Source organism: Nocardioides sp. NPDC006273 (assembly GCF_040613495.1).
In the GTDB taxonomy this organism is placed as follows: Bacteria; Actinomycetota; Actinomycetes; order Propionibacteriales; family Nocardioidaceae; genus Nocardioides.
The window spans coordinates 1-41,532 of the sequence record NZ_JBEXSD010000057.1; the positions used below are offsets into that span (position 1 = coordinate 1).

Genomic DNA, 41,532 nt, shown 5'->3' on the forward strand with positions numbered 1-41,532 from the left:
GGTCGCGGGCATGTGCGCCCGCGACCCCGCCGGTGTTCTTCTCAGTAGCCGTCCGATCGGTCAGACGTCGTAGGTCGCCCGGTCGATCTTGGTGTGGTAGCGCTGGCCGGTGGCGGAACCGGCGAGTGCCCCGACGAGCATCACGGCCAGCAGTACGACGCCGGCGATCAACGCGCCCCAGCCGAGCTGATCAGAGCTCAGGCCCACGCTCGGCAGCTCGACCTGCTGAGTGATGTCGTAGCTCGAGCCGAACAGTGCGCCCGCGATGGCCGCGATGATCATCACCGCGATGGCCACGAGCCACACGCCCAGGCCCTGTCGGCGGGCATCGAAGCGCGACATCCGCCCCGCGACGTACCCTCCGGCGTAGTAGCCGATGAAGAGGACCACGGCGAACGTGATCGCGGCCGCGATACCGGCCGAGTCCGCCATCGACTCCAGATCGGTCCGGGTCCAGTTCTGCTCGGAACCGACCGCGGAGGCGACCGCGGAGATGATCCCTCCGAGCAGGACGGTCAGGCCGACCGCGACGAGCCAGCCGAAGAAGCAGGCGCCCCAGTTGAAGCCCCCGTAGGTGTCGTGGAGAGCAGCACGCCGGCCCTCCTCGGCGTGACGGCGGTGCTCGGTGGCGTCTCCGGCACGCAGATGCCCGGCCTCACCGGTGGCGCTGTGCGGGCGCTCCACGCGGTCGTCGTGGCCGACGACCGCCGGTCCCCCCGGCTGATAGTCGCGTGTCGAGGCGTGGTTCTCGTCGAACCCGGTGTTGCTCTCGTCGTCATGCTTGTGATCTCGGTGGAAAAGTCCGGTCCGTACCATGACGTTCCTCCTTTGATGGGTCAGATCTCCGAGTACCCCGATCGTGGCGCCGTATGCGTTCTTCGCCGCGTGATGCGCAAGCGTCCATGTGGCGTCGGCAGATCGGCTCCTGGGTGGCTCACTCGTAGACTTGAGGCATGATCCGCCGCATCGACCTGAGGGGTGCCGACAGAGGCTCCGCTTCGACCATTGACTACCGCGCCGCCGTGCCGCGCGCCGAGTTCGACATCGAGGCGGCCACCCATGCGGTGCAGCCGATCATCGACGCGGTCCGCGACCGCGGGCAAGAGGCGATCGCGGAGTTCTCCGAGAAGTTCGACGGCGTACGCGTCGACGACATCCGGGTGCCGGCAGCCGCTCTGGCCAAGGCGCTCGAGGAGCTCGACCCGGCCATCCGCGCCGGGCTCGAGGAGTCGATCACCCGGCTGCGGGCCACTTGTGAGGCCGAGCTGGAGACCGACGCCGTCACCGACCTGGCGCCCGGCGCCCGGGTCACCCACCGCAAGGTGCCGGTGGGGCGCGTGGGGCTCTATGTGCCCGGTGGTCTGGCGCCGCTGGTCTCCTCGGTGCTGATGAACGTCGTGCCGGCGCAGGTCGCCGGGGTCTCCTCGCTCGCGCTCGCCTCGCCGCCCCAGCGCGACTTCGCGGGGCTGCCGCACCCCACCATCCTGGCCGCGTGCGCGCTGCTGGGCGTCGATGAGGTCTACGCCGTCGGTGGCGCCCAAGCGATCGCGATGTTCGCCTACGGGGTCTCCGCAGGCTCGACCTCCGGCGGGTGCGAGCGCGTCGACATGGTCACCGGTCCGGGCAACATCTACGTCGTCACTGCCAAGCGCCTGCTCAAGGGGCAGGTCGGCATCGACTCCGAGGCCGGTCCGACCGAGATCGCGATCCTCGCCGACGAGACCGCTGAGGCCGCCTATGTCGCCGCCGACCTGATCTCCCAGGCCGAGCACGACCCGCTGGCCGCCTCTGTCCTGGTCACCGACTCCGAGACGCTGGCCGCCGACGTCGAGGCCGAGCTCGAGAAGCAGGTCGCCGCCACGAAGCACGTCGAGCGGATCCGTACGTCGCTGACCGGCGCGCAGTCGGGCATCGTGCTCGTCGACGACGTCGACCAGGGCGTCGACGTCGTGAACGCGTACGCCGCCGAGCACCTCGAGATCCACACCGCCGACGCCGCCCGCGTCGCCGGCCGGATCCGCAACGCGGGTGCGATCTTCGTCGGTTCCTACGCTCCGGTGTCGCTGGGCGACTATTGCGCCGGGTCCAACCACGTCCTGCCCACCGGCGGCTGCGCCTGCCACTCCTCGGGTCTCTCGGTGCGAGCCTTCACCAAGTCGATCCACGTCGTCGACTACTCCCGGGAGGGGCTGGCGGCGGTCAAGGACCACGTGGTCACCCTCGCCGAGGCCGAGGACCTGCCGGGTCACGGCGCAGCGGTGTCGGTGAGGTTCTCGTCGTGACGACCGCCTCCTGGCCGCCGATCCGCGCCGAGCTCGCCGGGATCGAGCCCTACGGCGCTCCGCAGCTGGACGTGCCCGTCCAGCTCAACGTCAACGAGAACCCCTACCAGCCCTCCGCGGAGACGGTCGCCGACATCGCGGCCAGCGTCGGCGAGGCGGCGCGCACGCTCAACCGCTACCCGGACCGCGAGTTCGTCGCGCTGCGGGAGGGGCTGGCGGCGTACCTTCGCTCTGATGTTCCGAAGGCGCAGATCACGCCGGAGCAGGTGTGGGCGGCCAACGGGTCCAACGAGGTGATGCTGCAGCTGCTGCAGGCCTTCGGTGGTCCGGGACGCACCGCGATCAGCTTCGCGCCGACGTACTCGATGTATCCGGAGTACGCCCGCGACACCAACACCGAGTGGGTCGTCGGCCACAGGGAGAGTGACTTCGCGATCGACCTGGAGAAGGCGCGGGCGCTGGTCGAGGAGACCCGGCCCCACGTCGTGCTGCTGCCGAGCCCCAACAATCCGACCGGCACCGCGCTGCCGCCGGAGGCGGTCACGGCGCTGTGCGAGGCCGTCGGAGAGACTGGCATCGTCGTGGTCGACGAGGCCTACGGGGAGTTCCGGCGGACCGGGGTGCCCTCGGCGCTGGAGCTGCTCGCCGAGCACCGCAACCTCGTGGTCACCCGCACGATGTCGAAGGCGTTCGCCGGGGCGGGGCTGCGGCTCGGCTACCTGGCGGCCGACCCGGCGATCTGCGACGCGATCCGGGTCGTACGGCTGCCCTACCATCTCTCCGCGGTGACCCAGGCGGCGGCGAGCGCCGCACTGCGGCACGCGCCGGAGCTGCTGGGCTATGTGGCCTCCCTCCGCGAGGAGCGGGACGCGCTCGTGGCATGGCTGCGTGGGGAGGGGCTCGAGGTCGCCGACTCGGACGCCAACTTCGTCCTCTTCGGGTGCTACGCCGACCGGCACGCGGTGTGGCAGGGTCTGCTCGACCGCGGCGTGCTGATCCGCGAGACCGGCCCCGACGGATGGCTGCGGGTCTCGGTCGGGACCGCCGACGAGATGACCGCCTTCAAACAGGCTTTGACCGATGTGAACGGAGCACGAGCATGAGCGAGCGTCAGCGAGCGGCAACAAGCCTCAGGCCGCCGCGTCCGTATTCTCGGATTTGCACTACGGAGGTGGCGGCATGAGCAGCAGGACCGCCCGGATCGAGCGGGAGACCTCCGAGTCGAAGGTCGTCGTCGAGGTCGATCTCGACGGCACGGGGCGGGTGGACGTCTCGACCGGCGTCGGTTTCTACGACCACATGCTGACCGCCTTCGGGCGCCACTCGCTGGTCGATCTCACCGTGCACTCCGAGGGCGACGTGCACATCGACGCCCACCACACCGTCGAGGACACCGCGATCGTTCTCGGTCAGTGTCTTCGTGAGGCGCTGGGGGACAAGAAGGGCATCCGCCGCTTCGGCGACGCCACCCTGCCGCTCGACGAGGCGCTCGTACGCTGCGTCGTGGACGTCTCCGGGCGCCCCTACTCGGTCCACACCGGCGAGCCGGAGGGTCAGCAGTACGTTCTGCTCGGCGGCTCCGGGGTGCCCTACCTCGGCTCCCTGACCCAGCACGTCTTCGACTCCATCGCCCACCACGCCCACCTGACGCTGCACGTCAACGTGCTCGCCGGGCGCGAGCCGCACCACATCGTGGAGACGCAGTTCAAGGCGTTCGCACGGGCGTTCCGCGACGCGATCGCCTACGACCCGCGCGAGACCGGGGTCCCGTCGACGAAGGGCGCACTGTGATCGGCTCGGTGGTCGAGCTTGTCGAGACCACACCCGAGGAGACGCTCCGATGAGCGCGCCTTCGGTCGTCGTGCTCGACTACGGCTCCGGGAACGTACGCTCCGCCGTCCGCGCCGTCGAGCGTGCCGGCGCCTCGGTCGAGCTGACCGGTGACCTCGACGCCGCGATGGCGGCCGACGGGCTGCTGGTGCCCGGCGTGGGGGCGTTCGAGTCCTGTATGAACGGGCTGCGGGCGATCCGCGGCGAGCGGATCATCGCGCGGCGGCTCGCCGGCGGGCGGCCTGTGATGGGGATCTGCGTCGGTATGCAGATCCTCTTCGAGACCGGTATCGAGCACGGTGTCGAGACCGAGGGCTGCGGGGAGTGGCCGGGCGTCGTGGAGCGTCTGCAGGCGCCGATCGTGCCGCACATGGGCTGGAACACGCTCGACGTGCCGTCGGGGACGTCGTTGTTCACCGGTGTCGAGAAGGAGCGGTTCTACTTCGTCCACTCCTACGGTGTGCGCGACTGGACGCTGGTCACCAACGACCGCACCGTCGCGCCGCTGGTCACCTGGGCCGAGCACGGTGGCGACCGGTTCGTGGCCGCCGTCGAGAACGGCCCGCTGACCGCCACCCAGTTCCACCCGGAGAAGTCCGGCGACGCCGGCGCCGCTGTCCTGCGCAACTGGGTGCTCTCCTTGAAGGCGGCCTAGGTGGCCCAGACAGGAGCCCGCGCGAAGGCTCGCGCCGAGCGGGAGCGGTTGGCCGCGGCTGCCGCTGAGGAGCGGGCCGCGCAGCAGGCCAGGTCCGCTCGACGTCGCGCCCGGAAGGAGCGGCTCACGGGCTGGATCCCCGCGCGTCGGTCCCGGCCGGACAGCGCGCTCGCGGAGCGCCGGCGGCGCAACGTACGGATCCTGTTCGTCGTCCTTCTTCTCCTCAACGCGCTGATCTATCTGATCACCGAGGACGTCGGCACGGTGGTCTTCGCGGCCATCGCGTCGGTGCTGGTCGCGCCGGTGGTCTACACCCTGCTTTTCCGCCGCTGACCGAGCTCGGCGCGGCCCGGTTACGTGCCGTGGTGGGACGAGCAGGTCATGCTCTTCAACATCATCGCCGCCCGCCTCTGCGACGCCACTCGTCACGCCGGCCACGCCGACATCCTCCGCGAGACCATCGACGGGTCCGTCGGCGTCAATCGCGAGAGCGCCTGAGTGGCGGCGCCGAGCGTGCACAGGTGGGCGATCCCTGAGCGGGAGTACGCGCGACAGGAGACTCGGCGGGGCAGACGACATGCGTACCCGACCCTCGACCCGGCGAGGACCGCGTTGCTCGTCGTCGACCTCGTCCCGTTCTTCTACGAGTCGAATCCGACCTGCTACGCGATCACCCCGAACGTACATCTGCTCGCTGGTGCTCTCCGCGAGGCCGGCGGCGTCGTCGCGTGGATAGTGCCGGGCGACCCGGGGCCGAGGTCATGGGCGCGGGAGTTTCTCGGTGACCAGGTGGCGGAGATGTTTCGACGTAGCGGCGGGACCGGTCCAGTCGCGGATCGGCTCGGGCCTGGTCTCGAGACGCGCGTGGGCGACATGCTTGTCGAGAAGACGGCGACCAGCGCCCTGTTTCCGGGGAGCTCGACGCTTCACCACCAGCTTCGGGAGCGGGGCATCGAGACCGTCGTCGTCACCGGCACGCTCACCGAGGTCTGCGTCGCCGGCACGGCGCGTGATGCGGCAACGCTGGGATATCGCACGATCCTGGTCGCCGACGCCACGGCAGGTCGCGACGACGAGTCGCACAACGCGACGCTGACGACCATCTATCGGACCTTCGGCGACGTACGCAGCACCGACGATGTCCTCGGGCTCGTCGCCGCCGGAGGTCCCGTCGCCACGTGACCGACTACGACCCGAACTCACCCGGTCGGCGCGACGCCGAAACCGATTGCACACCGAACCCGGCGCGACCTAGGTTGCCGGACATGACACCTCGGCGGTTCGGGATCTGCATCGACGCCAACGACCCGGAGCGGGTCGCGCAGTTCTGGGCGGCAGTGCTCGGCCGGGAGCCCGAGACGCAGGGTGAGGAGATCAGGCTGCTCCCGCGGGCGGAGGACGACTTCCGGATCAGGTTCGTGCCCACCGATGCGCCGAAGAGGCTGGAGAACCCGCACCATCCTCATCTCACCAGCAGGCTGCCGGAGGACCAGCAGCGGACCGTCGACCGGCTGCTCGGCCTCGGTGCCACCCACCTCGACGTCGGTCAGCGGCCCGACGAGGACCACATCGTGCTCGGCGACCCGGAGGGCAACGAGCTGTGCGTGATCCCGGCCGGTAACAGCTGGCTGGCGGGGACCGGGTTCCTGGGCGAGGTCGCGGCGGACGGGTCGCGGGAGACCGGGATGTTCTGGAGCGCCGCCCTCGGCTGGCCGCTGGTCTGGGACCAGGACGGCGAGACCGCGGTCGCCACCCCGTCGGGCAGTGCCAAGGTCGCCTGGGGCGGTCCGCCGCCGGTGCCGCGCGGGCCCCGGGACCGGTTCCGCTTCGACCTGATCGCGTCCGAGGACACCGACCCTGCCGATGAGATCCAGCGCCTCGTCGGGCTCGGCGCCACGCTGCACGCCGAGACGTACGCTGACGGGCTGTGGGCGAGGCTGACGGACCCGGACGGCTACGAGTTCACGTTGCTGGCGCCTCGCTGAGCGCGTTCCTTGGTCAAGGTATGCAGCCGAAGGATCGCTTCCCGGGCGGAGTTCCGCGAGGGATCTGTTCCTCCACCTGCATACCTTGATGGAGGAACCATCTCGCAGCCGGACGGCGAGGCAGGGTTGGCGGCGTAGGGAACATAGGATCGTGCCCATGGGTGACTACCTCGAGCTCTTGCCGGCCGTCGATGTGAAGGGCGGGCAGGCCGTCCAGCTCGTTCAGGGTGTGGACGGGTCGGAGAAGCGGTTCGGCGATCCGTACGAGGCGGCGCTGCGGTGGCAGGAGGCCGGGGCGGAGTGGATCCATCTGGTGGACCTCGACGCGGCGTTCGGCCACGGCAACAACCGCGAGATCCTCGCCGGGATCGTCGGCAAACTCGACATCAAGGTCGAGATGAGCGGCGGGATCCGCGACGACGAGTCCCTCGAGGCCGCGATGGCGACCGGCTGCCGCCGCGTCAACATCGGCACCGCCGCGCTGGAGAACCCCGAGTGGACCCGGCAGGCGATCGCCACCTACGGCGACCGGGTCGCGGTGGGCCTGGACGTACGCGGCCGGACTCTGGCTGCGCGCGGCTGGACCAAGGAGGGCGGCGACCTCTACGAGACACTCGCTCGCCTGGACCAGGAGGGCTGCGCGCGCTACGTCGTCACCGACGTCAACAAGGACGGCATGCTCCAGGGCCCCAACCTCGACCTGCTGCGTGCGGTCTGCGAAGCCACCGACCGGCCGGTCGTGGCGAGCGGGGGAGTGACCACCATCGACGACATCGAGGCGCTGATGGGCCTCGTCGAGGTCGGCGTGGAGGGTGCGATCGCCGGCACGGCGCTCTACACCGGGTCCCTCGACCTCGCCGACGCGCTCGACCTCACCCTGGGACGACCGCGCGGAGACCAGTCATGACCCTTGCCATACGCGTCATCCCCTGTCTCGACGTCGACGCCGGTCGGGTCGTCAAGGGGATCAACTTCAAGGAGCTGCGCGACGCCGGCGATCCGGTGGAGCTGGCCGCGACGTACGACAAGGAAGGCGCCGACGAGCTCACCTTCCTCGACATCTCTGCCTCTCACGAGGGGCGCGCGACGACGCTCGAGATCGTCACCCGCACTGCTGAGCAGGTCTTCATCCCGCTCACCGTCGGCGGCGGGATCCGCAGCGTCGACGACGTGGACCGCATGCTTCGTGCCGGCGCGGACAAGATCGCGGTGAACACCGCGGCCATCGACCGTCCCGAGCTGATCGCCGAGATCGCCGACCGGTTCGGCAACCAGGTGCTCGTGCTGTCGGTCGACGCCCGTCGGGCGCCGGGCACCGACTCCGGTTTCGAGGTCACCACCCACGGCGGCCGCAAGTCGGCTGGGATCGATGCCATCGAGTGGGCGGTGAAGGCGGCCCAGCTCGGCGCCGGCGAGATCCTGCTCAACGCGATGGACGCCGACGGCACCGAGGACGGCTTCGACATCGACCTGATCAAGGCCGTACGCAGCGAGGTGACCGTCCCGGTCATCGCCTCCGGCGGCGCAGGGAAGGCCGAGCACTTCCCGCCCGCGGTGGAGGCCGGCGCGGACGCCGTCCTGGCAGCCACCATCTTCCACTTCGGCAAGGTACGGATCGGCGAGGTCAAGCAGGCGCTCTCCGGCGCCGGCGCCCCGGTTCGCTGACGGGGGGCATCGTCCCGCTCTGGTGGGAAAGTGTGACGTTCGCCGGGATGGTGCCGCGCGAAGCCGGCGACCAGCCGCCTAGCTCAGCAGTGCGCTCGGGATCTGTCCGTGGCGTACCCGCTGGGGGTGGTTTCCGACGTCCAGGTAGGCGAGCTCCTCACCGGTGCGGAAGTCGATCACCGCGACCGCGTCGGCGTCCGACAACGATGCCCAGCAGGTGTTGCCGAGGCCCTCGGTGGTCCAGTAGGGCTTGCCGTAGTAGTTGCCGGTGGTCTGCTCGTCGAGCGTCTTGTACTCGCCGGTCCTACGGTCGACCATCGCCACGTAGTCGTCCATCGTGCCCGCGGCACACAGCGTCTTGCCCTTGGAGTCGATCGAGAGCCCGTGGTGGGCGGAGTCGTTGACGTAGAGCTCGCGCGGCAGCTCGGTGCGCTTGGGGAGCGGGATGACTCGGGTGACGGCGCCGGTGCGGGGCTCCTCGATGGAACCGGTGGAGTAGCCGACCTTCCCGTCGATGTCGGCCGCCTGGGTGTCGAACTCGACCAGGCCGTGCAGGAACGACATCTGGAAGTAGATGAACCGCTCCCCGGGCGCGACCGCCATGGGACGTACGGCCGAGGAGATCGCGGGATATCCGGCCTCCTCCAGCTCCTTGCCCATCTCCCAGCGCTGCGAGATCTCGAAGCTGGACTCGTCGACGATCTCGAACCAGCGGTCGCCCTTGATCGCATCGTGGATCGGGCCGATCTTGATCGGCGGGATCAGGTCGGTGCCGGGGATGCTGCCGAGGCCGAGCTGGTCCAGGTTGACCAGTGGCAGCGAGTCCAGGGAGATCTCCTTCTGATCGCCGGGGAGGTAGACGCGCCCGATGGAGGCATGGAAGATGCGCGAGCCGTCCTTCGAGTAGTTGTTCTCGTGGGGTGTCTCGCCGGACTCGAACGTACGCAGCCGCTCGCCCGTCCGCGGGTCGCCGGCACCGCCCATCCAGTACTCGTGCACCGATCGGGAGGTCGAGTCGGAGACCAGCAGCTTGGTGCCGTCGGGGGAGAGGCCCATGTGGTCGGTGCGGTGACCGTCCATCTGCTGCTCGACCACGACGGAGTCGGACGAGCCCGCGAGCGCCTTCTCGATGTCGATCCAGACCACGTCGGCGAGGCTGGGGCGCGAGACCGCCAGCAGCTTGCCGTCGCGCGTGGTGAACATGTCGTCCACGAGCTGGTCGTTGCCTTCACCGGGCCCGTAGCGAACGAGGTAGTACATCGCCAGCCGCTCGGGATCCCGGTGGATCTCGGCGATCTCCTCGTCCTTGTCCGGCACCAGATCGATGCCCTTGCGGACCACCTCGAGACTGTGAGCATCGACGATCGAGGCCGTCCCGTCCCAGTTGTTGCCCACGATCATCACGTCCCGCAGCGCCTGTGGCGGGGCCGCGCTCAGTGCGGGGGCGGCTGCGGTGAGCGAGAAGACGAAGAGCATGGCGACGGTGACTGCTGCCGCACGACGCATCGCGGGACCTCCTGGGGGATTCGGTTGTCTGGAGGACAACCCCGCGGGCCGGAGGGAGGTTACGGGCGTCGCACCCGGAGCGGTCCGCTGAGCGGAACGCCATTCAACAGCGAGCATCAGAAGCCGAGGTTGGCGTTCTCGAGCTGGGTGATCTTCTCCGCGGGCCCGTCGAACGTCAGCCCGCGCACCGCATGCCGCCCGAAGCAGAAGAGGATCAGCTCGCCGACCGGGCCGGTGATGGTGACCGGTTCGTCACCGGCTCGCAGGGTGGCGGTGTGGGTGCCGTTGCTGACCACCACCGGCGTGTCGGCGGGCCGGACCAGGCCTTTGCCGAGCAGCTTCAGCGTGCGCCAGAGGTCACGTTCAGCAACGGCGGGGAGCGTACGCGGCTCCCAGTCGCTCTGGGCACGGCGGAGATCCTCGTGGTGGACGAAGAACTCGACCGTGTTGACCACCCTGTCGATCGGCGCGATCGAGTAGAGGGTGCCCTTCGGGTCGCGAAGACGATCGGCGAGATCCTCGAGCGGCTGTGCGGCGTACGCCGCCTCCGCCCTTCTCAGCGCGGGCTCGAGCGGAGACAGGAAGATGCCGGGCGCGGCCCACGGGCGACGCTCACGCACCAGCAGGTGCACGAGCATGTCCTTGACGTCCCAACCCTCGCAGAGAGTCGGTGCCGCTGGCCCGAGAGAGACGGCGGTGTCGCACAGGGCGAGGCGCTCGGAGCGCGCGAAGGAAGCCACGGTCGCACCCTATCGAGCCGTGCGGTGGCGGGCGGCCTCTAAAAGATTCGTCGCATTCACGGTGCTGGCCTAGGCTTTACCTCGAGATGAGTGACGAGGATCCAACACCCCAGCGGGCCACCACGACCGACGGGTTCAAGGTCCTCGGGGTCGCCATCCGGCGCGAATGGGCGGTCTTCACGCTCTCGGCTCTCGGATCCGCGCTCTTCGGCGCGCTGACCGTCGCCGACGCCTGGGTGCTGGGCTGGTCCACCGACCATGTGCTGGTCCCGGCCCTGCGCGACGGTGAGATCGGCGCCGGCTGGCTGTGGGCGGTGGTCGGGCTGTTCGTCGGCGTCGCGATCCTGCGAGCGGTCGGGGTGGTGGCACGCCGCCTGGGCGCCGGAGTGATGCAGTACCGCATGCAGGCGCACTCGCGCCGCGCGGTCACCCGGCAGTATCTGGCGCTCCCGCTCGCCTGGCACCACCGGCACCCGACCGGTCAGCTGCTCTCCAACGCCAACTCCGACGTCGAGGCGTCCTGGGCGCCGATCGCGCCCCTGCCGATGGCGGTCGGGACCCTCGCCATGATGGTCATCGCGATCGGGCAGATGTTCTGGACCGACGTGGTCCTGGCGTCGGTCGCGATCCTCGTCTTCCCCGCGGTCGTGGTCGCCAACCTGGTCTTCCAGCGCTTCTCCTCCCCGCTGATGACCCGTGCCCAGCAGCTGCGCGCGGAGCTCTCCGGGATCGCCCACGAGTCCTTCGACGGCGCCCTCGTCGTCAAGACGCTGGGGCGTGAGCCGGAGGAGACCACCCGCTTCCGGGACAAGGCCGAGGAGCTGCGGGACGTCAACATCCGCGCAGGCCGGATCCGCGCCGCCTTCGACCCGATCCTGGCCTCCCTGCCGAACGTCGGAGTCCTCGCCGTCCTGGCGGTCGGTGTCGGCCGGGTCTCCAGCGGTGCCGCCGCCCCCGGCGACGTCGTCCAGATCGGCTTCCTGCTCACCATCGTCGCCTTCCCGATCCGCTCCTTCGGCTGGCTGCTGGGAGAGTTCCCGCGCAGCGTCGTCGGCTACCGGCGGGTGCAGCGGGTGCTGAACGCGACCGGCCGCCTGACCTACGGCAAGGCGAGGACCAGCCGCGAGCCCACCGGCGCGCGCCTGCGGGTCGACGGCATCTCCTACGCCTACGCCGACGGCCCGACCCTTCTCGACGGTGTCGACTTCGAGGTCCAGCCCGGCCGCACCGTCGCCATCGTCGGCGAGACGGCCTCCGGCAAGAGCACCCTGACGACGCTGCTGGCCCGTCTGGTCGACCCGGAGAAGGGCCGGATCACCCTCGACGGCACCGACCTGCGCGACCTGGACGCGGGGGAGTGGGCCCGGGTCGCGGCCCTGGTGCCGCAGACCGCCTTCGTCTTCGACGATTCCGTGCGCGGCAATGTCACTCTCGGGGCCGACGTCACCGACGACGAGGTCTGGTCCGCGCTGAAGGCGGCGCAGGCCGACGGCTTCGTCACGGCGCTGCCGAACGGCCTCGACACCACCCTCGGCGAGCGTGGAGCGAGCCTCTCCGGAGGGCAACGGCAGCGCCTGGCGCTGGCCCGAGCCCTCGTACGCCGCCCCCGGCTGCTGATCCTCGACGACGCCACGTCCGCGGTCGACCCCGAGGTCGAGCAGCGCATCCTCGCCGCCCTCCGTGACGGCGCCAACGACACCAGCCTCGTCGTGGTCGCCTACCGCAAGGCCACGATCGCGCTCGCCGACGAGGTCGTGCACCTCGAGGGCGGCCGCGTCCTCGACCGTGGCACCCACACCGAGCTGCTCGCCCGCGACGAGTCCTACGCCCGCCTGGTCAACGCCTACGAGACCCCGGAGGTGGCCCAGTGACGGAGCTTCTCGAGCCCGAGACCCGGGTCGGAAGCGGCGAGGAGCTCGGCGCGATCGAGACCATCCGCCGAGGCATCAAGCACTCCCCGGAGCTGGTCGAGGGCATCCGCGGCACCATGGCCCTGGCCGTGCTCGCGAGCGTCGGCCAGGTCGTCGTGCCCGTCGTGGTCCAGCAGACCCTCGACAACGGGCTGAGCGGCCCAGGCGGCCCCGACCTCGGCTACGTCCTGCGCGCCGGGCTCTTCGCGCTGGTCGCCATCGCCGTCACGGGCTGGGCCTCGTTCATGATGACCAGCCGCCTCTTCACCGCCGCCGAGCGGGGCCTGTCCACGCTGCGTACGAAGGCCTTCCGGCACGTCCACGACCTGCCGATGCTCACCCAGTCGACCGAGCACCGCGGCGCCCTGGTCTCGCGGGTGACCAGCGACGTCGACCAGGTCAGCCAGTTCATCGTCTTCGGTGGTCTGCTCTTCATCGTCAGCATCGGGCAGATGCTGATCGCCACCGTCGTGATGGTGGTCTACTCCTGGCAGCTCGCGATCCTGGTGTGGTTCTGCTTCGGCCCGCTCTTCCTGAGCCTGCGGTTCTTCCAGCGCAAGCTGTCCGCGGCCTACACGCTCTCCCGCCGCCAGGTCGCGAAGATGCTCTCCGCGGTCTCCGAGCCGGTCGTCGGTGCCGCCGTGGTGAAGGCGTACGCTGTCGAGGACCGCACCCAGGAGCGCATCGACCGCGAAATCCATGCCACCAGCGCCGCCCAGATCAAGGCGCAGGCCTACACCTCCGTCTTCTTCAGCCTAGGCGGCCTCTCCGGCGGCCTCGCCAACGCCGGCGTGATCGTCGGCGGCGTCTCGCTGGCGCTGGCCTATCGGGGCACCGGCGGCGAGCTGAGCGTCGGCGAGATCCTGGCGTTCGCGTTCCTGGTGACGCTGTTCGTCGGCCCCGTCCAGATGGGCACCCAGATCCTCACCGACGCGCAGAACGCGATCGCGTCCTGGCGGCGCACGATCGGGATCCTGGACACGCCCGCCGACCTCGTCGACCCGGGCCCGTCCGGCGTGGTCCTGCCGCGCGGTCCGCTCTCCATCGAGTTCGACGCGGTGACCTTCGCCTATCCCGGCGGTCGCCCGGTCCTCCACGACATCTCCTTCGAGATCGCGCCCGGGCGCAGGGTCGCCGTGGTCGGCGAGACCGGCTCGGGGAAGTCGACCATCGCCAAGCTGCTCACCAGGGTCATGGACGTCACCCACGGGCAGGTCCGCCTCGACGGCGTGGACGTACGCGAGGTCGGCAACGTCTCGTTGCGCACCAGCGTCGTGCTCGTCCCGCAGGAGGGCTTCCTCTTCGACTCCACCCTCGCCGAGAACGTACGCTATGGCCGGCTGTCCGCGACCGACGAGGAGATCGTGGAAGCGGCTCGGGTCCTCGGCCTCGGTGACTGGCTGGCCGGCCTCCCCGACGGCGTCCGCACGAACGTCGGTCAGCGCGGTGAGTCGCTCTCGGCCGGCGAGCGGCAGCTCGTGGCACTTCTGCGCGCCCAGCTCGCCGACCCCGACCTGCTGGTCCTCGACGAGGCCACCTCCGCCGTCGACCCGCGCCTGGAGATGCGGATCAACCGCGCCCTGGAGCGGCTGATGAGCGGACGCACCTCGGTCACCATCGCCCATCGCCTCTCCACCGCAGAGGCCGCAGACGAGGTGCTCGTCATCGACGCCGGCCACCTCGCCCAGCGTGGTCCGCACGCCGACCTGGTGGCGCAGGCGGGCTCGACGTACGCACGCCTGCACTCCTCCTGGGTCGCGCAGCAGGGCAGCTGACCCTCCCCGCCGAAACGTCAGAAAGTGACGTCTCGGGGCTAGATGATTGATGCGCGGTCTGACCGGCCGCTTCACGCTCGGCATCCGCGCTCGCGGCGTTGCCGCCCCTCGAAAGACACCCGGTATTCCTTCGAGGCGGCGCCTTGCGAGCGCGGCGCCGAGCGCGAATCGGCTCGCCCAGCCCTTGCATCAATCATCTAGGCGGCGAGCGCGGTGAACGGGGGCCAGGGGAGGTTGCGGAAGATCGTGAAGACGACGGTCAGCGCCAGCCAGGTGTAGAGCGCGGCGGGGGAGCGGGCCCAGCCGGGAGCGGGGCGATCGCCGACGCGGTCGCGAAGCCAGTAGAACCAGAGCAGCGCCAGCAGCGGCAGCCCGAGCAGGAACATCAGCGCGTTGTGGCCGATCGCGCCGGCGACATCACCTGAGAGCAGCGACATCGTGCCGCGGGTCATCCCGCAGCCGGGGCAGTCGATGCCGGTGAGCGCGTGGAGCGGGCAGGGCGGGACGTAGGACACCAATCCCGGAGAGACGGCGAACACGGCCGCGAGGCCCGCCCCGCCGGCCACGACGGCCAGTGGGACGAGCCCCGCGCGTACCCGTGAGGGTGTGGTCACATGCTCGTCGAGCTGGACGCGGCGAAGAGCGTGACCGAGGCGATGACGTAGAGGACGATCACGACGACGCCGGTGATGGCGCCGATGAGGCCCCACTTCTTGGCGCCCGCAGCGTCGCCCTGGACCGCCTTGACGATCGAGACGATGCCGAAGGGGATGCAGCAGAAGATCGTGACCAGGATGCCGATCACGAGGGCGCCGGTGTCGGTCTGCTTCGCAGGTGCCGGCGGCGGGGTGGGGTAAGACATGGTGCGGGTTTCTCCAGTTTGCTCAGTCGACCCTGAAGGCCGGCTCGTAGGGCCTCGCCGAGATCGGCCCAGTTGACCGGCAGAGTCTGGCAGCCCGGGGCTTCCGGATCGCCGGATCGCCGCGGCGACATGCCGGTTGTGTCCGTACTGTTGCCCGGCTGGATACTGGAGCCGTGACTAGACCCACGAGCGAGGGACTGGACCCCGCCATCGCCGACCGCCTCAAGCGCGACCCCGAAGGGCTGGTGCCAGCGGTGGCGCAGCAGCATGACACCGGCGAGGTGCTGATGCTCGGCTACATGGACGACGAGGCGTTGGCGCGCACGCTCGCGACCGGCCGGGCGACGTACTGGTCCCGCAGCCGGCAGGAGTACTGGGTCAAGGGAGAGACCTCCGGCCACCACCAGTACGTCAAGGAGGTGCGTCTGGACTGCGACGGCGACACGATCCTGCTCAAGGTCGACCAGGTGGGTCCGGCCTGCCACACCGGCGACCACACCTGCTTCGACGCCGGCCTGCTCTCGCAGGGCGCTGGCTCGTGAGGTCCTTCGGCCCGACGGTCACCGCGGGTCTCGCCGGCGCGGCGCTGGCCGCGTGGGCCGGGTCCAACGAGTGGGTCAAGGTGACCGCGCCGGCCCAGATGCCCGCCGACCTCAACGACTCTCCGGCCACCACCGGGCTGGCCCTGGTCGCCCTCGCGGCCTGGGGCGTGGTCCTGGTCACCCGTGGCCTCGTACGCCGCCTGGTGGCCGGCCTCGCCGGCCTGGCCGGGGTCGGGGTGATCGTCACCTTCTTCGGCCATCCCGGGATCGACGCGCTCGGCCGGGCGATCGACTCCGAGGTCGTGTGGGGCGAGACCGAGCACACCACCACCCTCTGGCCCTATCTCGCGCTCCTCGGGGCGGTCCTGACCGTGGCGGCGGCCGTCGCGGCCCTGCGCCTGGCGCCCTCGTGGCCCGAGATGGGCCGCAGGTATGACGCCCCGGCGACCTCGAAGGCCGAGCGGAAGCCGTTGGAGGAGCAGTCCACGATCGACGTCTGGAAGTCGTTGGACGAGGGTCGGGACCCGACGACGGGGGATCAATGAATACACTGCAGCCAAGCAAAAGAACTCGCAGAGGAGTCATCGCATGTCCGCCAGCCACGGCAACACCCCGGCAGCCTGGATCGCAGTCGCGGTCGGCCTCCTCGGGTTCCTGATCGGCAGCGTCGCCATGATGCTCGACCCGATCAGCTGGTTCATCTTCTGGGTCGGTGTCGCCGTCACTGTCGTCGGTGGCCTGCTCTTCATCGTGCTCGCCAAGCTCGGCTTCAACGTCGAGTCACACTGAGCCTGTGAGACAGCGAGGCCCCCGGCGGATTCGCCGGGGGCCTCGCTGATGTCATAGCCGGACTCAGTAGGTGCTGGTGCTACCGCTGACGCTCAGGGCGCCGGTGGCGTAGAGGATGATCGCCAGCACGGTCCAGATGATCGAGATGATCCCGAGGATGAAACCAGCGGTCGCCATTCCGCGCCCGCTGATCGCTCCGCCGGAGGCGTCGATCTCTCCCTGTGCCTGCTTGCCGAGGATCAGCGCGGGGATTCCCGTGAAGATGCCGCAGCAGACGAGGCCGAGAATGCCGAGGACAAGTGCCCAGATCGCCTTCTTGCTGTTGCCTGCAGGCTGCCCGGGTGCCGGCGACCCGTACTGCGGTGGCGGCGGCGGAGTTCCGTAGCTCATGTGTCTGACCTCCAAAGTCAGGCGAGTTGGGTTGAGATGGAAAGAACTTAACGTTTCCCGCCCGCACTGTGGCGCCAAATCGGGCGTGTCACGGTTCGGGTGAGAGGCTTTGCACGTGGGTCATACCCGGAAACGAGAGGTTTAAACATGTCGGTGCTCGAAAAGATCATCGACGGCGTACGTCTGGACCTGGCGCAGCGTCAGGCGACGGTGCCGGAGGCGGACCTGCGGGCCCGGCTGGCCGACGTCGACGCGCCCCGCGACCCGATGCCGCACCTGCGTGCGGCCGGCAGCAGCGTGATCGCCGAGGTGAAGCGGAAGAGCCCCTCCAAGGGTGCTCTCGCCGACATCCCCGACCCGGCCGCGCTGGCCGCGAAGTACGCCGCCGGCGGTGCCGCCGCGATCTCGGTGCTCACCGAGGAGCGCCGTTTCGGCGGCTCCCTCGCCGATCTGCGCGCCGTCCGGGCGGCTGTCGAGACGCCGATCCTGCGCAAGGACTTCATCGTCGAGCCCTACCAGCTGCTCGAGGCCAGGGCGGCGGGCGCGGACCTGGCGCTGCTGATCGTCGCCGCGCTGGACGACGACACGCTGCGCAGCCTCTACGAATACGCGCGCGAGCTGGGGCTGACCGTGCTGGTCGAGACCCACGACGAGGACGAGGTCGCCCGGGCGGTCGATCTCGGCGCCGAGCTGATCGGCGTCAACGCCCGCAACCTGAAGACTCTCGAGATCGACCAGGACGTCTTCGGCCGGCTGGCGCCGCTCATCCCCGAGGACCGGGTGAAGGTCGCCGAGTCCGGCATCTTCACCGCCACCGATGTCAAGCGCCACGTCACCGAAGGGGCCCGTGCGGTCCTCGTCGGCGAGGCGCTGGTCAAGCATGGCGACCCGCAAGGCACGGTCGCCGAGTTCACCGGAATCCAAGGCTAGGCCGAGAGCAGATGCAGCCATGACAACTCACATCCACGAAACGACGAGCTACGACGCCGACGAGTTCGGCTGGTTCGGCGGCGAGGCCGAGGGCTTCGGCGGCCGCTTCATGCCCGAGGCGCTGATGAAGGCGCTCAACGAGCTCGACGAGGCCTGGCAGGGCGCCAAGGCAGACCCCGCGTTCGTGGCCGAGTTCGATGCGATCCTGCGTGACTACGCCAACCTGCCGAGCCCGCTCTACCACGCCACCCGGCTCTCCGATCAGCTCGGCGTGCGGGTCCTCCTCAAGCGCGAGGACCTCAACCACACCGGCGCCCACAAGATCCGCAACGTGCTCGGCCAGGCGCTGCTCACCAAGCGGATGGGCAAGACCCGGGTGATCGCCGAGACCGGGGCGGGACAGCACGGCGTCGCCTCCGCGACCGCGGCTGCCTACTTCGGCCTGGACTGCACCGTCTACATGGGCAAGGTCGACACCGACCGCCAGGCGCTCAACGTGGCCCGGATGCGGCTGCTCGGCGCCGAGGTCGTCCCGGTGCCCTCCGGCAGCGGCACTCTCAAGGACGCCATCAACGAGGCGCTGCGCGACTGGGTCGCATCCGTCGACCACACCGCCTACCTCTTCGGCACCGCCGCCGGGCCCCACCCGTTCCCGACGCTGGTCAGGGACCTCGTGCGCGGCATCGGCGACGAGGCCCGGGTGCAGGCCATCGAGCAGTTCGGCGGGCTCCCGGACGCCGTCGTCGCCGCGGTCGGTGGCGGCTCCAACGCGATCGGGCTCTTCACCGCGTTCCTGGACGACGAGGACGTCGAGATCCACGGCTTCGAGGCGGGGGGAGACGGCTTCGAGACCGGCCGTCACGCCGCCACCATCCAGGCCAACGACCCCGGCGTGCTGCACGGCGCCCGCACCTACGTGCTCCAGGACGATGACGGCCAGACCATCGAGTCCCACTCGATCTCGGCCGGCCTCGACTATCCCGGCGTCGGCCCGCAGCACGCCTGGCTGGCCAAGTCCGGCCGGGTCTCCTACACCTCGATCACCGACAAGGAGGCGATGGAGGCCTTCGCGCTGCTCTCGCGCGCGGAGGGCATCATCCCCGCGATCGAGTCCGCGCACGCGATCGCCGGCGCCATCAAGATCGCGCCCGAGGTCAAGGAGCGTCACGGCGAGGGCGCCACGATCCTGATCAACCTGTCCGGTCGCGGCGACAAGGACATGGGCACGGCCATCGAGTACTTCGGACTGGGGGATGCAAAGTGAGTACGTCGGTAGCGTTCGAGAAGGCGAAGGCCGAGAACCGCGCCGCCCTGGTCGGCTACCTCCCGGCGGGCTTCCCGACGGTCGAGGGGTCGATCGAGGCGCTGACCACGATGGTCGAGGCCGGCTGCGACATCATCGAGATCGGCCTGCCCTACTCCGACCCGGTGATGGACGGCCCCACGATCCAGGATGCCGTGCAGCAGGCGCTCGACGGCGGCGTACGCGTCGACGACGTGTTCCGCGTCGTCGAGGCCGTGGCCGCCACCGGGGTTCCGACCCTGGTGATGACCAGCTGGAACCCGATCGATCGCCGCGGCGTGGACCGCTTCGCCCAGCAGCTGCAGGACGCGGGTGGCACGGGCCTGATCACGCCCGACATCACCCCCGACTTCGCGGAGGAGTGGATCGAGGCCGCCGACGCCCGCGATCTCGACAAGGTCTTCCTGGTCGCCCCGAGCAGCACCGACGAGCGGATCGCGATGACCACGGCCCAGTGCCGTGGCTTCGTCTACGCCACCGCGGTCATGGGTGTCACCGGCGCCCGCGCGAAGACCTCCGAGCTGGCCGCCCCCTTGGTCGCCCGCACCAAGCGGCTCAGCCCTGCTGGGACCGACCTGCCCGTCGGCGTCGGCCTCGGGGTCAGCAACGGCGCCCAGGCGGCCGAGATGGCCGCCTACGCGGACGGAGTCATCGTCGGCTCCGCCTTCGTGCGTACGTTGCTGGACAACCGCTCCGACGAGCAGGCGGCGCTCAAGGCGCTGGCGAGCCTGACCGAGGACCTGGCAGCGGGAGTCCGCGCGCGTTGAGACTCCTCGTACTGCCTGTTCTGCTGATCCTAGTCGGACTTCTGTCCGGTTGTGGGGCGCCCGCGACCGGCCAGAAGCCTGCCTCGGCGATGACCGGTCAGGAGCACACGCCCTACCAGCTCTCCGACACCGCGCTGACCGACACCGCCGGTGAGCCGTACTCGATCGCCACCGACGCGGCCAGGCCGCTGACGCTGGTGTTCTACGGCTACACCCAGTGCCCCGACGAGTGCCCGCTGGTGATGTCGAGCCTGACCGCGGCGCTGACCCGTCTCGACCCCGCCGAGCGCAAGCAGGTCGACGTCGCCTTCGTGACGACCGACCCGGCACGCGACACGACGGAGGTGCTCGAGAAGTATCTGGACCGCTACGACGAGGACTTCATCGGCCTCACCGGCGACATGTTGGACATCGTCACCCTGGCCGAGTCGATGCGGCTCTACATAGGGGAGGCCGACCGGCTACCCAGTGGGGGCTACGATCTCGGGGTCCACGACACTCACGTCTCCGCCGTCTCCCAGGGGCAGGCCACCGTGGTGTGGTCGATGAACACCTCGCCCAAGCAGTTTGCCGACGACATCCACCACCTCCTTGAGGAAGTAAACGCCGCATGATGCTCCCGATGTCCATCCCCAGCCCGGCCGAAGGCGTGCTCTGGCTCGGGCCGGTCCCGTTGCGCGGCTACGCCTTCGCGATCATCCTCGGCATCATCGTCGCGGTCTGGGTCTCCGAGCGCCGCTGGAAGGCTCGCGGCGGCCGGGTAGGCGACATCCAGGACATCGCGCTGTGGGCGGTTCCGTTCGGCCTGATCGGCGGCCGGATCTACCACGTCATGACCGACTGGCAGCTCTACTTCGGTGACGGCGCCAACCCGATCGAGGCGCTCTACATCTGGCGCGGCGGGCTCGGCGTGTGGGGTGCGATCGCGCTGGGCGCGGTGGGCGTGATCATCGGCGCCAGGACCAAGGGCATCAAGATCATCCCGCTGCTGGACACCATCGCCCCGACCTGTCTGCTCGCGATGGGCATCGGCCGCTGGGGCAACTGGTTCAACCAAGAGCTCTACGGCAGGCCCACCGACCTTCCCTGGGGCCTTGAGATCGACCCGTCGTTCTACCCCGAGGGCCCCGGCCAGTTCCCGGTCGGCACCACGTTCCACCCGACGTTCCTCTACGAGTTCGGCTGGGACATCCTCGCCTTCTTCGTGATCGTCTACCTGCAGAAGAAGCTGCGTCTGGGCGGCGGCCGAGTGGTGGCTCTCTACGTGATGGCCTACTGCCTGGGCCGCGGCATGATCGAGACCCTGCGCATCGACAACGTGCAGCTGGTCGACGTGGCCGGCCTGCGCTGGAGCGAGTGGATGTCGATCATCCTGTTCGTGCTCGCGGCCGCATGGTGGGCGTATGCCACTCTCACCGGACGGGGTATGGTCGAGGAGGAGGTCTACAGCGATCCTGCCAAGGCCCCGGCGAACGACACGACGAACGACCCTGCGGACGACACCGAGAACGACGCCGACGAAGACACCGCCGGCGACGTGAACGACAACGGGACCGACGACGAGGAATCCTCGACAAAGGCGTGATCAGGCACAGATATCGGGCGCAAAGAAGCGCCCTGTTGGAGGATGTCCACCCTTCGACCCTCGTGCGCAACCTACGCGTGACACAGTGGTAACCTAGCCGCACTCGCGCGGGCCAACGCTGTCCCCTGCAGATTGCCAGTTTCATCCCCGCAAGGGCGCGCGCACCTGTCGCAGACTTCCCCCGCTCCGGACCCGGCTCGAAGCAGAGCCGGAAATCCGGGGCTATTGGGCTGCGTCGGTCGGTGCGTGCCCGAGCCCGGACAGACGGGAGATCCCGGTGCCGTACGAGCACTCGTATCCATCCCCCCAGGGTCTCTATGACCCTCGGTTCGAGAAGGACGCCTGCGGCGTCGCCATGGTTGCGACGCTGACCGGTGAGGCCAGTCACGACATCGTGAAGCAGGGCATCCGTGCCCTGGTGAATCTCGATCACCGCGGCGCCGCCGGCGCCGAGACCAACTCTGGCGACGGCGCCGGGATCCTGTTGCAGGTCCCCGACGCCTTCCTGCGTGAGGTCGTCGACTTCGACCTTCCGGCCGAGCGCGCCTACGCCGTCGGCACCGCCTTCGTCCCCGGCGACGCCGACCAGGTCGAGCGCACCGTGAAGCTGGTCGAGGAGATCGCGACCGAGGAGGGCCTGGAGGTCCTCGGGTGGCGTGACGTGCCGGTCAACCCGGACTCCCTCGGTGCCACCGCCAAGGCGGTCATGCCGACCTTCCGGCAGCTCTTCGTCGCCGGTGCCAAGCAGCGCGTGACGGGCCTGGCCCTGGAGCGGCTCGCCTTCTGCCTGCGCAAGCGTGCGGAGCGGGAGACCGATGTCTACTTCCCCTCGCTCTCCAGCCGCACCCTCGTCTACAAGGGCATGCTCACCACGCCCCAGCTGGCCGAGGTGTTCCCCGACCTGGTCGACGAGCGGGTCGCCTCCGCGATCGCCGTCGTCCACAGCCGGTTCTCGACCAACACCTTCCCGAGCTGGCCGCTGAGCCACCCGTTCCGGTTCATCGCCCACAACGGCGAGATCAACACCGTGATGGGCAACCGCAACTGGATGAAGGCGCGCGAGGCGCTGCTCGAGTCCGACGTGATCCCCGGTGACCTGGAGCGGCTCTTCCCGATCTGCACCGAGGGCGTCTCCGACTCCGCCTCCTTCGACGAGGTCCTCGAGCTGCTCCACCTCTCGGGCCGCAGCCTGCCGCACGCCATGCTGATGATGATCCCGGAGGCGTGGGAGAAGCACGAGGAGATGGACCCCGCCCGCAAGGCGTTCTACGAGTTCCACTCCTCGCTGATGGAGCCCTGGGACGGTCCCGCGTCGGTCGTGTTCACCGACGGCACCCAGATCGGCGCGGTCCTCGACCGCAACGGCCTGCGTCCCTCCCGCTACTGGGTCACCGAGGACGGCCTGGTCGTGCTCGGCTCCGAGGCCGGCGTGCTGGCCGACATCGACCCCGCCACCGTGGTCCGCAAGGGCCGGGTCCAGCCGGGCAAGATGTTCCTGGTCGACACCGCGGAGCACCGGATCATCGAGGACGACGAGATCAAGTCCGAGCTCGCCGCCGAACACCCCTACGACGAGTGGCTCCACGCCGGTCTCGTACGCCTCGAGGACATCCCCGAGCGCGAGCACATCGTCCACACCCACGCGAGCGTGACCCGTCGCCAGCAGGTCTTCGGCTACACCGAGGAGGAGCTGCGCATCCTGCTCGCGCCGATGGCCAACACCGGCGCCGAGCCGATCGGCTCGATGGGCACCGACAGCCCGATCGCGGCGCTGAGCGACAAGCCCCGGATGCTGTTCGACTACTTCGCCCAGCTCTTCGCGCAGGTCACCAACCCGCCGCTGGACGCGATCCGCGAGGAGCTCGTCACCAGCCTGGCCGGCACCATCGGCGCCGAGTCTAACCTGCTGAGCCCCGGCCCGGCCTCGTGCCGCCAGATCGTGCTGCCGTTCCCGGTCATCTCCAACGACGACCTGGCCAAGATCCGTCACATCAACCGTGACGGTGACATGCCGGGCTTCCAGGTCCACATCGTCCGCGGCCTCTACGAGGTCGACGGCGGTGCCGACGCGCTGCAGGCGCGTCTGGACGAGATCGCCGCCGAGGTCTCCCAGGCGATCGAGGACGGTGCCCGCATCATCGTCCTCTCCGACCGCCACTCCACCCAGGAGATGGCGCCGATCCCGTCGCTGCTCCTCACCGGCGCCGTCCACCACCACCTGGTCCGCGAGCGCACCCGCTCGCAGGTCGGCCTCCTGATCGAGGCCGGGGACGTACGCGAGGTCCACCACGTCGCCCTGCTGATCGGCTATGGCGCCGCCGCGGTCAACCCGTATCTCGCGATCGAGTCCGTCGAGGACCTCGCCTACGAGGGCTACTTCGTCAAGGCCGACGCCGAGGCGGCGATGGCCAACACGATCAAGGCGCTCGGCAAGGGTGTCCTCAAGGTGATGTCGAAGATCGGCGTCTCCACGGTCGCCTCCTACACCGGCGCGCAGATCTTCGAGGCCGTCGGCCTGTCCAGGGAGGTCGTGGACCGCTACTTCACCGGGACCACGTCCAAGCTGGGCGGCATCGGCCTCGACGTGATCGCCGAGGAGGTCGCCAAGCGGCACGCCACCGCGTACCCGCGCGACGGAGTCGCCAACGCCCACCGCGCGCTGCCGATCGGCGGCGAGTACCAGTGGCGTCGCGAGGGCGAGCCGCACCTGTTCGACCCGGAGACGATCTTCCGGCTCCAGCACGCCACCCGCACCGGCCGCTACGACGTCTTCAAGCAGTACACCGACCGCGTCAACGAGCAGTCCGAGCGACTGATGACGCTGCGCGGGCTCTTCAAGCTCAAGAGCGCCGAGGAGCTGGGTCGCGAGTCGATCTCGATCGACGAGGTCGAGCCCGTCGAGGCGATCGTCAAGCGCTTCTCGACCGGTGCGATGTCCTACGGCTCGATCTCCCAGGAGGCTCACGAGACGCTCGCCGTCGCGATGAACATCCTCGGCGGCAAGTCCAACACCGGCGAGGGCGGCGAGGACCCGGATCGTCTCTACGACCCGAAGCGTCGCTCGTCCATCAAGCAGGTCGCCTCGGGCCGCTTCGGCGTCACCAGCGAATACCTGACCAACGCCGACGACATCCAGATCAAGATGGCCCAGGGCGCCAAGCCCGGCGAGGGCGGCCAGCTGCCCGGCCACAAGGTCTACCCGTGGGTGGCCAAGACGCGTCACTCGACGCCGGGCGTCGGGCTCATCTCCCCGCCGCCGCACCACGACATCTACTCGATCGAGGACCTGGCTCAGCTGATCCACGACCTCAAGAACGCCAACCCGTCCGCTCGCGTCCACGTGAAGCTCGTGGCCGAGGTCGGTGTCGGCACGGTCGCCGCGGGTGTCTCCAAGGCGCACGCCGACGTCGTGCTGATCTCCGGCCACGACGGCGGCACCGGCGCGTCCCCGCTGACGTCGCTGAAGCATGCCGGCGGCCCGTGGGAGCTCGGTCTCGCCGAGGCGCAGCAGACGCTGCTCCTCAACGGGCTGCGCGACCGGATCGTGGTGCAGACCGACGGCCAGCTCAAGACCGGTCGCGACGTGGTCATCGCCGCGCTGCTCGGCGCCGAGGAGTTCGGCTTCGCCACCGCGCCTCTGGTCGTCTCCGGCTGCGTGATGATGCGGGTCTGCCACCTCGACACCTGCCCGGTCGGCGTCGCCACCCAGAACCCGGTCCTGCGTGAGCGGTTCACCGGGAAGGCCGAGCACGTCGTCAACTTCATGCGCTACATCGCCGAGGAGGTCCGCGAGCTCCTCGCCGAGCTCGGCTTCCGGACCATCGACGAGGCGGTCGGCCATGCCGAGGCGCTCGACGCACGCGACGCGATCGACCACTGGAAGGCCTCCGGGCTCGACCTGGCGCCGATCTTCACCCGTGTGGAGTCGCCCCAGCAGTTCTCCGACCAGGCCCTCCACAACACCAAGACCCAGGACCACGGGCTGCAGAAGTCCCTCGACGTCAACGAGCTGCTGCCGCTCGCGGCGCCGGCGCTCGAGCGCGGCGAGCCGGTGCGCGCCCAGCTGCCGATCCGCAACGTCAACCGCACCGTCGGCACGCTCCTCGGTCACGAGATCACCAAGCGCTACCGCGGCGCCGGCCTGCCCGAGGGGACGATCGACATCACCTTCACCGGCTCCGCCGGCCAGTCGTTCGGCGCGTTCATCCCCAGCGGGCTGACGCTGCGCCTGGAAGGCGACGCCAACGACTACGTCGGCAAGGGCATCTCCGGTGGCCGGGTGGTCATCCGCCCGGAGCGTACGGCCGGGTTCAGGGCCGAGGACCACATCATCGCCGGCAACACGCTGGCCTACGGCGCCACCAGCGGACGGATCCACATCCGCGGAGGCGTGGGGGAGCGGGCCGCGGTCCGCAACTCCGGTGCCAGCATCGTCACCGAGGGTGTCGGCGACCACGGCTGCGAGTACATGACCGGTGGTCGTGTCGTCGTGCTCGGTCCGACCGGGCGCAACTTCGCGGCCGGCATGTCCGGCGGCATCGCGTGGGTCCTCGACTTCGCGCAGCAGCGGCTCAACGGCGAGCTGGTCGCGGCCACCGCCGTCGAGGAGAAGTACGCCGCCGAGCTCGAGCAGCTCGTCCGCGACCACCTCGAGGAGACCGGCTCGGCCGTCGCCGAGGCGCTCCTGGCCGACTGGCCGAACTCTCTGACCCGCTTCACGCAGGTCATGCCCAGTGACTACAAGCGCGTGCTCGAAGCTCAGGAGGAGGCCCTCGAGGAGGGCCTCGACGAGGACGAGGCTGCCGCGCGGATTATGGAGGTACTTCATGGCTGAGCTTGCGAAGTCCATGAACATCCAATACAGCATGGCCGCCGTGGGCGCGGCGACGAAGGAGCCGTCCCATGGCTGACCCCAAGGGTTTTCTGAAGAACGGACGTGAGGTCGCCGAGAGGCGTCCCGTCGAGGAGCGCGTCAAGGACTGGCACGAGGTCTACCCGGGCAAGATCGGCAAGACCCTGCTGCCGATCATCAACACCCAGGCCTCGCGCTGCATGGACTGCGGCATCCCGTTCTGCCACCAGGGCTGCCCGCTCGGCAACATCATCCCCGAGTGGAACGACCTGGTCTGGCGCAACGACTGGGAGGGCGCCTCGGAGCGTCTGCACGCGACCAACAACTTCCCCGAGTTCACCGGTCGCCTCTGCCCGGCGCCGTGCGAGACCGCCTGCGTGCTGGGCATCAACCAGCCCGCGGTGACGATCAAGAACATCGAGGTCTCGATCATCGACAAGGCCTGGGACGCGGGCTACGTCAAGCCGCAGCCGCCCGAGTGGCTCTCCGGCAAGGCGGTCGCGGTCATCGGCTCCGGGCCTGCGGGCCTGGCCGCCGCCCAGCAGCTCACCCGGTCGGGCCACACCGTGGCCGTCTACGAGCGGGCCGACAAGATCGGCGGGCTGCTGCGCTACGGCATCCCCGAGTTCAAGATGGAGAAGTCCCAGGTCGACCAGCGCCTGGCGCAGATGCGCCGCGAGGGCACGGTCTTCCGTCCGGGCGTCGACGTCGGCACCGACATCACCGGTGCTCAGCTCCAGGACCGCTACGACGCGATCGTGCTGGCCAACGGCTCGACCGTCGGCCGCGACCTGCCGGTTCCCGGGCGTGAGCTCGACGGGATCCACCAGGCGATGGAGTACCTGCCGCAGTCCAACCGCGCCTCGCTCGGCGAGGCGGTCCCCGACCAGATCCTGGCCGAGGGCAAGCACGTGGTCATCATCGGTGGCGGTGACACCGGCGCCGACTGCCTCGGCACCGCGATCCGCCAGGGCGCGGAGTCGATCACCCAGCTGGAGATCATGCCCCGCCCGCCGGAGGAGCGCCCCGACGCTCAGCCGTGGCCGACGTACCCGATGACCTACCGGGTCGCCTCCGCGCACGAGGAGGGTGGCGAGCGGGTCTACGCGGTCTCCACCAAGGAGTTCCTCGGCACCGAGGACGGCCGCGTGCGCGCCCTGAAGCTGGTCGAGGTCGAGTTCATCGACGGCAAGCTGACCGAGAAGGAGGGGACGGAGAAGGAGATCCCCGCCGACCTGGTTCTGCTGGCGATGGGCTTCACCGGTCCGGAGAAGGACGGCCTCCTCACCCAGCTGGGTGTGGAGTACGACCCGCGCGGCAACGTCGCTCGCGACGACTCCTACGCCACCTCCGTCCCCGGCGTGTACGTCGCCGGCGACGCGGGTCGCGGGCAGTCGCTGATCGTGTGGGCGATCGCCGAGGGCCGCGCAGCAGCGGCCGCGGTCGACACCTTCCTCACCGGCTCGACCAACCTGCCGGCGCCGATCCGCCCGACGGACCGACAGTTGATGGTCTGAGGCTGACGCACAGAGGCTGACACACCGAGGCACAACGGCGTGCCGATGACTGGCTCGGCACCTTCACACGGAGGTGTCGGGCCAGTCGGTTCCAGCACTGGGTTTGAGGGGGCGACCAAGGGGCGGGAGACTGGCGCCATGCCGGACGTACCCGCCGTCGTGAATCCCAGGGAGTGCACGATCGCCGACGCGCTCGAGGTCGTCGGCGACCGCTGGAGCCTGCTCGTCGTCCGAGAGCTCTTCTACGACCAGCTCCGGTTCTCCCAGATCGCGCGCAACACCGGCGCGCCCCGCGACGTGCTCACCGTGCGGCTGCGCAAGCTGGTCGAGCACGGCGTGATCGCGCGGGAGCAGTACAGCGAGCGGCCGGTCCGCTACGAGTATCGGCTCACACCGGCCGGCCGCGCACTCTCCCCGGTGTTGCTCACGCTCAAGAAGTGGGGGAGCGAGCATGCTCGCCCCGGCGTCGATCCGGCGCCGCTCCTACACACTTGCGGTGAGGAGTTTGTCGCTCACGTGCATTGTCGCGCCTGTGGGGAGGGGCTAGCCGCCGGCGACCTCACGCTGGGTGTGCAGCGGGCCAGCGGCGTCTGACCCGGAACCTTGGTGTCAATGCTCGATGAATGACCAGATCGGGTCGCCTCCCGGGTGCTGGTTTGAACGTTCCAGAGGGGTAGTCTGGGCTCCCGTGAGAAGAGCCAAGATCGTCTGCACCCTGGGACCCGCCGTCGGGACGGAGCGTCGCATCCGCGAGCTCGTCTACGCAGGCATGGACGTCGCCCGGATGAACATGAGCCACGGGTCCCACGACGACCACTCCAGCAACTACGCGCTGGTGCGGGAGGCCGCTGCGGCGAGCGGGCACAGCGTCGGCATCTTCGCCGACCTGCAGGGCCCCAAGATCCGCCTCGAGCGCTTCGAGGAGGGGTCGACCACCCTGCACCGCGGTCAGCCCTGGACGATCACCACCCGGGACGTGCCCGGCACAGACAAGATCTGCGGGACGACCTACAAGGGCCTTCCCGGTGACGTGAAGGTCGGCGACCCGATCCTGATCGACGACGGCAAGCTGCGGCTGCGGGTCACCGCGGTCGACGACACCGAGGTCCACACCGAGGTGCTGGTCGGCGGGAAGGTGTCCAACAACAAGGGCATCAACCTGCCCGGCGTCGCCGTCTCCGTGCCGGCTCTCTCCGAGAAGGACGAGGAGGACCTCCGGTTCGCGCTCAAGCTCGGCGTCGACATGATCGCGCTCAGCTTCGTGCGCAACGCGAAGGACTACGAGGACGTCCGCAAGATCATGGACGAGGAGGGGCGCGTCGTCCCGGTCATCGCCAAGATCGAGAAGCCGCAGGCGATCGACAACCTCGACGAGGTCATCGCCGCCTTCGACATGTTCATGGTCGCCCGCGGTGACCTCGGCGTGGAGTGCCCGCTCGAGGAGGTGCCGTTTCTGCAGAAGCGGATCATCGAGCTGGCTCGCCTCAACGCCAAGCCGGTCATCGTCGCCACCCAGATGCTCGACTCGATGATCTCCAGCCCGGCCCCCACCCGCGCCGAGGCCAACGACGTCGCCAACGCCGTCCTCGACGGCGCCGACGCGGTGATGCTCTCCGCGGAGACGAGCGTGGGGGACTATCCGATCCACACCGTCGAGACGATGGCGCGCATCATCGTCGCCACCGAGCGCCACGCGTTCTCCTCGGAAAGCAGCCGCGCCGCCGAGCTGAGCCCCATCGACTGGGACCCGCACACCCGCTCCGGAGTCATCGCCAAGGCCGCCGCCGAGGTCGCCGACCGGGTCGGCGCGAAATACCTGGTCGCCTTCACCACCTCCGGTGACTCCGCCCGCCGCCTCTCCCGGCTGCGCGGTGTGATCCCGCTGCTCGCCTTCACCCCCTCCGACGCCGTACGCAGCCAGCTCGCGCTCAGCTGGGGCACCGAGACCTTCCGCACCGACGAGGTCGAGCACACCGACGAGATGGTCCGCCAGGTCGACGAGAACCTGCTCAAGCTCGGCCGCGTGGAAGAGGGCGAGTTCGTGGTGATCATCGCCGGCTCGCCTCCCGGCATCCCCGGCTCCACCAACGCCCTGCGCATCCACCGCATCGGCGACGCGATCAACGCGGTCGCGCCTGCCTACGAGCGCAAGGGCTAGCTCTTCGGGCCGATCAGGGCGTCGAGCGCCGCGACCGCGTCGCGGCGCGAGACGCTGATCGTCCTCCAGTTGGACTGGCGCCACGGGATCTCGACGAGATCGAGGGCCCACGCGCACAGGCCGCGGATGTCGTCGGAGACGTTCACGAACTGCCAGCGCGGATAGACGTAGGTCCGAGGACCGCTCGGGAAACGACGGGTGACGGTGTTGATGCTGCGGGAGCCATCGCTGTGGAAGAGGCCTCGGAGGAAGTCAGCCGGGCAACTCTCGACGATCTTGAGTTGCCACGGTTTGAGGACGATCGGCCGGGTGTGCTTGCGGCCCGCTCCGTGCTGGGGGAATAGGCACGGCCAATGCATCCAGTTCGAATGGACATCCAGGCACCCGGTGCGTGGCACGCGAAAGACCCGGCCACCCGGCCTGATCCGATCGAGCAGACCTATCACGTCCTCGATGATTTGCGGATAGACGAGGTCGCAGGAGATGCGGAGGAAGTAGTAACGAGCAGCCCTCGCGATGTAGCCGTCTCCGAGGTAGAAACCGAGAAGCGCGGCGTACGCCTCCTCGTCGATCTGCAGGTCATCGCACCGCGGGCATGCGCCGGGTCCGCTGCTGGGTTCACGGTCCCGCCACTCTCGAACCGTCGATCGCGCGACCCCCGTCGCCCTGGCGACGGCTGACAGCGACTCACCTTGTTCGAGGAGCGCGAGCGCCTCAGCTCGGATGGGAGCGGCGTACATGCTCGTAGTCTGCGCTCGAGCACCGACATTTCGGTGGAACGGTTAAGCGATTTGGTGCCCCGGGTCGGATTCGAACCGACACTGGATGTGGTTTGAGCACATGGCCTCTGCCGTTGGGCTACCGGGGCTCTTTGCGGTGCGGAACGTGCCACCGCGAGAGCACAACTTACCGGACAGTGGGCGGGATCACTGAACCGGGACCTGCCCCAGATGCCCTAGTCTGTGCTCGTGACGGAGAGCAACCCCAGCAGCACCCCGGAGACCCACACGCGGCGAACGGTCGTCATCGCGGAGGACGAGGTCCTGATCCGGATGGACCTCAAGGAGATGCTCACCGAGGAGGGGTACGACGTCGTCGGCGAGGCCGGGGACGGCAAGGCCGCGATCGAGCTCGCCACCGAGCACCGGCCCGACCTGGTGATCCTCGATGTGAAGATGCCGGTGCTCGACGGGATCGCGGCGGCGGAGGCGATCGCGCGCGACCGGATCGCCCCGGTGGTCATGCTGACCGCGTTCTCCCAGCGTGAGCTGGTGGAGCGTGCGCGCGACGCGGGTGCGATGGCCTACCTTGTCAAGCCGTTCAACATCACCGACCTGGTGCCTGCGATCGAGCTCGCGGTGAGCCGCTTCCAAGAGCTCGCCCAGCTCGAGAAGGAGGTCGCCGGTCTGACCGACCGGCTCGAGACCCGCAAGGCTGTGGACCGGGCCAAGGGGATCCTGCAGGAGGGGCTCACGCTCAGCGAGCCCGAGGCGTTCCGGTGGATCCAGAAGACCGCCATGGACCTGCGGCTGTCGATGCGCCAGGTGGCTGAGGGCGTCATCGAGCACGGCGTCAGCGGGCCACGTACCTGAATCCGTGTAAACAGCACGTCACAGATCGGTTGCGGTCTCGGATGAGGGTCAACCTGTGGCTTGTTCGTGGGTGATGTCGGCCTAGACTGCCCGCGCGGATCCGGCTGACCAGCGAGTTCAGCTGGTGTCAGGATCCGTCTTTAGGACACAGAGGCAGGAGTACCCACGTGCGCAAGCGGCTCTACAGAGTCCTCGTCGCGCTCATCGGTGCGCTGATGGTGCTGTTGGTAGGGACCCCGGGGGCCGCACAGGCAACCGAAACCCCACCGCCGGACGCCACCGCGATCCAGGTGACGCTTCAGGACAAGGCCAACAAGGATGCCCAAGGCAATCCCAAGCCGATCCCGGACGTGACCCTCGAGGTCACCAAGGACGGTGAGAAGGTCGGTGAAGGCGTCACCGACGCCGAGGGTGTGGCGATCATCGAGGTCGAGGAGCTCGGCGAGTACGTCGTGTCCCTCGACGAGGACACGCTGCCGTCGGGGACCGTCCTCGACGAGAACACCAACGACGAAGCCACCGTGCAGGTGCGCTTCCAGGGCCCCAACAACCGGGCCATCTTCCCCATCGGGGTCACCGCCGGCGACCAGGCGAACTTCGCCAAGGACCTGGCGACCAACCTCCGTGGCGGCCTGGTCTTCGCTCTCATCCTCGCGGTGGCCGCGCTCGGGTTCGCCCTGATCTTCGGACCGACCGGCCTCTCCAACTTCGCCCACGGGGAGATGCTCACCTTCGGTGCGGTGATCGCCTGGACCTTCGACTCGCTGCTCGACTCCGGAGCGCTTGCCGGTGTCGCGGTGATCATCGCCGCCATCATGGCGACCATGGCCGGAGGGCTCGGCGGGTACGTCCAGGACAAGGTGCTGTGGGGGCCGGTCCGACGGCGCGGCGCCGGCCTGATCGCGATGATGATCATCTCGATCGGACTGGCGATCTTCCTGCGCTACGTCTTCCAGTACTTCTACACCTCCTCCACGCTGCAGTACTCGCAGTACTCGAACCAGAGGCGCGAGGCGCACTGGTACTACCTCGGGTTCGCCATGGCCGACCGCGAGGCGGTGATCGTCGTGGTCGCCCTCGTCGTGATCGTGGGCGTGTGCCTGTGGCTCGCCAAGAGCCGCATGGGCAAGGCGATGCGAGCGGTCTCCGACAACCCGGCCCTGGCCGCGTCCTCGGGCCTGCGCGTCGACAGTGTCATCACCAGCGCCTGGGTGCTCGGTGGCGCGATGACCGCGTTGGCCGGTGTCCTCTACGCGTTGCAGAACCAGGTCAACAGCTTCATGGGAATGAAGATCCTGCTGGTCATCTTCGCCGCGGTCACCCTCGGCGGCCTCGGCACCATCTGGGGTGCTCTGCTCGGTGCCCTGGTGATCGGCTTGATCAACGAGCTCGGGCCGCTGCTGTTCAACATTCCTCCGTCGATCAAGGAAGTCGGACCGCTGGTGATCATGATCGTGATCCTGCTGGTGCGCCCGCAAGGCATCCTCGGTCGCAAAGACCGGCTCGGGTAGGAGACGACAATGGATATTCTAGAGATTCTCCGCACCGCGTTGCAGCAGGCTCTCGGTCCCCAGGCGATCGTCTTCGCCCTACTGGCCATCGGTCTCAACGTCCACTTCGGCTACACCGGTCTGCTGAACTTCGGCCAGGCCGGGTTCGCCCTGGTCAGCGCGTACGGTCTGGCCGTCACGATCGTCACCTTCGGGGCGCCGTTCTGGCTCGGCCTGATCGTGGCGATGATCGCGCCCCTGGTGCTGGCCGTGATCCTCGGTCTGCCGACCCTGCGGCTGCGCGCCGACTATCTGGCGATCGTGACGATCGCCGCCGCTGAGATCCTGCGGTTCGTCGCCGGCGCGGTCGAGACCAAGGACGTCTTCGGTGGCTCCAACGGACTGAGCGGCTTCGCCGGACCGTTCCAGGCCGCCAACCCGTACTCCAAGGGCGTGGATCTCGGCATCGTGGCCTTCCGGCGCGACGACCTGTGGTCGTTGACGGTCGGGTGGGCGCTGGTGGCTGTCTGCTGCGTACTGGTCTGGGCGCTCATGCGTAGTCCGTGGGGCCGAGTCCTGCGCTCGATCCGTGAGGACGAGGATGCCGTGCGCTCGCTGGGCAAGAACGTCTTCGCGTACAAGATGCAGGCTCTCGCTCTCGGTGGCCTCATCGGTGGCCTGGGCGGGCTGTTCCTGGCGCTCAAGCAGGCCTCGGTGGTGCCCACCAACTACGCCACGCTGATGACCTTCTACGCCTTCGCCGCGCTGCTTCTCGGTGGTGCGGCCCGGGTGCTCGGCCCCGTCATCGGAGCGATCCTGTTCTGGTTCCTCATCGCTGGGCTCGGCTCGTTCTTCAGGCAGTCGGCCGGCGCCGACGGCTGGATCCCGACGGTGATCATGACCGACACCCAGGCCAGCCTGATCCGTTACATCGTGCTGGGTCTGGCCATCATTCTGCTGATGATCTTCCGCCCACAGGGGATCTTCGGAGACCGTAGGGAGATCGCGATCGATGAGCGCTGACATGACTGACAAGACCGACAAGACGGACAAGACGGACACGGGGCCTGCGGGCCTCGTCGGCGTGAGCACCGAGCCGGGTGCCAAGAAGCCCGACCCGATCCTGGTCGCCGACAACATCGTGCGTACGTTCGGTGGCCTGACCGCCGTCGACGTGGACCACTTCGAGATCCAGCGGGGTGCGATCACGGCGTTGATCGGGCCCAACGGTGCAGGCAAGACCACGTTCTTCAACCTGCTGACCGGTTTCGACCAGCCCAGCAGCGGCACCTGGAGCCTGGACGGCAGATCGCTGAAGGGGATGGCGCCGTTCAAGGTCGCCCGCCTCGGCATGGTGCGTACGTTCCAGCTCACCAAGGTGCTTGCGAAGCTCTCGGTGCTCGAGAACATGCGTCTGGGCGCCACCGGACAGCGCGGTGAGCGGTTCTGGGCCGCTCCGTTCAAGGGCCTGTGGGGCAAGCAGGAGGCCGAGATCACCGCGAAGGCCGACGACCTGCTCGCCCGCTTCCTGCTCGATGCGAAGCGTGAGGACTTCGCCGGCTCGCTCTCCGGTGGTCAACGCAAGCTCCTCGAGATGGCGCGTTCGCTCATGGTCGACCCCGAGCTGGTCATGCTCGACGAGCCGATGGCCGGGGTGAACCCTGCCCTCAAGCAGTCGCTGCTGGGCCACGTGAAGTCGCTTCGCGACGAGGGCCGCACGGTCCTCTTCGTCGAGCACGACATGGACATGGTCCGCGACATCTCCGACTGGGTCATCGTGATGGCCCAGGGGAAGATCGTCGCGGAGGGTACGCCCGGATCGGTGATGGCCGACCAGCGCGTGATCGACGCCTATCTCGGCGCCCATCACGACACCGACCTGAGCGAGCTCGACGAGGAGAAGCTCGAGGCCGAGGTCGAGGCCGAGATCGCCCAAGAGGAGGGTTCGAAGTGACTTCCACCGACACGGACAAGTTCCGGGAGACCCACCTGCGTGAGGCCGAGGGCGCGGTGCTCCGTGCCGACGGCCTGATCGCGGGCTACCTCCCGGGGGTCAACATCCTCAACGGCAGCGATCTCTACTGCCAGCGCGGCGAGCTGGTCGGCATCATCGGCCCCAACGGCGCCGGTAAGTCGACGCTGCTCAAGGCGTTGTTCGGCCTGGTGAAGATCCACGAGGGCACCGTCAAGCTCGAGGGTGAGGACATCACCGGCAAGCGTGCCGACGAGCTCGTCTCGCGAGGGATCGGGTTCGTCCCGCAGAACAACAACGTCTTCCCGAGCCTGACCATCGAGGAGAACCTCGAGATGGGCTGCTACCAGGCGCCGAAGAAGTTTGCGGAGCGGTTCGAGTTCGTCGCCGGGATCTTCCCTGCCCTCGGTGAGCGCCGCAAGCAGCGCGCTGGCGGTCTCTCCGGCGGTGAACGTCAGATGGTCGCGATGGGCCGGGCGCTGATGATGGAGCCGTCGGTCCTGCTGCTCGACGAGCCGTCTGCGGGGCTCTCGCCGGTCATGCAGGACGAGGTCTTCGTCCAGACGCGCAAGATCAACCAGGCCGGCGTCTCGGTCGTGATGGTCGAGCAGAACGCCCGTCGCTGTCTGCAGATCTGCGACCGTGGCTACGTGCTCGACCAGGGCCGCAACGCCTACACGGGCGCCGGCCGCGAGCTCGCGGACGACCCGAAGGTGATCGAGCTCTATCTCGGCACCCTGGGTGCCAAGGAGGACTGACGAGCGTACGTCTCGAACGCACGGGGCCCCGGAGCAGCTGCTCCGGGGCCCCGTGCGGTGTTCAGGCGACGGTGTTCGAACGCCGCTGGGAGCGCCGCGCGGCGAGCAGCTCGCCGACGGCGCTGGACTGCTTCGGGCTGCGAGACATCCGGGCGTGATGGGGCAGGGCGCGGCCGACGACGTTGAGCCGGGAGCGTACGACCGCGGTCGGGGCCACGCGCATGACGGCCTGCGCTCCGAGACCGAGCCGGGCCAGGAACCGGTTGCCGTCACGGCCGGCGGCGGAGCCCGCGGCCGCGATCACCCTGACGCCGCGCTCCTCGGCGAAGACGACGGCCGACTCCATCAGCTTCCGGCCCACGCCCCGGCGCCGAAAGCTGGGAACGACGTGGGGCGCGAAGATCTGCACCGTCGGCTCCAGGTTGAGCGGACCGAAGGTGGTGGCGCGCAGGTAGACCGCCCCGGCGGTCTCGCCGCCGCACTCGGCGACCAGGAGGCGCTGGTCGGGGGAGGCGCCGGCGTCACGGATGATCGTCTCCAGGTCGCCTAGCTGGTCCTGGGCGTCCGCCATCCGCAGCGAGTCCTGCCAGATGCCGAGAAGGAAGAGCGCGTCATCGACTCGAGCCTCTCGCAGCGTCACCGGAACCCTGCTCATCGGGCTCGTCCTACACGGGTGTCGTGCGTACAGATCATCACAATTCCTCCACGATCGTGGCTGTTCCCGGGCGGAATCGGGTTTCCCGAGTGATCATGTCACCACGGTGCCGATAATACGGAGCCGATCATGGCGGCAACCCAGGCAATGATGCCATGGGGGAGATGTAACGGATTGGTGAAAAGACAAGTCCCTCGGGTGATTCACCCTCCGGGCGTCTCTAATGTGTCTCCGCAAGGTCCGACGTGAGCCGGGCCAGCCCATACGAAAGAGGGACTAAGCAGTGAACTCATCATCCTCTACCTGGATGAAGCTGACCGCAGGCGCCGGCGCCTTGGCGCTCAGCTTCACCCTCGCCGCCTGTGGCGGCGAGACCGCTTCCGAGGAGCCGGAGAAGAAGGCCGCCCCCAAGGGTGACGGCACTTTCACCGTCGGGCAGCTCCTCCCACAGACCGGCAGCCTCGCGTTCCTCGGCCCGCCCGAGTTCGCCGGTGTCGACCTCGCCGTCAAGGAGATCAACGAGGCTGGCGGCGTGCTCGACAAGCCGGTCGCCTCGCACAAGGCCGACGAGGGCGACTCCGACTCGGGCATCGCGCCGGCTGAGGCCGACAGCCTGCTGTCGAAGAAGTCCGACGTCATCATCGGCACGGCATCCTCGGGTATGGCGAAGACGGTCGTGGACAAGATCATGAGCGCGGGCACCGTGCTCTTCTCGGGTGCCAACACCTCGACCGACTTCGACGAGGGCGACTTCTCCAAGCCTGACCTGTACTTCCGTACGTCTCCCTCCGACATCCTCCAGGGTGCGGTGCTGTCGAACCTGCTGATCGAGGACGGTCGCTCCAACGTGGCCATCCTGGCTCGTCAGGACGCCTACGGTGAGACCCTCGCCGAGCAGATCAAGGTCAACCTCGAGGGCTCGGGCGCCAAGGTCGCGACCACGTCGTTCTACAGCCAGGACGCCACCTCGTTCGAAGCCCAGGTCAACGAGATCGCCGGCTCTGGTGCCGACGCTGTCGTCGTGGTCTCCTTCGAGGAGGTCAAGAAGATCATGCCGCAGCTCATCGCTGCGGGTGCTGGCCCGGCCAAGCTGCCGACCTACTTCGTCGACGGCAACACCGCGGACTACTCCGACACCTTCAAGAAGGGGGAGCTCAAGGGCGTCAAGGGCACCATCCCGGGCGCCGAGACCAGCGACGACTTCAAGGCGCGTCTCGCCACGGTCGACCCGAACCTGAAGGACTACGCGTACGCGGCCGAGTGCTACGACGCCACGATCGTCGCAGCACTCGCGGCGGTTGCGGCCGAGAACGACTCCGGTGAGGCGGTCGCCGAGCAGATCATCGATGTCACCACCGGTGGCACCAAGGTCACGTCCTTCGCCGAGGGCGTCGAGCTTCTCAAGAAGGGTGAGGACATCGACTACGACGGTGTCTCCGGCCCGATCGAGCTCGGTGAGACCGGTAGCCCGACCGCTGCGTCGATCGGCATCTACCAGTACGACGACAAGAGCCAGATCGCTCCGGTCAAGTACATCTCCGGCCAGATCTGATCTGCCTGAGACCAATGGCGAGTGCCCCGAGGCGAAAGCCTCGGGGCACTCGTGCTCTGTCTGTCGGCTACGCCTTGGGGACGCGCGCGGCGTCGATGAGCGAGCAGGTGATCCGCGAGGTGCAGACCCGCTTGCCGCGCTCGTCGGTGATCACGATCTCGTAGGCCGCCGAGCTGCGTCCGAGGTGGATGGCCGTCGCGGTGCCGGTGACGATGCCGGAGGTCGCCGCGCGGTGGTGGGTGGCGTTGATGTCGACGCCGACGGCAAGCTTGCCCATCGACGCGGCGTGCATGCCGGATCCGGTAGACCCGAGCGTCTCGGCGAGGGCGACCGAGGCGCCGCCGTGCAGCAGCCCGTACGGCTGGGTGTTGCCCTCAACAGGCATGGTGCCGACGACCTTCTCGGCTGAGATCTCGAGGATCTTGACGCCCATCTTGTCGTTGAGGCCACCCATGCCGTGGGGGAGCGAGGCGAAGAACGTCTCGCCGGCGGTCTCGTCGCCTGGCGAGACGGGCTGGTCGGTGGTCGATGCATCGGTCATGGATGCATCGTCGCATGTGCCGCTCGGGCCCGGGGCGCGAGGGACGCGCGGGTCTCGACCCGCGGTCGCGCCGTTGTCGGCGGTCGTGGATAGAGTCGGACCGTGGCTGACGTGACGCGTGACCGACTGCTCCTTCTCGATGGGCACTCGCTGGCCTACCGGGCCTTCTTCGCTCTGCCGGTGGAGAACTTCTCGACCGTCACGGGGCAGCACACCAATGCCGTCTACGGCTTCACCTCGATGCTGGTCAACGTGCTGCGCGACGAGACCCCGACCCATGTCGCGGTCGCCTTCGACCTGTCGCGGCAGACGTTCCGGCTGGAGGAATACTCCGAGTACAAGGCCAAGCGCAACAAGACGCCCGACGAGTTCAAGTCCCAGCTGCCGCTGATCCAGCGGCTGCTCGACGTGCTCAACATCCGCCATCTGTCGCTGGCGGGCTACGAGGCCGACGACATCATCGCCACCTTGGTGACTCAGGGGCTGGAGGCCGGGATGGAGGTGCTGATCCTGACCGGCGACCGCGACTCGCTGCAGCTGGTCACGGAGTCCTCGACCGTGCTCTATCCGATGCGAGGAGTCTCCGACCTGGCGCGGATGACACCCGAGTCCGTGGAGGCGAAGTACGGCGTGCCGCCGCACCGCTATCCCGAGATCGCCGCGCTGGTGGGGGAGGACTCCGACAACCTGCCCGGCATCCCCGGTGTCGGCCCGAAGACCGCCGCGAAGTGGATCAACACCTACGACGGCCTCGACAACGTGATCACCCACGCCGACCAGATCAAGGGCAAGGCCGGCGACAACCTGCGTGCGCACCTCGGTGACGTGATGCGCAACCGGCGGCTCAACGCACTGGTGCGAGACCTGTCCCTCGAGATCGGCCCGGCCGACCTCGGGCGGGTCGAGTGGGACCGTGCGGCCGCGCTGGAGCTCCTCGACGAGCTCGAGTTCCGCGGGGAGATCCGCACCCGGATCACCGACGTGCTCGCCCCGGAGGACGACGTCCCGGTCGACGAGAGCGGGTTCGCGCTGGAGGGCGAGACCCTGGCTCCCGGCGCCGTCGCGGCCTACCTCGACGGGCTCGGGGCCACGCCCGTGGGCGTGCATGTGCGCGGGGCCTGGGGTTCTGGCACCGGCCGCGTGGACGGGTTCGGCTTCGCGACGCCGGAGCGGGCGGCGTACGTCGGGGTGGACGGGCTCACGCCCGAGGACGAGAAGGCGCTGGCCGACTGGCTCGCGGACGCCTCGAAGCCGAAGATCATGCACGACGCCAAGGGGGCCGAGCTGGCGATCGACGCCCATGGTTGGTCGCTGCGCGGGCTGACCACCGACACCGCGCTGTCTGCCTACATCGTGGCTCCCGACCAGCGCTCCTACGACCTCGCCGACCTGACGCTGCGCTATCTCAAGCGTGAGCTCAAGCAGGAGGACGACGGTGGCCAGGAGTCGCTCTTCGGCGACGACGAGGTCGGCGGCGACGGCGTCTCGAAGACCTCGATGCTCTACGCCCGGGCGGTGCTCGACCTCGCCACCGAGCTCGACTCGGCGGTCGAGGCCGCCGGCGGACACCGGCTGCTGGCCGAGGTGGAGCTTCCGCTGCTGCATCTGCTGGCGCGGATGGAGAAGACCGGGATCGCGGTCGACACCGAGCACCTCGACGCGCTGGAGCGGCACTTCGCCGGTCAGATGAAGCAGGCCGCCGACGAGGCCTACGGCGTGATCGGCAAGGAGATCAACCTCGGCTCGCCCAAGCAGCTGCAGGTGGTGCTCTTCGACGAGCTCGACATGCCGAAGACGAAGCGCACCAAGACCGGCTGGACCACGGACGCCGACGCCCTCCAGCAGCTCTATGTGAAGACCGAGCACCCGTTCTTGATCGCCCTGCTGCGTCACCGCGACGTCACCCGGCTGCGGGTCACCATCGAGGGCCTGCTGAAGACCGTGCAGGACGACGGCCGCATCCACACCACCTTCAACCAGACCATCGCGGCCACCGGCCGGCTCTCCTCGACCGAGCCCAACCTGCAGAACATCCCGGTGCGCACCGAGGAGGGTCGCGGGATCCGGAAGGGCTTCGTCGTCGGAGACGGCTACGAGTCGCTGTTGACGGCCGACTACAGCCAGATCGAGATGCGGATCATGGCCCACCTGTCCGAGGACGAGCTGCTCATCGAGGCGTTCCGTTCCGGGCGCGACTTCCACTCGATCACCGCCGCGCGAGTATTCAGCGTCGACCCTGACGCGGTCTCGGTGGAGCAGCGGGCCAAGATCAAGGCGATGAACTACGGCCTGGCCTATGGGCTCTCGGCCTTCGGCCTCTCCCAGCAGCTCGGGATCGAGCCGAGCGAGGCGCGTGGGCTGATGGAGGAGTACTTCGAGACCTTCGGCGGCATCCGGGACTATCTGCGCAGCCTGGTCGAGGAGGCCCGGCGCACGGGCTACACCGAGACCATCATGGGTCGCCGCCGCTACCTGCCGGACCTGCTCTCGGACAACCGCCAGCGCCGTGAGACCGCCGAGCGGATGGCGCTCAACGCTCCCATCCAGGGCTCGGCCGCCGACCTGATCAAGGTCGCCATGCTGCGGGTCCAGGCCGCTATCGACGAGGCCGGTCTCACCTCCCGGATGCTCCTCCAGGTCCACGACGAGCTCGTCTTCGAGGTCGCCTCGGGGGAGCGGAAGGCCCTGGAGACCCTGGTGCGCCAGCAGATGGGCTCCGCCGCTGACCTCAACGTCCCCCTCGACGTATCGGTGGGCACCGGCCTCTCCTGGCACGAAGCCGCCCACTGACCCCGCCGAATCGGTAGTTATGGCGCGCCGAATCGGTAGATCTGGCGTGCCCCGGCTCCGCTGAGACACCACGCCCGGAGCTCGTCGGCGGGTCGCGTCGCGGCCGCCTCGATGTCGGCGTTGCGCTGCTCCGGGGAGG

At 68.9% G+C, this 41,532-nt stretch carries 40 protein-coding genes and 1 tRNA gene; 31 read left to right on the forward strand and 10 right to left on the reverse strand.

What is annotated here, in order from left to right; all coding sequences use genetic code 11:
• Nucleotides 1-60: 60 nt before the first annotated feature.
• Nucleotides 61-816, reverse strand: coding sequence for a hypothetical protein (locus ABZZ22_RS21355; RefSeq protein WP_354935524.1), 756 nt, complete (start codon nt 814-816; stop codon nt 61-63).
• Nucleotides 817-953: 137 nt separating this feature from the next.
• Here ABZZ22_RS21355 and hisD point away from each other — a divergent pair, with 137 nt between their 5' ends.
• The 10 genes from hisD to hisF all read left to right on the forward strand — a co-directional run bounded on the left by hisD (nt 954) and on the right by hisF (nt 8,417).
• The gene (hisD, locus tag ABZZ22_RS21360) at nt 954-2,282 is read left to right on the forward strand and encodes a histidinol dehydrogenase (RefSeq protein WP_354935527.1); all 1,329 of its coding nucleotides are present in this window, start codon (nt 954-956) and stop codon (nt 2,280-2,282) included.
• Nucleotides 2,279-3,385, forward strand: coding sequence for a histidinol-phosphate transaminase (locus tag ABZZ22_RS21365; RefSeq protein ID WP_354935530.1), 1,107 nt, complete (start codon nt 2,279-2,281; stop codon nt 3,383-3,385). The genes hisD and ABZZ22_RS21365 overlap by 4 nt, the downstream gene beginning before the upstream one ends.
• Nucleotides 3,386-3,461: 76 nt before the next feature.
• Nucleotides 3,462-4,073, forward strand: coding sequence for an imidazoleglycerol-phosphate dehydratase HisB (hisB, locus tag ABZZ22_RS21370; RefSeq protein ID WP_354935533.1), 612 nt, complete (start codon nt 3,462-3,464; stop codon nt 4,071-4,073).
• 49 nt (nt 4,074-4,122) lie between these two features.
• Nucleotides 4,123-4,767, forward strand: a complete 645-nt coding sequence (hisH, locus tag ABZZ22_RS21375; protein ID WP_354935536.1) for an imidazole glycerol phosphate synthase subunit HisH — start codon at nt 4,123-4,125, stop codon at nt 4,765-4,767.
• On the forward strand, nt 4,768-5,100 hold the full coding sequence (locus tag ABZZ22_RS21380; protein ID WP_354935539.1) for a hypothetical protein: 333 nt from the start codon (nt 4,768-4,770) through the stop codon (nt 5,098-5,100).
• Nucleotides 5,101-5,124: 24 nt separating this feature from the next.
• Nucleotides 5,125-5,265, forward strand: a complete 141-nt coding sequence (locus tag ABZZ22_RS21385) for a DUF664 domain-containing protein (RefSeq protein ID WP_354935542.1) — start codon at nt 5,125-5,127, stop codon at nt 5,263-5,265.
• A gap of 15 nt (nt 5,266-5,280) precedes the next feature.
• Nucleotides 5,281-5,949, forward strand: coding sequence for a cysteine hydrolase (locus ABZZ22_RS21390; protein WP_354935545.1), 669 nt, complete (start codon nt 5,281-5,283; stop codon nt 5,947-5,949).
• 83 nt (nt 5,950-6,032) lie between these two features.
• Nucleotides 6,033-6,752, forward strand: coding sequence for a VOC family protein (locus ABZZ22_RS21395; RefSeq protein ID WP_354935548.1), 720 nt, complete (start codon nt 6,033-6,035; stop codon nt 6,750-6,752).
• A 157-nt stretch (nt 6,753-6,909) separates the two neighbouring features.
• On the forward strand, nt 6,910-7,659 hold the full coding sequence (gene priA, locus ABZZ22_RS21400; protein WP_354935551.1) for a bifunctional 1-(5-phosphoribosyl)-5-((5-phosphoribosylamino)methylideneamino)imidazole-4-carboxamide isomerase/phosphoribosylanthranilate isomerase PriA: 750 nt from the start codon (nt 6,910-6,912) through the stop codon (nt 7,657-7,659).
• Nucleotides 7,656-8,417 carry an imidazole glycerol phosphate synthase subunit HisF gene (gene hisF / locus ABZZ22_RS21405; RefSeq protein ID WP_354935554.1) on the forward strand — a complete coding sequence of 254 codons (762 nt, stop codon included), beginning with the start codon at nt 7,656-7,658 and terminating at the stop codon, nt 8,415-8,417. The genes priA and hisF overlap by 4 nt, the downstream gene beginning before the upstream one ends.
• 78 nt (nt 8,418-8,495) lie before the next feature.
• Here the strand turns inward: hisF and ABZZ22_RS21410 are convergent, their stop codons facing one another.
• Nucleotides 8,496-9,923 carry a serine/threonine protein kinase gene (locus ABZZ22_RS21410; RefSeq protein ID WP_354935557.1) on the reverse strand — a complete coding sequence of 476 codons (1,428 nt, stop codon included), beginning with the start codon at nt 9,921-9,923 and terminating at the stop codon, nt 8,496-8,498.
• A 116-nt stretch (nt 9,924-10,039) separates the two neighbouring features.
• On the reverse strand, nt 10,040-10,663 hold the full coding sequence (locus ABZZ22_RS21415; RefSeq protein WP_354935560.1) for a TIGR03085 family metal-binding protein: 624 nt from the start codon (nt 10,661-10,663) through the stop codon (nt 10,040-10,042).
• 86 nt (nt 10,664-10,749) lie between these two features.
• Here ABZZ22_RS21415 and ABZZ22_RS21420 point away from each other — a divergent pair, with 86 nt between their 5' ends.
• Entirely contained in the window at nt 10,750-12,534 is a 1,785-nt protein-coding gene (locus ABZZ22_RS21420; protein ID WP_354935564.1) for an ABC transporter ATP-binding protein, read from the forward strand.
• Complete coding sequence (locus tag ABZZ22_RS21425; RefSeq protein ID WP_354935567.1) at nt 12,531-14,348, forward strand: ABC transporter ATP-binding protein; 1,818 nt, start codon at nt 12,531-12,533, stop codon at nt 14,346-14,348. Before ABZZ22_RS21420 ends, ABZZ22_RS21425 begins: the two co-directional genes overlap by 4 nt.
• A 197-nt stretch (nt 14,349-14,545) precedes the next feature.
• On the opposite strand, the gene ABZZ22_RS21430 is transcribed toward ABZZ22_RS21425, so the two are convergent.
• A complete protein-coding gene (locus ABZZ22_RS21430) occupies nt 14,546-14,962 on the reverse strand; it encodes a DUF2752 domain-containing protein (protein WP_354935570.1) in 417 nt (138 codons plus the stop codon).
• Nucleotides 14,959-15,210: a CD225/dispanin family protein gene (locus ABZZ22_RS21435; RefSeq protein WP_354935573.1), complete on the reverse strand. Its 252-nt coding sequence runs from the start codon at nt 15,208-15,210 to the stop codon at nt 14,959-14,961. Before ABZZ22_RS21435 ends, ABZZ22_RS21430 begins: the two co-directional genes overlap by 4 nt.
• Nucleotides 15,211-15,383: 173 nt before the next feature.
• On the opposite strand from ABZZ22_RS21435, the gene hisI reads away from it, so the two are divergent.
• Genes hisI through ABZZ22_RS21450 form a run of 3 tightly spaced genes read left to right on the forward strand, consistent with a single transcriptional unit; the run spans nt 15,384 to nt 16,541 of the window.
• Complete coding sequence (gene hisI / locus ABZZ22_RS21440; protein ID WP_354935576.1) at nt 15,384-15,752, forward strand: phosphoribosyl-AMP cyclohydrolase; 369 nt, start codon at nt 15,384-15,386, stop codon at nt 15,750-15,752.
• Nucleotides 15,749-16,297, forward strand: a complete 549-nt coding sequence (locus ABZZ22_RS21445; RefSeq protein ID WP_354935579.1) for a Trp biosynthesis-associated membrane protein — start codon at nt 15,749-15,751, stop codon at nt 16,295-16,297. Before hisI ends, ABZZ22_RS21445 begins: the two co-directional genes overlap by 4 nt.
• A gap of 43 nt (nt 16,298-16,340) precedes the next feature.
• Nucleotides 16,341-16,541, forward strand: a complete 201-nt coding sequence (locus ABZZ22_RS21450) for an HGxxPAAW family protein (RefSeq protein ID WP_292644314.1) — start codon at nt 16,341-16,343, stop codon at nt 16,539-16,541.
• A 63-nt stretch (nt 16,542-16,604) separates the two neighbouring features.
• Here ABZZ22_RS21450 and ABZZ22_RS21455 read toward each other — a convergent pair whose 3' ends face one another.
• Complete coding sequence (locus tag ABZZ22_RS21455; protein WP_354935582.1) at nt 16,605-16,931, reverse strand: DUF4190 domain-containing protein; 327 nt, start codon at nt 16,929-16,931, stop codon at nt 16,605-16,607.
• A gap of 147 nt (nt 16,932-17,078) precedes the next feature.
• Here ABZZ22_RS21455 and trpC point away from each other — a divergent pair, with 147 nt between their 5' ends.
• The 9 genes from trpC (at nt 17,079) to pyk (ending at nt 30,043) form a co-directional block, all read left to right on the forward strand.
• Entirely contained in the window at nt 17,079-17,861 is a 783-nt protein-coding gene (gene trpC, locus ABZZ22_RS21460) for an indole-3-glycerol phosphate synthase TrpC (protein WP_354935585.1), read from the forward strand.
• Nucleotides 17,862-17,880: 19 nt separating this feature from the next.
• On the forward strand, nt 17,881-19,125 hold the full coding sequence (gene trpB / locus ABZZ22_RS21465; protein WP_354935588.1) for a tryptophan synthase subunit beta: 1,245 nt from the start codon (nt 17,881-17,883) through the stop codon (nt 19,123-19,125).
• Complete coding sequence (gene trpA / locus ABZZ22_RS21470) at nt 19,122-19,931, forward strand: tryptophan synthase subunit alpha (RefSeq protein WP_354935591.1); 810 nt, start codon at nt 19,122-19,124, stop codon at nt 19,929-19,931. The genes trpB and trpA overlap by 4 nt, the downstream gene beginning before the upstream one ends.
• A gap of 89 nt (nt 19,932-20,020) precedes the next feature.
• Nucleotides 20,021-20,545: an SCO family protein gene (locus ABZZ22_RS21475; RefSeq protein WP_354935594.1), complete on the forward strand. Its 525-nt coding sequence runs from the start codon at nt 20,021-20,023 to the stop codon at nt 20,543-20,545.
• A gap of 8 nt (nt 20,546-20,553) precedes the next feature.
• On the forward strand, nt 20,554-21,516 hold the full coding sequence (gene lgt / locus ABZZ22_RS21480) for a prolipoprotein diacylglyceryl transferase (RefSeq protein ID WP_354935597.1): 963 nt from the start codon (nt 20,554-20,556) through the stop codon (nt 21,514-21,516).
• 277 nt (nt 21,517-21,793) lie between these two features.
• The gene (gltB, locus tag ABZZ22_RS21485; RefSeq protein WP_354935600.1) at nt 21,794-26,350 is read left to right on the forward strand and encodes a glutamate synthase large subunit; all 4,557 of its coding nucleotides are present in this window, start codon (nt 21,794-21,796) and stop codon (nt 26,348-26,350) included.
• 68 nt (nt 26,351-26,418) lie between these two features.
• Nucleotides 26,419-27,885, forward strand: coding sequence for a glutamate synthase subunit beta (locus ABZZ22_RS21490; RefSeq protein ID WP_354935603.1), 1,467 nt, complete (start codon nt 26,419-26,421; stop codon nt 27,883-27,885).
• Between the two features lie 138 nt (nt 27,886-28,023).
• Nucleotides 28,024-28,479 carry a helix-turn-helix domain-containing protein gene (locus tag ABZZ22_RS21495; protein ID WP_354935606.1) on the forward strand — a complete coding sequence of 152 codons (456 nt, stop codon included), beginning with the start codon at nt 28,024-28,026 and terminating at the stop codon, nt 28,477-28,479.
• 94 nt (nt 28,480-28,573) lie between these two features.
• Nucleotides 28,574-30,043, forward strand: a complete 1,470-nt coding sequence (gene pyk / locus ABZZ22_RS21500) for a pyruvate kinase (RefSeq protein WP_354935609.1) — start codon at nt 28,574-28,576, stop codon at nt 30,041-30,043.
• Here pyk and ABZZ22_RS21505 read toward each other — a convergent pair.
• Together ABZZ22_RS21505 and ABZZ22_RS21510 are read right to left on the reverse strand one after the other, a co-directional pair.
• Nucleotides 30,040-30,783, reverse strand: coding sequence for a helix-turn-helix domain-containing protein (locus ABZZ22_RS21505; RefSeq protein WP_354935612.1), 744 nt, complete (start codon nt 30,781-30,783; stop codon nt 30,040-30,042). The genes pyk and ABZZ22_RS21505 overlap by 4 nt on opposite strands.
• A 52-nt stretch (nt 30,784-30,835) precedes the next feature.
• Nucleotides 30,836-30,911, reverse strand: a tRNA-Leu gene (locus ABZZ22_RS21510).
• A gap of 94 nt (nt 30,912-31,005) precedes the next feature.
• Between ABZZ22_RS21510 and ABZZ22_RS21515 the strand changes: the two genes are divergently transcribed.
• From ABZZ22_RS21515 to ABZZ22_RS21535, 5 genes are all read left to right on the forward strand, one after another.
• Nucleotides 31,006-31,635 carry a response regulator gene (locus tag ABZZ22_RS21515; RefSeq protein ID WP_354935615.1) on the forward strand — a complete coding sequence of 210 codons (630 nt, stop codon included), beginning with the start codon at nt 31,006-31,008 and terminating at the stop codon, nt 31,633-31,635.
• Between the two features lie 167 nt (nt 31,636-31,802).
• On the forward strand, nt 31,803-33,146 hold the full coding sequence (locus ABZZ22_RS21520; RefSeq protein ID WP_354935618.1) for a hypothetical protein: 1,344 nt from the start codon (nt 31,803-31,805) through the stop codon (nt 33,144-33,146).
• 9 nt (nt 33,147-33,155) lie between these two features.
• Nucleotides 33,156-34,148, forward strand: a complete 993-nt coding sequence (locus ABZZ22_RS21525) for a branched-chain amino acid ABC transporter permease (RefSeq protein WP_354935621.1) — start codon at nt 33,156-33,158, stop codon at nt 34,146-34,148.
• 1 nt (nt 34,149) lies between these two features.
• Entirely contained in the window at nt 34,150-35,079 is a 930-nt protein-coding gene (locus ABZZ22_RS21530) for an ABC transporter ATP-binding protein (protein WP_292644286.1), read from the forward strand.
• A complete protein-coding gene (locus tag ABZZ22_RS21535) occupies nt 35,076-35,855 on the forward strand; it encodes an ABC transporter ATP-binding protein (RefSeq protein WP_354935624.1) in 780 nt (259 codons plus the stop codon). The genes ABZZ22_RS21530 and ABZZ22_RS21535 overlap by 4 nt, the downstream gene beginning before the upstream one ends.
• 61 nt (nt 35,856-35,916) lie before the next feature.
• On the opposite strand, the gene ABZZ22_RS21540 is transcribed toward ABZZ22_RS21535, so the two are convergent.
• Nucleotides 35,917-36,510, reverse strand: a complete 594-nt coding sequence (locus ABZZ22_RS21540) for a GNAT family N-acetyltransferase (RefSeq protein WP_354935627.1) — start codon at nt 36,508-36,510, stop codon at nt 35,917-35,919.
• Nucleotides 36,511-36,817: 307 nt separating this feature from the next.
• On the opposite strand from ABZZ22_RS21540, the gene ABZZ22_RS21545 reads away from it, so the two are divergent.
• Nucleotides 36,818-38,062 carry an ABC transporter substrate-binding protein gene (locus tag ABZZ22_RS21545; protein WP_354935630.1) on the forward strand — a complete coding sequence of 415 codons (1,245 nt, stop codon included), beginning with the start codon at nt 36,818-36,820 and terminating at the stop codon, nt 38,060-38,062.
• A 67-nt stretch (nt 38,063-38,129) separates the two neighbouring features.
• Here the strand turns inward: ABZZ22_RS21545 and ABZZ22_RS21550 are convergent, their stop codons facing one another.
• The gene (locus ABZZ22_RS21550) at nt 38,130-38,603 is read right to left on the reverse strand and encodes a hotdog fold thioesterase (protein ID WP_354935633.1); all 474 of its coding nucleotides are present in this window, start codon (nt 38,601-38,603) and stop codon (nt 38,130-38,132) included.
• Between the two features lie 102 nt (nt 38,604-38,705).
• On the opposite strand from ABZZ22_RS21550, the gene polA reads away from it, so the two are divergent.
• Nucleotides 38,706-41,393, forward strand: a complete 2,688-nt coding sequence (gene polA, locus ABZZ22_RS21555) for a DNA polymerase I (protein WP_354935636.1) — start codon at nt 38,706-38,708, stop codon at nt 41,391-41,393.
• The last annotated feature ends 139 nt before the right edge of the window (nt 41,394-41,532 follow it).

Excerpts from the sequence above, each read along its gene's own strand:
- ABZZ22_RS21455 (WP_354935582.1), bottom strand. The coding sequence starts at position 16,931 with ATGAGCTACGGAACTCCGCCGCCGCCACCGCAGTACGGGTCGCCGGCA.
- trpB (WP_354935588.1), top strand. The coding sequence starts at position 17,881 with ATGACAACTCACATCCACGAAACGACGAGCTACGACGCCGACGAGTTC.
- ABZZ22_RS21495 (WP_354935606.1), top strand. The coding sequence starts at position 28,024 with ATGCCGGACGTACCCGCCGTCGTGAATCCCAGGGAGTGCACGATCGCC.
- hisH (WP_354935536.1), top strand. The coding sequence starts at position 4,123 with ATGAGCGCGCCTTCGGTCGTCGTGCTCGACTACGGCTCCGGGAACGTA.
- hisD (WP_354935527.1), top strand. The coding sequence starts at position 954 with ATGATCCGCCGCATCGACCTGAGGGGTGCCGACAGAGGCTCCGCTTCG.
- ABZZ22_RS21475 (WP_354935594.1), top strand. The coding sequence starts at position 20,021 with ATGACCGGTCAGGAGCACACGCCCTACCAGCTCTCCGACACCGCGCTG.
- ABZZ22_RS21410 (WP_354935557.1), bottom strand. The coding sequence starts at position 9,923 with ATGCGTCGTGCGGCAGCAGTCACCGTCGCCATGCTCTTCGTCTTCTCG.
- ABZZ22_RS21395 (WP_354935548.1), top strand. The coding sequence starts at position 6,033 with ATGACACCTCGGCGGTTCGGGATCTGCATCGACGCCAACGACCCGGAG.
- hisB (WP_354935533.1), top strand. The coding sequence starts at position 3,462 with ATGAGCAGCAGGACCGCCCGGATCGAGCGGGAGACCTCCGAGTCGAAG.
- ABZZ22_RS21540 (WP_354935627.1), bottom strand. The coding sequence starts at position 36,510 with ATGAGCAGGGTTCCGGTGACGCTGCGAGAGGCTCGAGTCGATGACGCG.
- trpC (WP_354935585.1), top strand. The coding sequence starts at position 17,079 with ATGTCGGTGCTCGAAAAGATCATCGACGGCGTACGTCTGGACCTGGCG.
- ABZZ22_RS21490 (WP_354935603.1), top strand. The coding sequence starts at position 26,419 with ATGGCTGACCCCAAGGGTTTTCTGAAGAACGGACGTGAGGTCGCCGAG.
- hisF (WP_354935554.1), top strand. The coding sequence starts at position 7,656 with ATGACCCTTGCCATACGCGTCATCCCCTGTCTCGACGTCGACGCCGGT.
- ABZZ22_RS21545 (WP_354935630.1), top strand. The coding sequence starts at position 36,818 with ATGAAGCTGACCGCAGGCGCCGGCGCCTTGGCGCTCAGCTTCACCCTC.
- priA (WP_354935551.1), top strand. The coding sequence starts at position 6,910 with ATGGGTGACTACCTCGAGCTCTTGCCGGCCGTCGATGTGAAGGGCGGG.
- ABZZ22_RS21530 (WP_292644286.1), top strand. The coding sequence starts at position 34,150 with ATGACTGACAAGACCGACAAGACGGACAAGACGGACACGGGGCCTGCG.
- ABZZ22_RS21550 (WP_354935633.1), bottom strand. The coding sequence starts at position 38,603 with ATGACCGATGCATCGACCACCGACCAGCCCGTCTCGCCAGGCGACGAG.
- ABZZ22_RS21505 (WP_354935612.1), bottom strand. The coding sequence starts at position 30,783 with ATGTACGCCGCTCCCATCCGAGCTGAGGCGCTCGCGCTCCTCGAACAA.
- ABZZ22_RS21525 (WP_354935621.1), top strand. The coding sequence starts at position 33,156 with ATGGATATTCTAGAGATTCTCCGCACCGCGTTGCAGCAGGCTCTCGGT.
- ABZZ22_RS21450 (WP_292644314.1), top strand. The coding sequence starts at position 16,341 with ATGTCCGCCAGCCACGGCAACACCCCGGCAGCCTGGATCGCAGTCGCG.
- lgt (WP_354935597.1), top strand. The coding sequence starts at position 20,554 with ATGTCCATCCCCAGCCCGGCCGAAGGCGTGCTCTGGCTCGGGCCGGTC.
- ABZZ22_RS21355 (WP_354935524.1), bottom strand. The coding sequence starts at position 816 with ATGGTACGGACCGGACTTTTCCACCGAGATCACAAGCATGACGACGAG.
- ABZZ22_RS21420 (WP_354935564.1), top strand. The coding sequence starts at position 10,750 with ATGAGTGACGAGGATCCAACACCCCAGCGGGCCACCACGACCGACGGG.
- ABZZ22_RS21435 (WP_354935573.1), bottom strand. The coding sequence starts at position 15,210 with ATGTCTTACCCCACCCCGCCGCCGGCACCTGCGAAGCAGACCGACACC.